This is a genomic window from Pseudomonas sp. PME37.24/025 (assembly GCF_055556615.1).
Genome location: NZ_JBVHNK010000003.1, coordinates 513,257 through 570,927 on the forward strand (window position 1 = coordinate 513,257; position 57,671 = coordinate 570,927).

General features: G+C 58.6%; 43 protein-coding genes and 1 pseudogene (2 of these 44 running past the window's edge). 25 read left to right on the forward strand and 19 right to left on the reverse strand.

Annotation, left to right across the window (positions count from 1 at the left end):
• From grxD to ACZ3HH_RS08365, 3 genes are all read right to left on the reverse strand, one after another.
• Positions 1–12: the 5' end (the start) of a Grx4 family monothiol glutaredoxin gene (grxD, locus tag ACZ3HH_RS08355; RefSeq protein WP_046047090.1), read on the reverse strand. The gene continues 330 nt to the left of window position 1, outside the view; the window shows 12 of its 342 coding nt (coding positions 1–12); its start codon is at positions 10–12; the stop codon falls past the left edge of the window.
• Positions 13–109: 97 nt separating this feature from the next.
• Entirely contained in the window at positions 110–2,218 is a 2,109-nt protein-coding gene (locus ACZ3HH_RS08360) for a molybdopterin oxidoreductase family protein (protein WP_465803940.1), read from the reverse strand.
• A gap of 134 nt (positions 2,219–2,352) precedes the next feature.
• Positions 2,353–2,643 carry a hypothetical protein gene (locus ACZ3HH_RS08365; protein WP_052966158.1) on the reverse strand — a complete coding sequence of 97 codons (291 nt, stop codon included), beginning with the start codon at positions 2,641–2,643 and terminating at the stop codon, positions 2,353–2,355.
• A 406-nt stretch (positions 2,644–3,049) separates the two neighbouring features.
• On the opposite strand from ACZ3HH_RS08365, the gene argF reads away from it, so the two are divergent.
• A complete protein-coding gene (argF, locus tag ACZ3HH_RS08370) occupies positions 3,050–3,970 on the forward strand; it encodes an ornithine carbamoyltransferase (protein ID WP_258622800.1) in 921 nt (306 codons plus the stop codon).
• Positions 3,967–5,076 (forward strand): ABC transporter ATP-binding protein, encoded by a 1,110-nt coding sequence (locus tag ACZ3HH_RS08375; protein ID WP_465803941.1) that lies wholly within the window; start codon positions 3,967–3,969, stop codon positions 5,074–5,076. Before argF ends, ACZ3HH_RS08375 begins: the two co-directional genes overlap by 4 nt.
• Before the next feature lie 137 nt (positions 5,077–5,213).
• On the opposite strand, the gene ACZ3HH_RS08380 is transcribed toward ACZ3HH_RS08375, so the two are convergent.
• Both ACZ3HH_RS08380 and ybaK read right to left on the reverse strand, forming a co-directional pair.
• Positions 5,214–5,996 (reverse strand): PhzF family phenazine biosynthesis protein, encoded by a 783-nt coding sequence (locus ACZ3HH_RS08380; protein WP_465803942.1) that lies wholly within the window; start codon positions 5,994–5,996, stop codon positions 5,214–5,216.
• Positions 5,997–6,111: 115 nt separating this feature from the next.
• Entirely contained in the window at positions 6,112–6,582 is a 471-nt protein-coding gene (ybaK, locus tag ACZ3HH_RS08385; protein WP_465803944.1) for a Cys-tRNA(Pro) deacylase, read from the reverse strand.
• A 370-nt stretch (positions 6,583–6,952) separates the two neighbouring features.
• Between ybaK and ACZ3HH_RS08390 the strand changes: the two genes are divergently transcribed.
• The 11 genes from ACZ3HH_RS08390 (at position 6,953) to ACZ3HH_RS08440 (ending at position 19,768) form a co-directional block, all read left to right on the forward strand.
• Positions 6,953–7,804: an MIP/aquaporin family protein gene (locus tag ACZ3HH_RS08390; RefSeq protein ID WP_123358047.1), complete on the forward strand. Its 852-nt coding sequence runs from the start codon at positions 6,953–6,955 to the stop codon at positions 7,802–7,804.
• A gap of 76 nt (positions 7,805–7,880) precedes the next feature.
• Positions 7,881–9,386 carry a glycerol kinase GlpK gene (glpK, locus tag ACZ3HH_RS08395; protein ID WP_465803946.1) on the forward strand — a complete coding sequence of 502 codons (1,506 nt, stop codon included), beginning with the start codon at positions 7,881–7,883 and terminating at the stop codon, positions 9,384–9,386.
• Between the two features lie 239 nt (positions 9,387–9,625).
• Complete coding sequence (locus ACZ3HH_RS08400) at positions 9,626–10,381, forward strand: DeoR/GlpR family transcriptional regulator (protein ID WP_007898523.1); 756 nt, start codon at positions 9,626–9,628, stop codon at positions 10,379–10,381.
• Between the two features lie 329 nt (positions 10,382–10,710).
• The gene (glpD, locus tag ACZ3HH_RS08405; RefSeq protein ID WP_465803948.1) at positions 10,711–12,249 is read left to right on the forward strand and encodes a glycerol-3-phosphate dehydrogenase; all 1,539 of its coding nucleotides are present in this window, start codon (positions 10,711–10,713) and stop codon (positions 12,247–12,249) included.
• Positions 12,250–12,701: 452 nt separating this feature from the next.
• Complete coding sequence (locus tag ACZ3HH_RS08410) at positions 12,702–13,616, forward strand: glutamate/aspartate ABC transporter substrate-binding protein (RefSeq protein ID WP_465803949.1); 915 nt, start codon at positions 12,702–12,704, stop codon at positions 13,614–13,616.
• Positions 13,617–13,810: 194 nt separating this feature from the next.
• The gene (locus ACZ3HH_RS08415; RefSeq protein WP_007898526.1) at positions 13,811–14,557 is read left to right on the forward strand and encodes an amino acid ABC transporter permease; all 747 of its coding nucleotides are present in this window, start codon (positions 13,811–13,813) and stop codon (positions 14,555–14,557) included.
• On the forward strand, positions 14,557–15,228 hold the full coding sequence (locus tag ACZ3HH_RS08420) for an amino acid ABC transporter permease (protein ID WP_465804049.1): 672 nt from the start codon (positions 14,557–14,559) through the stop codon (positions 15,226–15,228). The genes ACZ3HH_RS08415 and ACZ3HH_RS08420 overlap by 1 nt, the downstream gene beginning before the upstream one ends.
• The gene (locus ACZ3HH_RS08425; protein WP_095051338.1) at positions 15,225–15,959 is read left to right on the forward strand and encodes an amino acid ABC transporter ATP-binding protein; all 735 of its coding nucleotides are present in this window, start codon (positions 15,225–15,227) and stop codon (positions 15,957–15,959) included. The genes ACZ3HH_RS08420 and ACZ3HH_RS08425 overlap by 4 nt, the downstream gene beginning before the upstream one ends.
• Positions 15,960–16,203: 244 nt before the next feature.
• Positions 16,204–18,105 carry a two-component sensor histidine kinase AauS gene (gene aauS / locus ACZ3HH_RS08430; RefSeq protein WP_465803951.1) on the forward strand — a complete coding sequence of 634 codons (1,902 nt, stop codon included), beginning with the start codon at positions 16,204–16,206 and terminating at the stop codon, positions 18,103–18,105.
• Entirely contained in the window at positions 18,102–19,430 is a 1,329-nt protein-coding gene (aauR, locus tag ACZ3HH_RS08435; RefSeq protein WP_465803952.1) for a two-component response regulator AauR, read from the forward strand. The genes aauS and aauR overlap by 4 nt, the downstream gene beginning before the upstream one ends.
• 8 nt (positions 19,431–19,438) lie before the next feature.
• Entirely contained in the window at positions 19,439–19,768 is a 330-nt protein-coding gene (locus ACZ3HH_RS08440) for a GlpM family protein (RefSeq protein WP_176466865.1), read from the forward strand.
• Positions 19,769–19,956: 188 nt separating this feature from the next.
• Here the strand turns inward: ACZ3HH_RS08440 and ACZ3HH_RS08445 are convergent, their stop codons facing one another.
• Positions 19,957–20,622 carry a DsbA family oxidoreductase gene (locus ACZ3HH_RS08445; RefSeq protein WP_465803954.1) on the reverse strand — a complete coding sequence of 222 codons (666 nt, stop codon included), beginning with the start codon at positions 20,620–20,622 and terminating at the stop codon, positions 19,957–19,959.
• A 557-nt stretch (positions 20,623–21,179) separates the two neighbouring features.
• On the opposite strand from ACZ3HH_RS08445, the gene ACZ3HH_RS08450 reads away from it, so the two are divergent.
• Positions 21,180–21,542 (forward strand): DUF6124 family protein, encoded by a 363-nt coding sequence (locus ACZ3HH_RS08450; protein ID WP_465804050.1) that lies wholly within the window; start codon positions 21,180–21,182, stop codon positions 21,540–21,542.
• 193 nt (positions 21,543–21,735) lie between these two features.
• Here ACZ3HH_RS08450 and ACZ3HH_RS08455 read toward each other — a convergent pair whose 3' ends face one another.
• Together ACZ3HH_RS08455 and metE are read right to left on the reverse strand one after the other, a co-directional pair.
• Entirely contained in the window at positions 21,736–22,770 is a 1,035-nt protein-coding gene (locus ACZ3HH_RS08455) for an alpha/beta fold hydrolase (protein WP_465803956.1), read from the reverse strand.
• Positions 22,771–23,012: 242 nt separating this feature from the next.
• Positions 23,013–25,325 (reverse strand): 5-methyltetrahydropteroyltriglutamate--homocysteine S-methyltransferase, encoded by a 2,313-nt coding sequence (gene metE, locus ACZ3HH_RS08460; protein ID WP_465803957.1) that lies wholly within the window; start codon positions 25,323–25,325, stop codon positions 23,013–23,015.
• A gap of 108 nt (positions 25,326–25,433) precedes the next feature.
• On the opposite strand from metE, the gene metR reads away from it, so the two are divergent.
• The gene (gene metR / locus ACZ3HH_RS08465; protein ID WP_007898547.1) at positions 25,434–26,351 is read left to right on the forward strand and encodes a transcriptional regulator MetR; all 918 of its coding nucleotides are present in this window, start codon (positions 25,434–25,436) and stop codon (positions 26,349–26,351) included.
• Positions 26,352–26,692: 341 nt separating this feature from the next.
• Here metR and ACZ3HH_RS08470 read toward each other — a convergent pair whose 3' ends face one another.
• The 4 genes from ACZ3HH_RS08470 to nosR form a co-directional block, all read right to left on the reverse strand.
• A complete protein-coding gene (locus ACZ3HH_RS08470) occupies positions 26,693–27,208 on the reverse strand; it encodes a GNAT family N-acetyltransferase (protein WP_465803958.1) in 516 nt (171 codons plus the stop codon).
• A gap of 2 nt (positions 27,209–27,210) precedes the next feature.
• Positions 27,211–27,849, reverse strand: coding sequence for a LysE family translocator (locus ACZ3HH_RS08475; protein ID WP_030129596.1), 639 nt, complete (start codon positions 27,847–27,849; stop codon positions 27,211–27,213).
• A gap of 23 nt (positions 27,850–27,872) precedes the next feature.
• Positions 27,873–28,307, reverse strand: coding sequence for an NUDIX hydrolase (locus tag ACZ3HH_RS08480; RefSeq protein WP_030129595.1), 435 nt, complete (start codon positions 28,305–28,307; stop codon positions 27,873–27,875).
• A 246-nt stretch (positions 28,308–28,553) separates the two neighbouring features.
• The gene (gene nosR, locus ACZ3HH_RS08485) at positions 28,554–29,912 is read right to left on the reverse strand and encodes a response regulator c-di-GMP phosphodiesterase, NosR family (RefSeq protein WP_465803960.1); all 1,359 of its coding nucleotides are present in this window, start codon (positions 29,910–29,912) and stop codon (positions 28,554–28,556) included.
• A 259-nt stretch (positions 29,913–30,171) separates the two neighbouring features.
• Here nosR and ACZ3HH_RS08490 point away from each other — a divergent pair, with 259 nt between their 5' ends.
• The 6 genes from ACZ3HH_RS08490 to ACZ3HH_RS08515 all read left to right on the forward strand — a co-directional run bounded on the left by ACZ3HH_RS08490 (position 30,172) and on the right by ACZ3HH_RS08515 (position 38,982).
• A complete protein-coding gene (locus ACZ3HH_RS08490) occupies positions 30,172–32,478 on the forward strand; it encodes an EAL domain-containing protein (protein ID WP_465803962.1) in 2,307 nt (768 codons plus the stop codon).
• Positions 32,475–34,349 carry a putative bifunctional diguanylate cyclase/phosphodiesterase gene (locus ACZ3HH_RS08495; protein WP_465803964.1) on the forward strand — a complete coding sequence of 625 codons (1,875 nt, stop codon included), beginning with the start codon at positions 32,475–32,477 and terminating at the stop codon, positions 34,347–34,349. The genes ACZ3HH_RS08490 and ACZ3HH_RS08495 overlap by 4 nt, the downstream gene beginning before the upstream one ends.
• A 45-nt stretch (positions 34,350–34,394) precedes the next feature.
• On the forward strand, positions 34,395–35,354 hold the full coding sequence (locus tag ACZ3HH_RS08500; protein WP_465803965.1) for a cytochrome-c peroxidase: 960 nt from the start codon (positions 34,395–34,397) through the stop codon (positions 35,352–35,354).
• Positions 35,351–37,162: a DAHL domain-containing protein gene (locus ACZ3HH_RS08505; RefSeq protein WP_465803967.1), complete on the forward strand. Its 1,812-nt coding sequence runs from the start codon at positions 35,351–35,353 to the stop codon at positions 37,160–37,162. The genes ACZ3HH_RS08500 and ACZ3HH_RS08505 overlap by 4 nt, the downstream gene beginning before the upstream one ends.
• The gene (locus tag ACZ3HH_RS08510; RefSeq protein ID WP_465803969.1) at positions 37,159–38,565 is read left to right on the forward strand and encodes an ATP-binding protein; all 1,407 of its coding nucleotides are present in this window, start codon (positions 37,159–37,161) and stop codon (positions 38,563–38,565) included. Before ACZ3HH_RS08505 ends, ACZ3HH_RS08510 begins: the two co-directional genes overlap by 4 nt.
• Before the next feature lie 132 nt (positions 38,566–38,697).
• Positions 38,698–38,982, forward strand: a complete 285-nt coding sequence (locus ACZ3HH_RS08515) for a putative quinol monooxygenase (RefSeq protein WP_030129588.1) — start codon at positions 38,698–38,700, stop codon at positions 38,980–38,982.
• On the opposite strand, the gene ACZ3HH_RS08520 is transcribed toward ACZ3HH_RS08515, so the two are convergent.
• From ACZ3HH_RS08520 to ACZ3HH_RS08530, 3 genes are read right to left on the reverse strand one after another with little or no spacing between them, the layout of a single operon-like run.
• Positions 38,930–40,501 (reverse strand): glycosyltransferase family 39 protein, encoded by a 1,572-nt coding sequence (locus ACZ3HH_RS08520; protein ID WP_465804052.1) that lies wholly within the window; start codon positions 40,499–40,501, stop codon positions 38,930–38,932. The genes ACZ3HH_RS08515 and ACZ3HH_RS08520 overlap by 53 nt on opposite strands.
• A 47-nt stretch (positions 40,502–40,548) precedes the next feature.
• Complete coding sequence (locus ACZ3HH_RS08525; protein WP_465803972.1) at positions 40,549–42,057, reverse strand: glucosyltransferase domain-containing protein; 1,509 nt, start codon at positions 42,055–42,057, stop codon at positions 40,549–40,551.
• A 1-nt stretch (position 42,058) separates the two neighbouring features.
• On the reverse strand, positions 42,059–43,000 hold the full coding sequence (locus ACZ3HH_RS08530) for a glycosyltransferase family 2 protein (protein WP_465803974.1): 942 nt from the start codon (positions 42,998–43,000) through the stop codon (positions 42,059–42,061).
• Positions 43,001–43,207: 207 nt separating this feature from the next.
• Here ACZ3HH_RS08530 and ACZ3HH_RS08535 point away from each other — a divergent pair, with 207 nt between their 5' ends.
• The gene (locus tag ACZ3HH_RS08535; protein ID WP_465803976.1) at positions 43,208–44,332 is read left to right on the forward strand and encodes an OpgC family protein; all 1,125 of its coding nucleotides are present in this window, start codon (positions 43,208–43,210) and stop codon (positions 44,330–44,332) included.
• A 166-nt stretch (positions 44,333–44,498) separates the two neighbouring features.
• Here ACZ3HH_RS08535 and ACZ3HH_RS08540 read toward each other — a convergent pair whose 3' ends face one another.
• Positions 44,499–45,920, reverse strand: a complete 1,422-nt coding sequence (locus tag ACZ3HH_RS08540; protein WP_465803978.1) for an amino acid permease — start codon at positions 45,918–45,920, stop codon at positions 44,499–44,501.
• A 616-nt stretch (positions 45,921–46,536) separates the two neighbouring features.
• Here ACZ3HH_RS08540 and ACZ3HH_RS08545 point away from each other — a divergent pair.
• The 3 genes and pseudogenes from ACZ3HH_RS08545 to ACZ3HH_RS08555 all read left to right on the forward strand — a co-directional run bounded on the left by ACZ3HH_RS08545 (position 46,537) and on the right by ACZ3HH_RS08555 (position 55,495).
• Positions 46,537–46,994 (forward strand): annotated as a pseudogene (locus tag ACZ3HH_RS08545) (REP-associated tyrosine transposase).
• Positions 46,995–47,290: 296 nt separating this feature from the next.
• Positions 47,291–50,401 carry a transglycosylase domain-containing protein gene (locus ACZ3HH_RS08550; RefSeq protein WP_465803980.1) on the forward strand — a complete coding sequence of 1,037 codons (3,111 nt, stop codon included), beginning with the start codon at positions 47,291–47,293 and terminating at the stop codon, positions 50,399–50,401.
• A 165-nt stretch (positions 50,402–50,566) separates the two neighbouring features.
• Complete coding sequence (locus ACZ3HH_RS08555) at positions 50,567–55,495, forward strand: NEL-type E3 ubiquitin ligase domain-containing protein (RefSeq protein WP_465803982.1); 4,929 nt, start codon at positions 50,567–50,569, stop codon at positions 55,493–55,495.
• 72 nt (positions 55,496–55,567) lie between these two features.
• Here the strand turns inward: ACZ3HH_RS08555 and ACZ3HH_RS08560 are convergent, their stop codons facing one another.
• The 3 genes in view from ACZ3HH_RS08560 to ACZ3HH_RS08570 are tightly spaced (at most 35 nt apart) and all read right to left on the reverse strand, a layout consistent with a single transcriptional unit that may run on beyond the window.
• Complete coding sequence (locus ACZ3HH_RS08560; RefSeq protein WP_465803983.1) at positions 55,568–56,791, reverse strand: hypothetical protein; 1,224 nt, start codon at positions 56,789–56,791, stop codon at positions 55,568–55,570.
• A gap of 35 nt (positions 56,792–56,826) precedes the next feature.
• The gene (locus ACZ3HH_RS08565; protein ID WP_465803984.1) at positions 56,827–57,318 is read right to left on the reverse strand and encodes a CS1 type fimbrial major subunit; all 492 of its coding nucleotides are present in this window, start codon (positions 57,316–57,318) and stop codon (positions 56,827–56,829) included.
• A gap of 33 nt (positions 57,319–57,351) precedes the next feature.
• Positions 57,352–57,671, reverse strand: the 3' portion of a protein-coding gene (locus tag ACZ3HH_RS08570; protein ID WP_465803986.1) for a molecular chaperone. 424 nt of this gene lie beyond the right edge of the window; 320 of the gene's 744 nt are visible here — the last part of the coding sequence; the start codon falls outside the window, past its right edge; the stop codon is at positions 57,352–57,354.

Sequence of the window (57,671 nt, forward strand, 5' to 3'; positions counted from 1 at the left end):
GATGATATCCATGGAGCACCTCGGCTGAACTTTCCGACTCAGTGGTCGGCACGGTGGCGCATTGTAACGGAAACCCGAGCGCCATGCTCGGCCTCCCCGACAGTCATGTTCACGCCGCCGCCACGGTCACCGGCACGCCATTCAACGCCGCATTGCCCGACAACTCATCGAGCTGACATTCGTCAGTCAGGTCATTGGCGCTGGAGCCGGGTTGACCGCTGGCAATCGTCATCTGCACACCCGGTCGCGCATGACCCCAACCGTGAGGAAGGCTGACCACACCTTTCATCATATCCAGGCTGGCGATCACTTCAACCTCGATCACGCCGACCCGCGAACTGACGCGCACCCGCTGCCCATCGCTGAGCCCCCGACTGGCCAAATCGTCCGGGTGCATCAACAGTTGATGGCGCGGCTTACCCTTCACCAGACGGTGATAGTTGTGCATCCATGAGTTGTTGCTGCGCACATGACGGCGGCCGATCATCAGCAACTCATCGGCGGCCGGTGCTTGTAGCGCCGCGAAGCGCGCCAGGTCGGCGAGGATCTCGACAGGCGCTGCCTGGACTCGCTGATTGGCCGTTTTCAGGCGTGGTGCCAGATTGGGCTTGAGCGCGCCGAGATCGATACCGTGAGGATGATCGAACAAGGTCGCCAGCGACAACTTGTGTTCCGAAGCGTCACCATACAGGCCCATCCGCAGCCCTCGGTCGATCATCTGCGCCGGTGCGATAGTCGGTTTCAGCTCCTTGCCGGTCTGGGTCGCAAAGGCTTTGGCCAGCCCCACGAAGATTTCCCAGTCATGCCGCGCGCCTTCAGGCTTGGCGAGGATCGCCCGGTTGAAGCGGGTGACGTTGCGCACCGCGAACATGTTGAACGTGGTGTCGTAATGATCGTTTTCCAGCGCCGAAGTCGACGGCAGGATCAGGTCGGCGTAACGCGTGGTTTCATTGATGTACAGGTCGACGCTGACCATGAACTCCAATCCATCCAGTGCCTGCTCCAGTTGTCGGCCATTGGGCGTGGACAGCACCGGATTACCCGCCACGGTGATCAGCGCGCGGACCTGCCCTTCCCCTTCGGTGAGCATCTCTTCGGCCAGCGCCGATACCGGCAGTTCTCCAGCGTATTCCGGACGCCCGGACACCCGGCTCTGCCACCGGTTGAAATGCCCGCCCGAGGTCGATGCCACCAGATCCACCGCAGGCTCGGTGCACAACGCACCGCCCACCCGGTCGAGGTTACCGGTTACCAGATTGATCAATTGCACCAGCCAATGGCACAGGGTGCCGAAAGCCTGGGTCGAAACACCCATGCGGCCGTAGCAGACCGCTGTCGGCGCTGCCGCGAAGTCCCGTGCCAGTTGACGGATCTGCTCGGCAGGCACTGCGCACAGCGGGCTCATGGTCTCGGCGGTGAAACCGGCGATCGCCTCACGCACTTCATCCAGGCCGTCGACCGGCAAATGACTGTCGCGGGTCAAGCCTTCGGTGAACAAGGTATTGAGCAGCCCGAACAACAGCGCCGCATCGCCACCGGGGCGCACGAACAGATGCTGATCGGCAATCGCCGCCGTTTCGCTGCGACGCGGATCGACCACCACCACTTTGCCGCCCCGGGCCTGAATCGCCTTGAGGCGCTTCTCTACATCCGGCACGGTCATGATGCTGCCGTTGGAGGCCAGCGGATTGCCGCCCAGGATCAGCATGAAATCGGTGTGATCGATGTCCGGGATCGGCAACAGCAAGCCGTGGCCGTACATCAAGTGACTGGTCAGGTGATGGGGCAACTGATCGACCGACGTCGCGGAAAACCGATTGCGGGTTTTCAGCAGGCCGAGGAAGTAATTGCTATGGGTCATCAACCCGTAGTTGTGCACGCTGGGGTTGCCCTGATAGACCGCCACCGCGTTCTGCCCGTGACGTTCCTGAATCGCCGCCAGGCGTTCGGCCACAAGACTGAAGGCATCTTCCCACTCGATAGGCTGCCATTCGCTGCCTACTCGCAGCATCGGCTGACGCAGGCGATCCGGATCGTTCTGGATGTCTTGCAGGGCAACCGCTTTGGGACAGATATGCCCGCGGCTGAAGGTGTCTTGGGGGTCACCTTTGATCGAGGTGATCTGTACGCCGCTGCCTTCGACCTCGGTGGTCTCGATGGTCAGGCCGCAGATGGCTTCACACAGGTGGCACGCACGGTGATGGAGAGTCTTGGTCATGGCCAGTCTCTGTTTTGTTCTGGGCGGGCAATATCGGCCGCGGGAACAAAACTATGGCGCGCGACTCGCCCCTTTGCCAGCGACGTTCGTCTTGTGAATCGGCGACCATCAGGCCAGCCAATGGCAGCAAGGGATCAGTTCGATGGCAGACTCGGCGGCGCCTGTAACTGGATCTCCTCGATGGTTTCGATCTGCTCGTGGGCAACATGCACGCCGGTGAGTTCGCCGATCAGTCGCCAATGCTCATCGAGCCCGGCGCTGATGGTGGCCATGCGGTCGATCATGCGCCGGCCGGCCACCTTCGTGACTTCGTCTTCACTACGCATCAATTCGAAAGACATCGAGGTCATGGAAGCAGTGAGGTGGGTCAGGGAGCGTGCCGTAAGGCCGAGTAGCTCCATCAACAGCTGTTCTTTCGATTCCATTCCAAAGGCTTCCTGCGTCGCTCGTGCTCTAGTTATAACCCAGCACTTTGCTTTAGCAAATGTTTCGGACAACACACATTGCCCGCCAAAGGCTCGAATGACAGGTCAAAAACCGACCGCCAGCGTGTCGCCCGCGCCCTGTTTGATTGCCAAGCCCGGCGAACGCGGTGTACAAATGGTTAGCTGCTGTCAGGAAACAGGCTTCAAAAGCGCTACTGCGGTCTCCCCGTAGCCCCTCTGAAATCCCCTAAACACCGTAGCCTATTGGCGTAACGCGACATTTAATGTCAATATCGCGCCCACCCCTATTTCGTCGCCCCGTGCGGCTTACGCCGCAGGTCTCGCCCGTTTTTCAGTTAAACAAGGCTTTGAGTATCTGCGGTCTGTTGCAAAAAGGTAGTCAATGATGAGCGCAAGGCACTTTCTCTCCCTGATGGATTGCACGCCCGAAGAGCTGGTCAGCGTGATCCGTCGAGGCGTTGAGCTCAAGGACCTGCGTAACCGCGGCGTACTGTTCGAGCCTTTGAAGAACCGCGTCCTGGGGATGATCTTCGAGAAATCCTCGACCCGCACCCGTATCTCGTTTGAAGCCGGCATGATCCAGCTCGGTGGCCAGGCGATCTTCCTGTCGCCACGCGATACCCAATTGGGTCGCGGCGAGCCGATCGGCGACGGCGCCATCGTCATGTCGAGCATGCTCGATGCAGTGATGATCCGTACCTTTGCCCACAGCACCCTGACCGAATTCGCCGCCAACTCCCGCGTGCCCGTAATCAACGGCCTGTCCGATGACCTGCACCCGTGCCAGTTGCTGGCCGACATGCAAACCTTCCTCGAACACCGGGGTTCGATTCAAGGCAAGACCGTGGCCTGGATCGGCGATGGCAACAACATGTGCAATAGCTATATAGAAGCGGCGATCCAGTTCGACTTCCAGTTGCGCATAGCCTGCCCGGAAGGTTACGAGCCCAACCCTGAGTTCGTGGCTAAAGCCGGCGATCGGGTGACCATCGTCCGCGATCCGCAGGAAGCCGTGCGCGGCGCGCACCTGGTGAGCACCGACGTCTGGACCTCCATGGGCCAGGAAGAGGAAACCGCCAAGCGCCTGAAGTTGTTCGCACCGTTCCAGGTCAACCGTGCCCTGCTCGATCTGGCCGCGCCGGACGTGCTGTTCATGCATTGCCTGCCGGCCCACCGTGGCGAGGAAATCAGCCTCGACCTGCTCGACGACTCGCGTTCGGTGGCCTGGGATCAAGCCGAAAACCGTCTTCACGCACAAAAGGCCTTGCTCGAATTCCTCGTCCCGCCTTCGTACCACCACGCATGAGCCAGCCATTACTGCTGAATCTGCGCAACCTGGCCTGCGGTTACCAAAACCAGCGGGTTGTGCAGAACCTCAACCTGCATTTGAATGCCGGCGATATCGGTTGCCTGCTGGGGTCTTCGGGCTGCGGCAAAACCACTACCCTGCGGGCGATTGCCGGTTTCGAACCGGTGCACGAAGGTGAAATCCAGTTGGCGGGCGAGACCATCTCCAGCGCCGGTTTCACCCTCGCCCCGGAGAAGCGCCGGATTGGCATGGTGTTCCAGGATTACGCACTGTTTCCGCATTTGAGCGTGGCCGAGAACATCGCTTTCGGGATCCGCAAGCACCCGCAAAAGGATCGCATCACCGAAGAGCTGCTCGAACTGGTCAACCTGAAAAACCTCGGCAAGCGCTTCCCTCATGAGTTGTCCGGTGGCCAGCAGCAACGTGTCGCACTCGCCCGCGCCCTGGCGCCGGAACCGCAGTTGCTGTTGCTCGACGAACCGTTCTCCAACCTCGACGGCGAATTGCGACGCAAGCTCAGCCATGAAGTACGCGCCATTCTCAAGGCTCGCGGCACCAGTGCAATCCTGGTGACCCACGATCAGGAAGAAGCCTTCGCGGTCAGCGATCACGTGGGCGTTTTCAAGGAAGGTCGCCTGGAGCAGTGGGACACGCCCTACAACCTCTATCACGAACCCCTGACGCCATTCGTGGCCAGTTTCATTGGCCAGGGTTACTTCATTCGCGGTCAGTTGAGCAGCCCGGAGTCGGTGCAGACCGAGCTGGGTGAGTTGCGCGGCAATCGTGCCTATACCTGGCCAATCGGTTGTGCCGTGGACGTGTTGCTGCGTCCGGACGATATCGTCTATGCGCCGGACAGCCCACTGAGGGCACAGATTATCGGCAAGAGCTTCCAGGGTGCATCAACCTTGTATCGCTTGCAGTTGCCTACGGGCGCGCAGCTGGAGTCGATTTTCCCGAGTCATGCCGATCATCTGGTCGGTGCTGAAGTAGGCATTCGGGTAGCGGCTGAACACCTGGTGCTGTTCCAGGCGTCCGGCAGCACGGCGGCGCAGATTCCGGTGATCGAATCCGGTGTCCGGCGGTACAGCACCGCTAGCTGAACAACGCGAACAACGCGAACAATGTGGGAGCGGCGGTGCGGCGATCCGACTTGCTCGCGAAAGCGGTATAACAGTCAACAATGATGTTGAATGTTTGGCCCCTTCGCGAGCAAGCCCACTCCCACATTGGACTTTGGTTAACCCAACATCAGTGTTCCGCTTGCGACCAGCGTTGCATTCCCGCCAATACTCACCCGATCCCCTTCCAGCAGGCAAAACAACTCCCCGCCCCGCGCCGAACACTGATAAGCCGTCAGACTCGACTTGCTCAAGCGTTGCGACCAATACGGAATCAGGCTGCAATGGGTCGACCCGGTCACCGGGTCTTCGTTGATGCCGATTGCCGGCGCAAAGTAGCGCGACACAAAATCATGCTTGTTGCCCTGGGCCGTCACAATGGCACCCGGCCACGGTAGTTTTGCCAGCGCAACCATGTCCGGCTGACAATCGAGCACCGCTTGCTCGGACTCCAGCACCACGAACAACTCTTTCGAACCCAACACGTCGACTGTTTTCACACCCAAGGCGCGCTCGACATCCAGGGTCACGCCCACTTCTGTCGGCACGACGGCCGGGAAATCCAGCCACAAGCGCTTGCCCTCACGGCTGACACTCAGCGGGCCAGACTTGCAGATGAAGTCCAGCCGTTCGACCGGTTCCTTATAGATTTCAAACAGAACATAGGCGCTGGCCAGGGTCGCATGGCCGCATAGCGGGACTTCGGTGGTCGGGGTAAACCAGCGGATGTGCCAGACGGCCCCCTCACGAACCAGAAATGCGGTTTCGGCGAGGTTGTGTTCGGCAGCGATTTTTTGCATCAACTCATCGTCGAGCCAGGAATCGAGCCGGTACACCATCGCCGGGTTGCCACTGAACGGCCGATCACTGAACGCGTCGACCTGATGAAACTCTAGCTGCATGCCACTTCTCCCTTTTTAGGTCGACGAGCATGCAGCCACGAAGAGCCCTCCACCAGTGACAGAACCAATCAATTTCCACCATACAGGGCCGGGCTGAACGCCCGAGACCCTCTGCTCAGGCGCGACCGATATCGGCGAACTTCGCCTGGGTGTGTTCGGCCAACACAGCGGACGCCAGTTCAACTTCCAGGCCGCGTCGTCCGGCGCTGACGAAGATGCTGGAAAAAGGCTGAGCTGAACTGTCAATAAAGGTACGCAGGCGCTTCTTCTGCCCGAGCGGGCTGATGCCGCCTAACAGATACCCCGTCGAACGCTGTGCAGCCGCGGGATCGGCCATTTCGACTTTTTTCACACCTGCAGCCTGCGCCAGCGCCTTCAAGTCCAGACTTCCGACGACCGGCACCACCGCCACCAACAATTCCCCCTTTTCGCTGGCCGCCAGCAATGTCTTGAACACCTGAGCCGGATCCAACCCCAGTTTCTCCGCGGCCTCCAGACCATAGGACGCTGCCTTCGGATCATGTTCGTAACTGTGCACGCGATGTTCGGCACGAACTTTTTTCAACAAATCCAATGCGGGGGTCATGACAGCTCCAAGCTTGGCGGCAGAAGAAAAATACTGCGCAGGATTCTAGGTCATTGATCGATAAAAGGCTCTATTACAACGCCATTTCAATAGCTTGGCCGGACTTCAGCACCGTTCGTCCACGGTCGTCCTGCCTGATGAACGATGCGGTCATTCACGTGACTAATAGTTTAAATGTGATCGACAGTTCACTTTCGACCTTTGACAGCAGCGTTTCTTGTCTATATTTTTTCGAATCTGAATACTGTACGAATGTCTCACCGCAGCACCCAGCAGTAAGCCGAGCACAGGATGGGGATCCTGCCTTGGTGAAAATCGCGCTTTGACCTTGATGAAAAAGCGCCAGACAACAACAAAAACGAGGTTTTTAATGACAACTGCTTTACAACAACCGTCGCTCTCGAGCCAATGCATGGCCGAGTTTCTGGGTACTGCGCTGCTAATCTTTTTCGGTACCGGCTGCGTTGCCGCGCTCAAGGTGGCGGGTGCCAGCTTCGGGCTGTGGGAAATCAGCATCATCTGGGGGGTTGGCGTCAGCATGGCGATCTATCTCACCGCCGGCGTTTCCGGCGCGCACCTCAATCCTGCCGTGAGTATCGCGCTGAGCATTTTCGCTGACTTTGAAAAGCGCAAACTGCCGTTCTATATCCTCTCCCAGGTGGCCGGCGCCTTCTGCGGGGCCTTGTTGGTTTACACGCTCTACAGCAACCTTTTCTTCGATTTCGAACAAACTCACCAAATGGTTCGTGGCACCCAGGCCAGCCTTGAATTGGCTTCGGTGTTCTCCACTTTCCCGAACCCTGCCCTGACCACAGCCCAGGCCTTTTTGGTTGAAGTGATCATCACCGCCATCCTGATGGGCGTGATCATGTCGCTGACCGACGACAACAATGGCCTGCCCAAAGGGCCACTGGCACCGCTGCTGATCGGCCTGCTGATTGCAGTGATCGGTAGCTCGATGGGCCCGTTGACCGGTTTCGCGATGAACCCGGCCCGCGACTTCGGTCCTAAACTAATGACTTTCTTCGCGGGCTGGGGTGAAATTTCCTTCACTGGCGGACGCGATATCCCGTACTTCCTGATCCCGATTTTTGCACCGATTGTCGGTGCCTGCCTCGGTGCTGCAGCTTATCGCGGGCTGATTGCCCGTCATCTGCCCAGCGCCATACCTGCTACAAAGGATGCAGCACCGGCCATTGACGGCAAACCAAGAACGTCTTGAAACCGTTGGCGCGTGATCCTGCCCATGTGGTCCCGCGCCTGACCTCACTTCCTAATTTTCGTCCAAGGCAATCGACATGACCGATATACAGAATAAGAACTACATCATTGCCCTCGATCAGGGTACGACCAGCTCCCGCGCGATCATTTTCGACCGTGACGCAAACGTGGTCTGCACCGCCCAGCGCGAATTCGCGCAGCATTACCCGCAAGCCGGCTGGGTCGAACATGACCCGATGGAAATCTTCGCCACCCAAAGCGCCGTGATGGTCGAGGCCCTGGCTCAAGCCGGCCTGCATCACGACCAGGTCGCGGCCATCGGCATCACCAACCAGCGCGAAACCACCGTGGTCTGGGACAAGACCACCGGCCGCCCGATCTACAACGCGATCGTCTGGCAGTGCCGCCGCAGCACCGAAATCTGCCAGCAGCTCAAGCGCGATGGCCACGAGCAATACATCAGCGACACCACTGGCCTGGTCACCGACCCGTACTTCTCCGGCACCAAACTCAAGTGGATCCTCGACAACGTCGAAGGCAGCCGTGAGCGTGCGCGCAAGGGTGAACTGCTGTTCGGCACCATCGATAGCTGGCTGATCTGGAAATTTACCGGCGGCAAAGTGCACGTCACCGACTACACCAACGCCTCGCGCACCATGCTCTTCAACATCCACACGCGGGAGTGGGACGCGAAGATGCTGGAAGTCCTCGACATCCCGCGCGAGATGCTGCCGGAAGTTAAGTCCTCATCCGAAATCTACGGCCACACCAAAAGTGGCATCGCCATTGGCGGTATTGCCGGCGACCAGCAGGCGGCCCTCTTCGGCCAGATGTGCGTCGAGCCAGGCCAGGCGAAAAACACCTACGGCACCGGTTGCTTCCTGCTGATGAACACCGGCGACAAAGCCGTGAAATCCAAACACGGCATGCTCACCACCATCGCTTGTGGCCCGCGCGGCGAAGTGGCCTACGCCCTGGAAGGCGCGGTGTTCAACGGTGGCTCCACCGTGCAGTGGCTGCGTGATGAGTTGAAAATCATCAACGACGCCCACGACACCGAATACTTCGCCAACAAGGTCAAGGACAGCAACGGCGTGTACCTGGTGCCGGCCTTCACCGGCCTGGGCGCTCCGTACTGGGACCCGTATGCCCGTGGCGCGCTGTTCGGTCTGACTCGCGGCGTACGCGTGGATCACATCATTCGTGCCGCGCTGGAGTCGATTGCCTACCAGACCCGCGACGTCCTGGACGCCATGCAGCAGGACTCCGGCGAACGCCTCAAGTCCCTGCGTGTGGACGGCGGCGCAGTTGCGAACAACTTCCTGATGCAATTCCAGGCCGACATCCTCGGCACTCAGGTCGAGCGTCCGCAAATGCGCGAAACCACAGCACTGGGCGCGGCTTACCTGGCGGGTTTGGCGTGCGGCTTCTGGGGCAGCCTGGACGAGCTACGCGGCAAGGCGGTGATCGAGCGCGAGTTCCAACCGACGCTGGACGAAACCGCGAAGGAAAAACTCTACGCCGGCTGGAAAAAAGCCGTCAGCCGCACTCGCGATTGGGAACCGCACGAGGGTGCTGAATAAGCCAAGGACCGGACCCAAACAGGGTTCGTCCAAACATCGTGAAAACGTAGCGAGCGAAGGAAAGACAAGGCAAAAACAGGCGAGGATGCGGAGTTTACGAGTTTGTAAATGAGCAGTCCGAGCCTGTTTTCAACGCAGTATTTTCGAGCGCAGTAGTTTTCACGTTGTTTGGAAACTGGTAGGGAGCGGATTCCTGCGTCATCATGGGCGAATTTTGCACGGCAGCCAAAGGAAGCCCCATGAATCTGCCTCCCCGTCAGCAGCAAATCCTCGAACTGGTCCGCGAACGCGGCTATGTCAGCATCGAGGAAATGGCCCAGCTGTTCGTCGTTACACCGCAAACCATCCGCCGCGATATCAATCAACTGGCGGAAGTGAATCTGTTGCGTCGCTACCACGGCGGCGCAGCCTACGACTCCAGCGTCGAAAACACCGCCTACGCCATGCGCGCCGATCAGATGCGCGATGAAAAGCAGCGCATCGGCGAAGCCATTGCCGCTCAGATTCCCGATCACGCCTCGCTGTTTATCAATATCGGTACCACTACCGAATCCATCGCTCGGGCGCTGCTCAACCACAACCACCTGAAGATCATCACCAACAACCTGCATGTGGCCTCGATGCTCAGCGCCAAGGACGATTTCGACGTACTGCTGACCGGTGGCAACGTGCGGCGGGACGGTGGTGTGGTCGGTCAGGCGAGTGTCGACTTCATTAACCAGTTCAAGGTCGACTTCGCCCTGGTCGGCATCAGCGGCATCGATGAAGACGGCAGTTTGCTGGACTTCGATTATCAGGAAGTGCGGGTGTCTCAGGCGATCATCGCCAACGCCCGACAGGTGATTCTGGCGGCTGACTCCAGCAAATTCGGGCGCAATGCCATGATTCGTCTGGGACCGATCAGCCTGATCGATTGCCTGGTTACTGATCAGCAACCCTCGCCAGCCTTGGCGCAGTTGTTGAGCCAGCACAAGATTCGGCTCGAAGTGGTTTAACCCCCCTCGAAAACAGCGCACTCCCTTGTGGCGAGGGAGCTTGCTCCCGCTCGGCTGCGCAGCAGACGCAAATCAGACAATTTGTTCTTCCTGAAAAACCGCGTTCGCCGGTTTTAGGGCTGCTTCGCAGCCCAGCGGGAGCAAGCTCCCTCGCCACAAAAGCACTCCCACGCTCATTCAATGTTCGTAAATTTTCCTTTAACCGCCCTTCGATCAGTATTTTCAATCGAAGTTGACTGGCTGTGGGCGTCTTTATGGGCTAGTATTTTCGCAAATGAACATTAATGTTCGAATTCCAATATAGAAAATCAAAAGCCCGAGGCCAGCCGATGCCCACTTCTACCTTGCCTACGCCTCCTCTCGCCGAGGTCTACGATATCGCCGTCATCGGTGGTGGGATCAATGGCGTGGGGATCGCAGCGGATGCCGCCGGTCGCGGTCTTTCGGTATTCCTTTGCGAAAAGGATGACTTGGCTAGCCACACCTCGTCTGCCAGCAGCAAGCTGATCCACGGCGGCCTGCGCTACCTCGAACATTACGAATTCCGCCTGGTGCGCGAAGCCCTCGCCGAGCGCGAAGTGCTGCTGGCCAAGGCGCCGCACATCGTTAAACAGATGCGTTTCGTGCTGCCGCACCGCCCGCACCTGCGTCCAGCCTGGATGATCCGCGCTGGCCTGTTCCTTTATGATCACCTCGGCAAACGGGAAAAGCTCGAAGGCTCGAAAAGCCTGAAGTTCGGCCCGGACAGCGCACTGAAAAGCGAAATCACCAAAGGCTTCGAATATTCCGATTGCTGGGTCGATGACGCACGTCTGGTTGTGCTCAACGCCATGGCCGCCCGCGAGAAAGGCGCTCACGTCCATACCCAAACCCGTTGCGTCAGTGCCCGTCGTACCAAGGGCCTGTGGAACCTGAATCTGGAGCGCGCCGATGGCAGCCTGTTTTCGATCCGCGCCAAGGCGCTGGTGAACGCAGCCGGCCCATGGGTCGCCAAGTTCATCCGTGACGACCTGAAGATGGAATCGCCGTACGGCATCCGTTTGATCCAGGGCAGCCACCTGATCGTGCCGAAGCTGTATGAAGGCGAACACGCGCACATTCTGCAGAACGAAGATCAGCGCATCGTGTTCACCATTCCGTACCTGAACCACTTCACCCTGATCGGCACCACCGACCGCGAGTACACCGGCGACCCGGCTAAAGTGGCGATCACCGAAGGCGAAACCGATTATCTGCTCAAAGTGGTCAACGCCCACTTCAAGAAGCAAATCAGCCGCGACAACATCCTGCACAGCTATTCCGGCGTTCGTCCGCTGTGCAACGATGAGTCCGACAACCCGTCAGCCGTCACCCGCGACTACACCCTGGCATTGTCGGGCAGTGGCGAAGAGGCACCGTTGTTGTCAGTGTTCGGCGGCAAACTGACGACTTACCGCAAACTCGCCGAGTCGGCGCTGGCGCAACTGGCCCCGTACTTCACGCACATCAAGCCAAGCTGGACCGCCAGCGCCACCCTCCCCGGCGGTGAAGACATGACCACTCCGCAGGCCTTGAGCTCGCGGATCCGCGACAAATTCGACTGGGTGCCCACCGAGATCGCTCGACGTTGGGCCACCACTTACGGCAGCCGCACCTGGCGCATGCTCGAAGGTGTGGAAAGCCTCAGTGATCTGGGCGAACACATCGGCGGCGGCCTCTACACCCGCGAAGTCGATTACCTGTGCAGCGAAGAATGGGCGACCACCGCCCACGACATTCTGTGGCGTCGCAGCAAGCTTGGGCTGTTCACCACACCGGACGAGCAGCAGAAGCTCAAGGATTACCTGAACAAGGTCGAACAGAACCGCAGCAAGATCGAAGCGGCCTGACCGGCAATCCGGTTGAACGAAAGCCCCTGAATCTCACGATTCAGGGGCTTTTTTGTATTCCGAACACATCTCGATCCCCTGTGGGAGCCGGGCTTGCCCGCGATGACGCCAGCACAGTCAATAATAATGTCGACTGATACACCGCTATCGCGGGCAAGCCCGCTCCCACAGGGTTTGAGTAAAACCCAAGATTGTATTCGGTTTTCCGAACGCGACCTGTCGGTCGATTCGGATAACCGGATTACTGATCGTGAAAAAATCACGCCATAAATATTTAATAGCCTTATAAATCAACAACTTGATCTATATCGCCTGGCCTGGCACGAGTCATGCTCTACACTCTTGGACGAATGTCCGCTGCGCCAACCCTTCAGGAGCCGGCAAGCATTCGAAGCACAAAAAAGGGCCGATGAACTGGCTCCATATATAAAAACAATGTCGAGGAAAATTTGATGCGCATCGTTCCCCATATCCTGGGCGCAGCCATTGCTGCCGCTCTGATTAGCACTCCAGTTTTCGCTGCCGAACTCACCGGCACACTGAAGAAGATCAAAGAGTCTGGCACCATCACCCTCGGGCATCGTGACGCCTCCATTCCGTTTTCCTACATCGCAGACGCTTCCGGCAAACCGGTTGGCTACTCCCACGATATCCAGCTGAAAATCGTTGAAGCCATCAAGAAAGACCTGGACATGCCCAACCTCCAGGTCAAATACAACCTGGTGACCTCGCAAACCCGTATCCCGCTGGTGCAGAACGGCACCGTGGACGTCGAGTGCGGCTCCACCACCAACAACGTCGAACGTCAGCAGCAAGTTGACTTCTCCGTCGGCATCTTCGAAATCGGCACCAAGCTGCTGGCCAAGAAAGATTCCCCATACAAAGACTTCGCCGACCTGAAAGGCAAGAACGTCGTGACCACCGCGGGCACCACGTCCGAGCGCATCCTCAAGTCGATGAACGCCGACAAGCAGATGGGCATGAACGTGATCTCCGCCAAAGACCATGGCGAATCCTTCCAGATGCTGGAAACCGGCCGTGCCGTGGCTTTCATGATGGACGACGCCTTGCTGGCCGGTGAAATGGCCAAGGCCAAGAAGCCGACCGACTGGGCCGTGACCGGGACTGCACAGTCCAACGAAATTTACGGCTGCATGGTTCGCAAAGGCGACGCGCCGTTCAAGAAAGCTGTAGACGACGCCATCATCGCGACCTACAAATCCGGCGAGATCAACAAGATCTACGAAAAATGGTTCATGCAGCCAATTCCGCCAAAAGGCCTGAACCTGATGTTCCCGATGAGCGAAGAGCTCAAGGCCCTGATCGCCAATCCGACCGACAAAGCGGCTGACGAAAAGAAATCCTGATTTCTGACTAACCTTATTCCCTGAGAGGGCCTGCGCCCTTTCAGGGATTTGTCACTCCCTGCTGGCATTTCTGGAAACACTCGAACCGGTGGCTGTCGAGCCGCTCGTGTGTGCCTGAACTTCAAGGTTCGGGCGGGAACGGAGCTTCCCCAGGCGGGCATTTGCACATCGAACGAATCCGAGGGGAGACCCTAATGAATTACAACTGGGACTGGGGCGTGTTCTTCAAGTCCACCGGCGTGGGCAGCGAGATTTATTTCGACTGGTACCTCTCCGGTTTGGGCTGGACCATCGCCATTGCCGTTGCAGCCTGGATCATCGCGCTGCTGCTGGGCTCGATTCTGGGCGTCATGCGCACGGTACCGAATCGCATCGTATCGGGCATTGCGACCTGCTACGTCGAACTCTTCCGTAACGTGCCGCTGCTGGTTCAGCTGTTCATCTGGTACTTCCTGGTGCCCGACCTGCTGCCTGCGGACATCCAGGAGTGGTACAAGCAGGATCTCAACCCGACCACTTCGGCCTTCCTCAGCGTCGTCGTGTGCCTGGGTCTGTTCACTACTGCCCGGGTTTGCGAACAAGTACGTACCGGTATCCAGGCGTTGCCTCGCGGCCAGGAATCTGCTGCCCGTGCCATGGGTTTCAAGCTGCCGCAGATCTACTGGAACGTGCTGCTGCCCCAGGCTTATCGCATCATCATTCCGCCGCTTACCTCGGAATTTTTGAACGTGTTCAAGAACTCGTCCGTGGCCTCGCTGATCGGCCTGATGGAGCTGCTTGCGCAGACCAAACAGACTGCCGAGTTCTCCGCCAACCTGTTCGAAGCCTTCACCTTGGCCACGCTGATCTACTTCACGCTGAACATGGGCCTGATGCTGCTGATGCGCGCGGTCGAGAAGAAAGTCGCCGTACCGGGCCTGATTTCCGTAGGAGGTAAATGATGGAATTCGACTTCACGGGCATCATTCCGTCCCTGCCGGGTTTGTGGAACGGCATGGTCATGACCCTCAAACTGATGGCTCTGGGCGTGAGCGGCGGGATCATCCTCGGCACGATCCTGGCACTGATGCGCCTGTCCCACAACAAACTGCTGTCGAACCTTGCCGGCGCCTACGTTAACTACTTCCGCTCGATCCCGCTGCTGCTGGTCATCACCTGGTTCTACCTGGCGGTGCCGTTCGTGCTGCGCTGGATCACTGGCGAGGACACTCCGATCGGCGCGTTCGCCTCGTGCATCGTGGCGTTCATGATGTTCGAAGCGGCGTACTTCTGCGAAATCGTCCGGGCCGGCGTGCAGTCGATTCCCAAGGGCCAGATGGCGGCTGCCCAGGCCATGGGCATGACTTACAGCCAGATGATGCGGTTGATCATCCTGCCGCAAGCGTTCCGCAAGATGACCCCGCTGCTGCTGCAACAGAGCATCATCCTGTTTCAGGACACCTCGCTGGTTTACGCGGTGGGTCTGGTGGATTTCCTCAATGCCTCGCGCGCCAGTGGCGACATCATCGGTCGCTCCAATGAGTTCCTGATCTTCGCAGGTCTCACGTACTTCACAATCAGCTTTGCCGCCTCGCTGCTGGTCAAGCGTCTGCAAAAAAGGTTTGCCGTATGATCTCTATCAAGAATGTCAACAAGTGGTATGGCGACTTCCAGGTACTGACTGACTGCAGCACCGAAGTCAAAAAAGGCGAAGTGATCGTGGTGTGCGGGCCATCCGGCTCCGGCAAATCCACCCTGATCAAATGCGTCAACGCGCTGGAACCGTTCCAGAAAGGCGACGTGATTGTCGATGGCACGTCCATCGCCGACCCGAAAACCAACCTGCCAAAACTGCGTTCGCGCGTCGGCATGGTGTTCCAGCATTTCGAACTGTTCCCGCACCTGAGCATCATCGATAACCTGACCATCGCGCAAATCAAGGTGCTGGGCCGCAGCAAGGAAGAAGCCAGCAAAAAAGCCCTGCAACTGCTTGAACGCGTCGGCCTCTCTGCCCACGCCAAAAAGCACCCGGGCCAGCTTTCTGGTGGTCAGCAACAGCGTGTGGCGATTGCCCGTGCGCTGGCGATGGATCCGATTGTCATGCTGTTCGACGAACCGACCTCGGCGCTGGACCCGGAAATGGTCAACGAAGTACTCGACGTGATGGTGCAACTGGCCCATGAAGGCATGACCATGATGTGCGTGACCCACGAAATGGGCTTCGCCCGTAAAGTGGCGGACCGGGTGATCTTCATGGACCAGGGCAAGATCATCGAAGACTGCAAGAAAGAGGAGTTCTTCGGCGACATCAATGCCCGTGCCGAGCGTACGCAGCATTTCCTCGCCAAGATTCTGCAGCACTAAGAAAGCACCACACCACTCCCAATGTGGGAGCGGACTTATGTGGCGAGGGGGCTTGTCGGAACGCCGCATCGCCCCGTTGGGTCGCGAAGCGGCCCCGGCATTTAGAAGTCAAACCGCATGCAACGGGTTTACGACTGCTTCGCAGCCGAACGGGGGCAAGCCCCCTCGCCACACAAGCTCGCTCCCACAGGGGGCCTGTTGGGTATATGGATATTTGTGTTGTGGTTGACCCAAGGCATCTGTGATGAAATGCGACTCCATCCTCTATCGCGCCGCGCCGCCATCACTCGCCGTGAAACCCCGTTTGATTCGCCATCTGTTCCTGCCGCCGCTGATCATCGCCTTGATGATCGGATTGGGTTATATCGGCTTCTGGGTCAGTGAACACTACGGCATTCGGGGCCTCAGCGAGAACGGCCAGCGCCAGCTGGAACTGCACGCCCGCGCCGTCGAGAGCGAGATCAGCAAGTACACCTACCTGCCCAGCCTGCTGGAACTCGAATCCAGTGTTTCCAGACTGCTGGCCGACCCGTCTCCGGAACTGCGGCAGACGGTCAACGAATACCTTGAAGGCCTGAACCGGCGTAGCCGCAGTCGGGCCATTTATGTGATGGACACCACCGGTCGCGTACTGGCCACCAGCAACTGGCGCGATGTCGACAGTTATCTGGGTGAAGACCTGTCCTTCCGTGCCTATTTCAAGAATGCCGTGCGCGGTCAGCCGGGGCGTTTCTACGGCATCGGCAGCACCAGCGGCGAACCTGGCTATTACCTGGCGCACGGCCTGGAAGAGCATGGCAAGATTACCGGCGTCGCGGTGGTCAAGGTTCGCCTCGAAGCCATGGAAGAACGCTGGCAGCGTGCGCGCCTGGAAGCCTTCGTCAGCGACGAGAACGGCATCATCATTCTCTCCAGCGATCCAGCGCGGCGGCTCAAATCAGTGGTGCCGTTGAGCGATGAAACGAAGGAACGCCTGGCCCGCAGCCTCCAGTATTACTGGTATCCGCTGAACGAACTGCAACCGCTGGCGCGCGAGCCTTTGGCTGAAGGTGAGGAGAAACTGACCTTCCCCGCCAACAGCGAACTGGTGTCCGATGAAGAGAACATCAGCTACCTCTCGCAAACCCGTCCTTTAAGCGATACACCCTGGAATTTCACCCTGCTCACGCCCCTGCAAGACCTGCGGCGTGAAGCGATCAATCAGGGGATTCTGGTGGCGGTGGCGTTTGCCCTGGTGGCCTTTCTGCTGATCGCCTGGAATGAGCGGCGCAAGGTCATCGCCACCCGCCTCGCGGCGCGGGAGGCCTTGCAGGAAGCCAACAATCAACTGGAGCGTCGGATTACCGAACGCACCACCGACCTGCGCGCCAGCAACGAACGGCTCAAGGGCCAGATCCGTGAACGCCGGCAGGCCGAAGAGACCTTGCGCCGGGCCCAGGATGAACTGGTCCAGGCCGGCAAACTGGCCGCTATCGGCCAGATGTCCACCAGCATCGCCCACGAATTGAACCAGCCGCTGGCAGCCTTGCGGACCTTGTCCGGCAATACCGTGCGCTTTCTGGAACGCGGTCAGCTTGATGTGGCCAGCACCAATCTCAAGACGATTAACGAACTGATCGACCGCATGGGCCGGATCACCGCCAGCCTGCGTTCCTTCGCCCGGCGCGGCGATGACAAGGGCCAGGCCAGCCTCGGCAAAGCCGTGGACGCCGCCCTGCAATTGCTGGGCAGTCGCGTGGAAAATGCGCATCTGCAACTGCACCGTGACTTCGCCGATGTGCAGGTGCAGATCGACCAGACGCGCCTGGAGCAGATCCTGGTCAACCTGATCGGCAACGCCCTCGACGCCATGCAGGCACAGCCGCTGCCAGAGCTTTGGCTGGAAGGCGAACAGTTTGATGGCAAATATCGTCTGCGAGTACGCGACAATGGCCACGGCATCGATGCCGAAGCGCGCAAGCATCTGTTCGAACCGTTCTTCACCACCAAACCCGGCGAACAAGGCCTGGGCCTCGGCCTGACCCTGTCGGCAAGCCTGGCCGCTGCCACCGGCGGGCATCTGGGTGTCGAACACCCGGCCAGCGGTGGTACCACCTTCGTCCTCAGTTTACCGTTGGTAAGCCCCACTCCCGCCGAGCCAGTATGAACAACGACCTTAGTGTGCTGATCGTCGAAGACGACCCTCATGTCCTGCTCGGCTGCCAACAGGCGCTGACCCTGGAAGACATTCCCTGCGTGGGTGTCGGCAGCGCCGAAGAAGCGCTGGAGCGAGTCGGCGATAACTTCGCCGGCATCGTCATCAGCGACATCCGCCTGCCGGGTATCGATGGCCTGGAGCTGTTGACCCGGCTCAAGGCCCGCGATCGCAGCCTGCCGGTGGTGCTGATTACCGGCCACGGCGACATTTCCATGGCCGTCGGCGCGATGCAGAAAGGCGCCTACGACTTCATGGAGAAACCCTTCTCCCCCGAACGCCTGGTAGACGTCGCCCGCCGCGCACTGGAGCAACGCAGCCTGGCGCGGGAAGTGTCGTCGTTACGTCGACAACTGTTCGAGCGCGATTCCCTCGAAGGCCGGATCATCGGACGCTCGCCCGCCATGCAAAACCTGCGGGAACTGATCGCCAACGTCGCCGACACCTCGGCCAACGTGCTGATCGAAGGCGAGACCGGTACCGGTAAAGAGTTGGTTGCACGCTGCCTGCACGACTTCAGCCGTCGGCACACCAAACAGTTCGTCGCGCTGAACTGCGGTGGCCTGCCGGAGAACCTGTTCGAAAGCGAAATTTTCGGCCACGAGGCCAACGCCTTCACCGGTGCGGGCAAGCGGCGGATCGGCAAAATCGAACACGCCGACGGCGGCACGCTGTTCCTCGACGAAGTGGAAAGCATGCCGCTGCCGCTGCAGATCAAACTGCTGCGGGTGTTGCAGGAACGCACCCTCGAACGCCTCGGCTCGAACCAGAGCGTGGCGGTGGATTGTCGAGTGATCGCCGCGACCAAGTCCGATCTGGATCAATCGAGCAAGGCCGGCGAGTTTCGCAGCGACCTGTATTACCGCCTGAACGTGGTGACTCTGGAACTGCCGCCGCTGCGCGAACGCCGTGAAGACATCCTGCAACTGTTCGAACACTTCCTGCAGCAGTCATCCCTGCGCTTCGACCGCGCTGTGCCGGAGCTGGACAATCAGACTGTGTCGACCCTGATGAGCCACGACTGGCCGGGCAACGTGCGCGAATTGCGCAACGTCGCCGAACGCTTTGCCCTCGGCCTGCCGGCCTTCAAAAAAACCGGTGCCAGCGGCAGTAATCAGGGCCTGGCCTTCGCCGAAGCGGTGGAGGCCTTCGAACGCAACCTGCTCAGCGACGCGTTGCAGCGCAGCGGCGGCAACCTGACCCAGGCCAGTCTGGAACTGGGGATGGCCAAGACCACGCTGTTCGACAAAGTGAAGAAATACGGGCTGAGCCACTGATGGACCTGATTTTCAAAGCCACCCTGGGCGCGGCGGTGGTGGTGATTCTCGCCATGCTGGCCAAGACCAAAAACTATTACATCGCCGGCCTGGTGCCGCTGTTTCCGACTTTTGCGCTGATCGCTCATTACATCGTCGGCAAGGGGCGTTCGCTGGATGATCTGAAAACCACCATCGTGTTTGGCATGTGGTCGATCATTCCGTACTTCGTCTACCTGGCGACGTTGTATGTGATGGTCGACCGGATGCGGCTGGAGGCTTCGCTGGCGGTGGCCGCGGTGGCGTGGTTGATGGCGGCGACGGTGTTGGTCAGCGTGTGGGTGCGCCTGCACGGCTGACCATCCACCCTTGTATTCTGTGACTTGTGACTTGTGACTTGTGAACTGTGAACTGTGGCGAGGGAGCTTGCTCCCGCTCGGCTGCGCAGCAGCCGCAAAACCGGTGTGCTCGGTGTGCCTGACGGAAGCAGTTCGTTGTTATTGGGGCTGCTGCGCAGCCCAGCGGGAGCAAGCTCCCTCGCCACAAATCAGCTCACCGTCCCGCCCTTGGCTTCACTCATGATCTGGCGAATCGCGCCAACAAACGTCTCCACCGGCTGCCCGCCACTGACGGCGTACTGCCCGTTGAACACCACCGTCGGCACCGAACTCACCCCGCGCGACAACCACAACTGTTCTTCTTCGCGAACCTCTTTGGCGAATTCATCGGACGCCAGAATCGCCTCGGCCCGCTGCCGGTCCAGCCCCACGCTTTCAGCGATCTGCGCCAATTGCCCGTGATCGGAGGGATTGCCTCCCTCGGTGAAATACGCCTTGAACAGTGCGTCTTTCAGGTTGAACTGCAACCCTTGCAACCCCGCCCAATGCAGCAAGCGGTGAGCATCGAAAGTGTTGTAGATACGGCTGTTGCCGTCCGTGCGAAAGGCAAAACCCACCTCGGCGCCACGCGCGCGGATCATTTCGCGATTCTTTTGCGATTGCTCAGGCGTCGAGCCGTACTTTTCGCTGATGTGCTCGGTGATGTTCTGGCCTTCGGGGCTCATCTTCGGGTTCAGTTCGAACGGCTGGAAACGGATCTCGGCCAGGACTTCGTCGCCGAGCAAATCCAGGGCACGGGTCAGGCTATACAGACCGACGGCGCACCAGGGGCAGGACACGTCGCTGACGAAATCGATTTTCAGGGGGGGACTCATCACACACCTCGCAGGCTTGGGTAGCGCCGGAAAGTTTGAACGATACACCCGAAGGCTGAGCCCGTGTGGCAGCCGTTCCACTATCCCTGTGGGAGCCGGGCTTGCCCGTGATGACGGTGCTCAAGACGACATCTGCGGTGACTGACACGCCGCCATCGCGGGCAAGTCGAATCGTCGCACCGCCGCTCCCACAGGTTTTGGGGTGTTTGGGAGAGCGTGTTTAGTTCTGTTTAGCGTTACTTCCTGAAAGCTACAGCGCCTTGCGTCATCGCCTACAACCACGTCAGAATCCGCCGGCTTGTGCGCCTGGAGGCCTGTCGGTAACTTGGTTCGTATCACTGATTCCCAGTGATCGGGTTTAGTAGCCCGGCTAAGTTTATCCACGGTTGCACAAGTGTCATCCAGTCAGGTTTCGACCTGCGCTTGATGGTAGCTGTGCGCATGGCGCCCTCGGGCGCGCCGGGTTTTTGGGTGATCTTACCGGTCTACTAACTTGCGCACAGCTGCCACCCTTCCGTTTAGTAGCGAGACGGGTTGCAGCTCTACTATTAGGAAGAATACCCACGTTTAAGATTACGCCGAACCCACCGGAAACCGACGACGTTTCCCCCTACGAAACCCCAAACTCCAAAAAGCTCAACGAAGCCGCCGACCGCGCCCTCGATTACTACCTCAAACCGGTCATTCCCAAAGACACCCCACGCAAACCCAGCACCCTTTACTCCGTCGCCCCCGACGCCGATAACGAAACCCTGCTGGTCAACGCCTGCGAATCGCTGGCGGCGGCGAGCGTGATGTTGAGTGATTTCGCGGGGATGCTGAACGGCCCGCAGCGCAACACCGTGCTCGGCATCCAGAACTCCGTCATGTTGGGTGAACTGGCGGTGAACCGGATGCTTGATAACTTCGTTCCAACGTAAACCAGCCACCACTGTAATTGAGGCGCTTTTGTGGCGAGGGGGCTTGCCCCCGTTCGGCTGCGCAGCAGTCGTAAACAGGTCAATGCGGATTACCTGAGACTCAGCAGCCTGTGCAGGATTGGGGCTGCTTCGCAGCCCAGCGGGAGCAAGCTCCCTCGCCACAAGAGCCCGCTCACACAATTGGATTGGGGTGTTACAGAAGATTGTGTTCGGCCACTGGATCGATTTGTGCCCAGTGTGAGGTGTCTTCGCGGTGGGCCTGCAAATACGGCAACACCGCCGCCAACAACGGCGCCTTGAACGCCTCTTGAAAACGATGAGCCAACCCCGGAATCAGCTTCAATTGGCTGCCACGAATGTGCGCCGCCAAATGCACACCATGCATTACCGGCAGCAACGGATCGGCAGTGCCGTGCACCACCAGCGTCGGCACCCGCAATTGATTGAGCAGCGCCACCCGGCTCCGCTCGGCGAGGATCGCCATGATCTGACGCTTCACGCCCTCCGGGTTGAATGCCCGGTCATAGGATTGCGCCGCCTGTAGTAACAACGCCTGCCGGTCATCACTCACCGCCGGGCTACCCAGCGCCGCCAGCAAATCGGCCTGTTGCTCCAGCGCCATCTCGCGATTCGGCGCGCCACGTCGCGCGAGTAACTGCACCAGCGCCGCACTCGGCGCCGGCAAACCTTCGGCACCCGAGCTGGTCATCAGCAACGTCAGGCTCTCGACCCGTTGCGGAGCCATGGCCGCCATATGCTGGGCGATCATCCCGCCCATGCTCGCGCCCAGTACGTGGAATTGCTCGACGTGCAAGGCATCCATCAGTCCAAAAGCATCGTCCGCCATGTCGGTCAGCGTATAAGGCGCGGACACTGGCAAACCGAGCTTGTAACGCAGCACTTCGAAGGTCAGGTTGGCGTCGACAGGTGTCTGCCGCCAAGTCGAGAGACCCACATCGCGATTGTCATAGCGAATCACCCGAAAACCCTGCTGACACAACGCGACCACCACCTCGTCCGGCCAGTGAATCAACTGCCCGCCCAGGCCCATCACCAACAACAACGCCGGGTCCGAGGCACGGCCAATGCTCTGGTACGCCAGGCTCACCTGCTCCAGATCGACCCGTTCGGTCGGAACATTGACATCACACCGAGATGCCGCGAGAGACGGAAAATTGAACAACACAGCGGCCAGAAAGACCGCTGTGGATAAAAATCGTGCACGCATGAAAAACACCGAAACGCAGAACTCCAGTAGAGCGCGAGTCTGATGAAGTTTGTTCAAGCGCGCTGCCACAGTTACGTGACAGTTTGATGAAGAGTGCTGAACGGTAATGTCCGAGACCGAGTCGCCTGCATCGCGAGCAAGCTCGCTCCCACAGGATTGATGCCGTACACAAAATCTGTGTTAGGCCCCTACCCTGTGGGAGCGGGCTTGCCCGCGAAGGCGCCAGATCAGGCGCCGCAGAATTAAGCCAACTGACTGCGCAACTGCCGCGCCGCAGCAACCATGTTCACCAGCGCCGCCTCAGTCTCCGGCCATGCGCGAGTCTTCAACCCACAATCGGGATTGACCCACAAGCGCTCGGCCGGAATCCGCTTCACCGCTTTACTCATCAACTTCACCATCTCGGCCGTGTCCGGCACCCGTGGCGAGTGGATGTCGTAGACGCCCGGGCCAATATCATTCGGGTAGTCGAACGCTTCGAAGGCCTCCAGCAATTCCATGTCCGAACGTGAGGTTTCGATGGTGATCACGTCGGCGTCCATGGCGGCGATGGACTGGATCACGTCATTGAATTCGCTGTAGCACATGTGGGTGTGAATCTGGGTTTCGTCGCGCACGCCCGATGCACTCAGGCGGAAGGCTTCCACCGCCCAATCGAGGTATTCCTGCCATTGCGCCCGGCGTAGCGGCAGCCCTTCGCGGAAGGCGGCTTCGTCGATCTGGACGATTTTGATGCCGGCGTTTTCCAGGTCCACCACTTCATCGCGCAAGGCCAGGGCCAGTTGCTGCGCCTGAATTTTGCGCGAGACGTCTTCGCGCGGGAACGACCACATCAGCATGGTCACGGGACCGGTGAGCATGCCCTTCATAACCTTGTCGGTCAGGCTCTGGGCATAGGTGATCCAGTCGACCGTCATCGGCTTCGGACGGCTCAGGTCGCCATAAATGATCGCCGGTTTGACGCAGCGCGAACCGTAGCTCTGGACCCAGCCAAACCGGGTGAACAGGTAACCGTCCAGTTGCTCGGCGAAGTACTCGACCATGTCGTTGCGCTCGGCTTCACCGTGCACCAGTACGTCCAACCCCAGGCGTTCCTGGATTTGCACGGCGTGGCGGATTTCACTGTGCATGGCATCGGTGTAGTCGTTGGCCGACAGTTTGCCTTGCTTGAAGGCCTGCCGCGCCAGACGGATTGCTCCGGTCTGCGGGAACGAGCCGATGGTGGTGGTGGGGAACGCCGGCAGTTTCAGCCGTGCCTGTTGTTGTTCGATACGTTTGGCAAAGGGTGAATGACGTTGGCTGTCCGCCGCGCCGATGGCGTTGATTCGGGCTTGAACGTCCGCTTTGTGAATACGCGGCGACTGGGCGCGACTGGCCGCAATGGCGCGGCTTTCAGCCAGGGCGGCTTGCACTTTTGGCGCTTGCGGGTCGTTGAGGGCATCACGCAGCACGGCGATTTCACCACACTTCTGCACGGCAAACGCCAGCCAGCTTTTCAGTTCCGGGTCGAGTTTGTCTTCACGGTCCAGGTCCACCGGGCTGTGCAGCAGCGAGCAGGAACTGCTGACCCACAAGTTATCGCCAAAACGCTCCTGGGCCGGCTGCAGTTGCGCGAGAACTTGCTCCAGCTCGCAGCGCCAGACGTTGCGGCCGTTAACCAGGCCCACCGAAAGAATCTTGTAGGTCGGCAGACGATCCAAAATCTGGCCAAGCTGATCCGGTGCGCGCACCGCGTCGATGTGCAAGCCTTGCACCGGCAGGCCGACCGCCAGGCCGAGGTTGTCTTCCAGGCCACTGAAGTAAGTCGCCACGAGTTTTTTCAGCGGCGAATATTGGAGGATGTGATAAGCGCGCTCGAAGGCATTTTTCCAGGCTTGTGGCAGGTCGAGGGTGAGGATCGGTTCATCGATCTGCACCCACTCCACGCCTTGGGCAGCGAGGCGACCGAGGATTTCGCCGTAGATCGGCAGCAGGCGCTCCAGCAGATCCAGCCTGTCGAAATCGTTGCCTTTGGTCTTGCCCAGCCACAGATAAGTCAACGGGCCGATGATCACTGGTTTGACGTTATGGCCCAGGGCTTTGGCTTCATCGACTTCATCGAACAGCTGTTCCCAGCTCAATTTGAACTGTTGATCAGCGCTGAATTCCGGGACCAGGTAGTGGTAGTTGGTGTCGAACCACTTGGTCAGTTCCTGAGCGTATTGCGCTTTGGTGTGTTCACCGCCGCAGCAAGCCGCGGTAGCACCACGGGCCATGGCGAACAGGGTGTCGAGTGTCGGCAGGCCACGGGAATCCTTGGCACTGTCGAAACGCTCGGGGATGACACCGAAGGTCAGAGAATGAGTCAGTACCTGGTCGTACCAGGCGAAGTCGCCCACCGGCAGCAGGTCGATGCCGGCGTCTTTCTGCAATTGCCAGTGAGTGGCGCGCAATTGGCGGCCGACGCTTTTCAATGCGTCCTGGTCAAGATCGCCCTTCCAGTAGGATTCGAGGGCTTTTTTCAGTTCGCGGTCGGCGCCGATGCGCGGAAAACCAAGCGTGTGGGCCAAGGCCATGGTGAGATTCCTCCCTGTATAAGATGCTGCTATTGTCGACAGCCCACCCAACATGAGACAAACTCAACCTTTTCGTGTTGATCACAAGTTTTCCTCATGGAGCCCCCGGTGCTTGAAATCCGTCACCTGAAAACCCTGCACGCCTTGCGCGAAGCCGACAGCCTGGTGGATGCGGCCGACCGCCTGCACCTGACCCAGTCGGCGCTGTCCCACCAGTTCAAGGAACTGGAAGAACGCATGGGCATGCCACTGTTCGTGCGCAAGACCAAACCGGTGCGCTTCACCAGTGCCGGCTTGCGCCTGCTGCAACTGGCCGACGCCACCCTGCCGCTACTGCGCGGCGCCGAGCGTGACATTGCGCGGCTGGCCGGCGGTACTGCGGGGCGTTTGCACATGGCGATCGAGTGCCACAGTTGCTTTCAGTGGCTGATGCCAACCATCGACCAATTCCGCGATGCCTGGCCGGAAGTCGAGCTGGACCTGGCCTCGGGTTTCTCCTTCGCCCCGCTGCCCGCGCTGGCCCGAGGCGACCTGGACCTGGTGGTGACCTCCGACCCACTGGAACTGGTCGGGATCACTTACGTGCCGTTGTTCACCTATGAGGCCATGCTCGCAGTGGCTAATCAGCACCGCTTGGCGAGCAAGCCATACATCGTGCCCGAAGATCTGCTCACGGAAACCTTGATCACCTACCCGGTGGAGCGTGATCGGCTGGACATTTTCACGCGTTTCCTCGAGCCGGCAGACATCGAACCGGCGCAGGTGCGCACGTCGGAACTGACGGTGATGATGATGCAACTGGTGGCCAGCGGTCGCGGCGTCTGTGGCATGCCCCACTGGGCGCTGCATGAGTACAGCTCACGGGGTTACGTGAAGGCCAAGCGGCTTGGCGAGAAAGGTTTATTTGCGACGCTATATGCCGGGATTCGCGCCGATATGCTCGATGCGCCGTACATGCGCGATTTTTTGCTGACGGCCAAGGACACGTCGTTTTCGACGCTGGATGGGGTTAGTGCAGTTCGCTGAAAACCTGTCGACTCTGATCAAAGTTGAAGGGTGATTGTTCAGGCCTCATCGCGGGCAAACCTGCTCCCACAAATATCTACTTTGACCAGAAAACTTGTGAACGACATCGATTACTGTGGGGTTCACAAAAAATGGGATCACTGCAGATCCCCTGTGTAGGAGCGAGCAGCGACAGGTCTTGGTATTCAGTAGTACTCGAAATTGTGGCGAGGGAGCTTGCTCCCGTTCGGCTGCGAAGCAGTCGTAAAACCGGTGTATGCAGAGTGTCTGAAACATGCGATTGCAGGTTTTGGGGCCGCTTCGCAGCCCAGCGGGAGCAAGCTCCCTCGCCACAACAGCCCTTATGCCAAAGATTCAGCGGTGAGCTCGCGCCACATATGGATCTTGTCGAAGTAGTCTTCGCCGACCCGCACCGCCAATGGTTCCAGGCCGAACTGCACGAAGCCGCAACGCTGATACAGCTTGAAGGCAGCTTCATTGCCGGCGGTGACAGTCAACTGGATCAGCCGCAGCCCCTGATGGGTCTGCGCTTCAGCCAACGCGGCCTGAACCAGTTGATAACCGAGCCCGCGCTGCCGAACCGCCCCTGAAACGTACATGCCAAACAACGTCGCCTTGTGTCGAGCCTTTTCCCGAGGTTCGAACGCCAGGCCGACGATGCCTGCCAGTTCACCCTTCTCGAATGCCCCGAACACTACGTCCAGCTTGCTGGTCAGGCGCGACTCCCACCAATTCAGCGGCATCACGGCGCGCTCGCGCACGCTGGAAGTGAATGCCTGGGGATGCAAGTCATAGGCCTCAAGCATCAACGCCCGGTAATCCAGGGCATGGCTGGCATCAAGCCGTTGAATCCACATCTTCAGGCCGCTCGCCGCTGCTCAAGCATCAAGCGCACCGCCAGCCCGGATAGCACGAAGCCCATGAAGTAACGCTGCATCGCCAGCCAGTTCGGATTGTTGACGAACCAGGACGCGATGCCCGCGGCGAACAGCGCGATCAGCAAGTTGACGCTGAAGCTCACGCTGATCTGGGTCAGGCCAAGGATGATGCTCTGGGTGAACACCGAACCGTGCTCAGGGGTAATGAACTGTGGAAACACCGACAGATAAAACACCGCAATTTTCGGGTTCAGGGCGCTGGTGAGAAAGCCCATGGTGATCAACTTGCGCGACGAATCCGCCGGCAACTGCTGCGCCTCGAACGGCGAACGCGCACCGGGCTTGACTGCCTGCCAGGCCAGCCATAACAGGTACAGCGCACCGGCCCACTTCAATACTTCATAGGCCACCGGCACGGCCAGGAATACCGCGGTCAAACCCGCGGCGGCCGCGAACAGGTGCACTAAAAACCCCGCGACCACGCCGAGCAACGAAGTCACTCCGGCCTTGCGCCCCTGGCAGATAGAACGAGAGATCAGGTAGATCATGTTCGGCCCGGGCGTGAGCACCATCAGCAACGCCGCGGCGGCAAAAATCAGCAAATCTTGAAGTGGGATCATGGGCATCCTCCGTCCTTGGACGATCAGGCAGTTTCAATCAGTGAGGCTCGATAAAACGGCAAGATCAGGTCCCGTGTCAATGGCGCCAGCGTGATTTCGCCGTCAGTGGCCGGATCGATCCAGCGCACCTCTTCAATCTCCGCCGCCGGGCAAACGTGTGAATCGATGGTCAGCTGAAAGAGTTCGGCCTGTACGACATAACCCGGCTCATTGGCGGCCGGTGCCGAGAATTGCCCCAGGTAGGCGGCATGCGCCGGATCGATGACCAGCCCCAGTTCCTCTTCCAGCTCACGGGCGAGGGCATGGACCGGTTGCTCATGGGCCTCGATCTTGCCCCCCGGCTGCATGAACGCCTGGGTCCCGCGCTTGCGCACCAGCAGGGTTCGGCCGTCGGGGCCGATCAGCAGGGCAGCGGCAATGCGGATGAGGCGGGGCGAAGCGGCGGATGAAAGCGTCATGGATCGTGATAGGCCTTGGGTAAAAGCCGCAAGGATCACATGAGCGCCGGTTCTTCGTCACGCCGAAAAAAGCATTCACCGAGAACCCTGTGGGAGCGGGCTTGCCCGCGAAGAATGCGCCGCAGTTTTTCAGGTATTACGCGTCATCGTTCTTCGCGGGGAAGCCACGCTCCCACAGGTTATGCGTCTTGACTTACCGGGCATCACACAGCCTCCAGCCGTTGATCAGTGCAAAGTCTGGAAAACTCAACTCGTCTCGAGAAGCGCGCCCTCCACTTCCTCTGGCACTTTCACAAAAATGCTGTACTTGGCACTTTCCATCGCCTCGAAAGCGATCAACTTCTCCACCAGTGGCCCATTCAACACCTTGCCGGCATTGAGCAACAACATGCCGTTGTCGGCATTGAGATTGCGCGCCAGGATCATGCCCGCCACCAAATCCCGGGTGGCCAGCACCTTGACCGTCGGATCGGCCAGCGTCACGTCACTCAGATAAGTGGCGCAGACCTGAATGAAATCCTCCACCAATTCCGGGTCGTAGAGGCGACCGGCGTATTGGCGGATATAGACAAGGGCTTCGTCACTGTTCATCTGCCGTTCGAGGATCAGCCCGCGCTGCAACTCAATGAAATCCACCGCCAGTTTCAGCAACCGTGAACCGAACGGAATCGTTTCGCCCTTGAGCCGATCTGGAAAACCGCTGCCGTCCCAACGTTCCTGGTGATGCAGGATCAGCCGAGCGGCATCCTTCATTGGGTCGAGCGTCATCAGCAGCGACTCACTCTGCTTCGGATAACCCCGATAGCGCTCGCGGTCATTGTGATGCAGCAGGTCCGAGGGCGTGCCCATCATGCTGTCGGTCCAGCTCAACTTGCCGATGTTGTAGAGCGCCGCTGCCATGGTCAGGTCACGACTGGTGCCTTCGTCCAGGCCATGGAGTTTGCAGTACACCCGCACCAGTTCAATGATCTGCCGGTTGGTCTGTTTGGTGGGCGGCAGGCGCAGGTTGGCCAGCAACGAAAACACTTCGGTGCCGGTGACATAGCTGCGTTTGAGCTCTTCGTAGGCCAGGTCCAGCATGTCGGCGGTCTGTTGCAGCTCGCTGGTGCGGGCCGCGACGTGCTTTTCCAGGGTGGCGTTGAGCTGCTTCAGTTTCTCGTTCTGATCCCACGTCTCTTGCACCAGACGCAAGCGCTCACGCTCGGAATGCTGATAGGCAAGTGATTGTCGCAGCATCAGCAGCATTTCCTCATCGTGCCAGGGTTTGCTGATGTAACGATGAATCTGCCCTTCATTGATGGCTTTGATAATGGCCGACGGATCGGCATAACCGGTCAGCATGATCCGGGTGGTGTCGGGATAGCGCTGGTGGACGTGAGCCAGCAGCGTGGCGCCGTCCATATTAGGCATGCGCGCATCAGTCATCACCAGATCGATCGGCTGCTGGGCCATGATCTCCAAGGCCTGGGCACCGCTGGTGGCCAGCAGTACCTCGTAAGGCTGACCGCGCAGCAGGCGGCGCAGACTGTTGAGAATCGACTCCTCATCGTCGACCAGCAATAACTTGGGTTTATCGGTCACAGTCGTGGGGAGTTGCTCTTCCATGGCATTACCTCAAGTCAAACGGGTGTCTTTGCCGCGCGTGTGGGGGCCAACATCCTGACGTTCCCCTCGCCTGACCTACAGGCTAGATGATTTTCAGCCCGACCCAGGAAATGATTCGTTTCAGTCAACCGGGCGAAGTGCCGGCCGGGCGACTATGCTCAGGTCACTCGGATCCAGAACGATACTCGCGCCATCCAGCGATCAGGGAAGGGATACCCTCTATGAGCTCATTGCACCAACCTGCTGTCGGTACAGGCGCATGTCAGTGAATACGCTGCTTGCGCGCATTAATCGTCGGATTCTCATCGTCGATGACACGGCGTCGATCCATGAGGATTTCGCCAAGATTCTCAGCCCGCCATCGATCGAAGACGACAGCCTGATCAGCGCCGAAAACGCCCTGTTCGGTACCCCTGCGTCGGTATCGTTGCAAAGTTTCGTCATTGATTCCGCATTTCAGGGCCGCGAAGCGCTGGACAAGGTCGAGACCGCGCTGGCGAATGACTCGCCCTACGCGATGGCCTTCATCGATATGCGCATGCCACCGGGCTGGGACGGTCTGGAAACCATCGAACGCTTGTGGCAAGTCGATCCCAAGCTGCAGGTGGCGCTCTGCACCGCGTATTCCGACTATTCCTGGGAAGACATCGCCGAGCGTCTGGAGCTGGGCGATCGCCTGCTTATCCTGAAAAAGCCTTTCGATGCCATCGAAATTCGCCAGATGGCCAGCGCATTGACCGCCAAGTGGCAAATGACCGAAGACGCGGCGCTGAAAATGTCCTTGCTGGAGCTCGCGGTCGAAGAGCGCACCCGGGAGCTGTCCGACGCTAACATCATCGTGCAGAACAGCCCGACCATTCTGTATCGGCTGCGAGGCGAACCGTCGTTTCCGTTGATGTACATCTCCCACAACATCACCAAATACGGCCACGTTGCGGCGGCCCTGGTAGCGTCCTCCAACTGGGCGCAGGAGCTGATCCATCCCGACGATCAATCAAAAGTCGATACGGCCATGGCCCGGGTGCTGGACCGCCATGCGGCAGGTGCTTCCATCGAATTCCGGATGCGCACCGGCGACGGCGACTGGCGCTGGGTCGAAAACCGCTATATCCCGGTGCGTGACGATGAAGGCCGCTTGCTGGAAGTCGAAGGCATCATCATCGATGTCACCGAACGCAAACTGGCCGAGGAAAAAATCGCCCTGTTGGCCCGCACCGACGGGCTGACCGGGCTGGCCAACCGCGCGACGCTGATCGAACGGCTGCACCAGGCATTCGCCGCCGCCCGGCGCGGGGCCACACCCTTCGCCATGTTTTACCTGGACCTGGATCACTTCAAACGCATCAACGACACCCTGGGCCACCCGGTGGGCGACCTGTTGTTGCAGGAGGTCGCCAGGCGCATCAAAAACTGCGTGCGCGAAAACGATGTGGTTGCCCGCCTGGGTGGCGACGAGTTCGCGATACTGCAACTGGATGTCGGCGATCCGACCCAATCAGCGGCCCTGGCCGCCAAGGTCCGCGATGCACTGGTGCTGCCCTACTCCCTGGCCGGCAATGATGTCCGGGTCTCGGTCAGCATCGGCATCAGCAGCTACGCGCCGGTCAGCTTCAGCGCCGACAGCCTGTTGACCCAAGCCGACATGGCGCTGTATCGCTCCAAGGAAAAGGGCCGCAACCAGTACCACTTCCACTCCGATGAGATCAATCAGGAAGTGGTTGAGCGCATGACCATCGCCAACGACTTGAAAACCGCCATCGAACACGACGAACTCGAACTGCGTTATTGGCCGGAAGTAGACCTGAGCACTGGCAAGATCCTCGGCATGGAAGCGCAGGTCAGCTGGAACCACCCTCAGCGCGGGTTGCTGGAAGCCCAGGCGTTTCTGCCCGCGGCGGAAAAGACCGGCACCATCATCGCCCTCGGTCACTGGGTGCTGGAGCGTGCCTGTCGGCAAATGCGCCAGTGGCGTGACGAAGGCATGGCGCCCCCGGTGGTGGCGATAAAACTATCCCTGGCTCAGCTCAAGAGCGGTCCCGAGCTGATCTATGACGTGTTGCGCACCACCGCGCGCTGGGAATTGTGCCCGTGGGACCTGCGCTTCGATGTCACCGAAGCGACCCTGGCCCAGACCAAGTGGACGCACAACGACGTACTGCCGCGCCTGCGTGAGCTGGGGGTAAAAATCGCCATCGACGACTTCGGCACCGAATACTCCTCGTTCGATTACCTCAAGACTTATCAGGTCAATCACCTGAAACTCGCCCAGACCTTCATCGACATGGCCGCACGCGACCCGGCCAGTGCAACCACCTTGCGCGCCATCATCAACTTCGCCCGGGAAGTAGGGATCGGCATTATCGCCGAGGGCGTCGAAACCCAGGAGCAACGCACTTCGCTGATGGCCACCGGCTCACCGATGAACGCCCAGGGTCACTACTTCAGCCAAGCGGTCAGCAGCCAACAGGCCGCCGAGTTGCTGAAGGCCGGGAGCATCGTGCATGCCAGCCACGGAACCGGAGCGACGCCCGACGACCCGCGGCGAGCCATGGAGGACAAGGAATGAAAACTCCGTTCGCCCAGGCTAACCGGCGCATTCTGATCATCGACGACACGCCTTCGATCCATCAGGACTTTCGCAAGATTCTCGGACCGGATACCAACGACGAACAAACCCTCGCCGGCACAGAAGCAGCGCTGTTCGGCAGCCAGCAATCTACTCGGCTGATATTCCAGCTCGACTCGGCCTATCAGGGCCAGGAAGCGCTCGAACTGGTCAAGCATGCCCAGGCTCAAGGTCGCCCTTACGCCATGGCGTTCACCGACATGCGCATGCCCCCCGGCTGGGACGGTCTGGAAACCATCGAACAGCTCTGGAAGGCTGATCCTCACCTGCAAATCGCGCTGTGCACGGCCTTCTCCGATTACACCTGGGAAGCCATGGCCGAACGACTGGAATTCGGCGATCAGTTGCTGGTGCTGAAAAAACCTTTCGACAGCCTGGAAATCCGCCAGATGGCCAGCGCCCTGACCTGGAAGTGGCAGATGGCGCAGGACGCGGCCATGAAAGTGCTGACCCTGGAGCAAACCATCGAGGCCCGGGTCCACGAGCTGCTCAAGGTATCGCACTTGTTGCAGTACGACGTATTGACCGAGTTGCCCAACAGCACCTTGCTGGGCGACCGGCTGAACCAGTCACTGGCCCTGTCACGACGCCATGACAAACAACTGGCCGTGATGTTTCTGGGGCTCGATCGTTTCAAACGTATCAACAATGCCTTGGGTCACCCGACCGGTGACGAGATGCTCAAACGTGTCGGGCACAACCTGGTGGCCTGCGTGCGCGCGTCCGACTCGGTGTTTCGTTATGGCTCCGATGAGTTTGTGGTGATCCTGGCTGACATCCACCACCCCCAACAGACCAAGGGCATCGCCGAAAAGCTCCTGAACGCCATACGCACACCTCAACACATCGGCGGCCATGACCTGAGCGTGACGGCCAGCCTGGGCATCAGCATCTACCCTGAGGACGGTTTCGATGCCATCGCACTGATCAAAAAAGCCGAGACCGCCATGCGCAACGTCAAGGACAGCGGCCCGAACGATTTCAGCTTTTTCATCGATGAGATGAACCAGCGCGCCCGGGAACAGCAGAGTATCGAGTCGGGTATTCGCCTGGCGCTGGAACGCAATGAATTTGTCCTGCACTACCAGCCCAAACTTGACCTGGGCAGCGGCAAGGTGGTCGGCGCCGAGGCATTGATCCGCTGGCAAAAGCCGGGACAAGGCTGGGTTTACCCGACTGATTTCATCGGTGTGGCCGAGGACAGCGGCTTGATCGTACCGTTGAGCAAATGGGTGCTGGCCCAGGCCTGTCAACAAGCCCGCGCCTGGCAGGCGAAAGGCCTGCCGAAACTCTGCATGTCGGTGAACGTGTCGGCCATCGATTTCCGCCAGCGGGACTTTGTCGAAGGTGTAGAGCAGATACTCAAGCAAACCGGTATGGACCCCACCTTGCTGGAGCTGGAAATTACCGAAGGCGTATTGATGCAGAATATCGATGCCACGATGGTCGCGCTGAATCGACTCAAGGCATTGGGCGTACGGCTGGCCATCGATGACTTTGGCACCGGTTATTCCAGCCTGAGTTACCTGCAACGGTTTCCCATCGATGTGTTGAAAATCGACCAGTCATTCATTCGTGGCCTGAGCCGTGACAGCAATGACGCAGCCCTGGTCAGCGCCATCATCAGCCTGGGCAAGAGCCTCAAACTGACCGTCATTGCCGAAGGGGTGGAAACCCTTGAGCAACTGAATTTTCTCAAGGCCCTCCAGTGCGAGGAAGGCCAGGGTTATTACTTCAGCAAAGCTGTGGAACCGGATGCCTTCGTGCAATACCTGACGTCTGTGCAGTCCGCTCCATCCGCTGCGCCATGAACAATGTGCAACGACACCCAGGGCCCTGCGCCAAGGAGTAATAAGATGTCGCGCTCCTTCTACTACCTGCTTCTTGCGCCTCTACTCGGATGTTGCCTGATAGCCAACGGCGCACCTCTGGACGAGCCACTCAAACCCTTGCCCGCAGTGCCCCAACAGAATCCCTTGCAAGTTGAACTCGGTCGCCGGTTGTTCAACGAGCCACGCCTGTCGGTCAACAACAGCCTGTCCTGCGCCAGTTGCCATCGCCTGGAAATCGGAGGCGCCGACGACAAAGCATTGTCTATCGGCTTCAAAGGCGATCCTCTGACGATCAACACTCCCAGCGTCTTCAACTCAAGTCTGAATTTCCGGCAATTCTGGAACGGCCGCGCCGATACCCTGGAAACGCAAGCCCACGAAGTGGTGCAGAGCCCCAGCGAAATGGGCAGTCATTGGGAGCATGTCGTTCAGACACTGACCGCCGACCCGGCTTACAAAAGCGCTTTCGCCAAGGCCTACCCGGACGGCGTGACGATGAGCAATGTGCAAAATGCCCTGGCCACCTATGAGCGCACGCTGATCAGCGCCAACTCGCGTTTCGACCAATACCTGCTGGGCAATACCGAGATTCTGACGATCGACGAGAAGTACGGTTACCAACGCTTCAAGGACTACGGCTGCATCGCTTGCCATCAAGGGGTAAACATCGGCGGCAACATGTTCCAGAAGTTCGGGGTCATGGGCGATTACTTCCAGGTGCGGGGCAACCCCACCGAAGCCGATCTGGGCCGCTATCTGGTCACCAAGGCTGAAGAGGACCGCAACGTGTTCAAGGTTCCGAGCCTGCGCAATGTCGCCGTGACCGCGCCGTACTTTCACGACGGCTCGGCCAAGACGCTCGAAGAAGCGGTAGACGTGATGTTCAAGTTCCAGCTGGGGCGCGTGCCTTCCGACCAGGACAAGACCTTGATCATCAAATTCCTCAAGACCCTGACCGGTGAGTGGGGAGGCAAATCCTTATGAAAACGTACCACCGTCGCAACCTGATGTTGCTCAGTGGCGTGGCCTTGTTGTTGGCCTCGACACTGCTGTTTCTGTACCTCAAGTCAAGCTCCGACCAGACCTCGACTTACGCCGAGTCCCGGGATCTGATCGGCCGGATCAAACAGTTCAACGCACAGTGGGAAACCGAGATTCTCAAGTCCCGAATCGCCATCAGCCACAATTACGATCCGCTGGTGGCACCGCTGACCGAGATAACACACCTGTGGGAGCGGTTCGAGACCATGGAGTCCAATCATGGCCGCAATGACTCGCCGACCTGGCGTGCCAGCCATGATGCTTACCACGCCGCCATCCAGGAAAAAACCCGGCTGGTGGAGCAGTTCAAATCCCACAATGCGGTGCTGCGCAACTCACTGGCGTTTTTGCCCACCGCCGAAGACGACATCCAGGAACCGCTTACCCGGCTGCTCGACGAAGACAAACTGCAACTACAGAACATTGCCACCGACACCTACGACTTGCTGCTCAGCAGTCTGGAGTTCGCCCAGGTCACCTCCGACGACAGAGCGGCCGACATCCTGGTCGGGCTGAACAAACTGGGGGTGAACAAGGAGCGATTACCGGAGCAGTTTCATAGCCCGATCGATGTTCTGAGCAATCACATCGCGCTGATCCTGCGCGAACAACCCGTGGTCAACCGGCTGCTGGAAAACATCGAAGCCGTTCCTGTGGCCGAACGGCTGGACGACATCACCAGTCTGCTGAACCAGGATCAACAGCAAACCGATGAAGCCAACCGGCGCTACCACTTCTACATGCTGGTGTTTTCGACGCTGCTGGTATTGGTGCTGGTGTACCTGGCAATCCGCTTGATGCGCAGCTTCGGGGAGACCAACCGGGTCAACAAGGAACTGCAAACCGCCAACGACGTCCTCGAACAACGCGTCGAAGAGCGCACCCGCGAACTCAAGGATACCCAGAGCGAACTGCTCGACACCGCGCGTCAGGCCGGCATGGCTGAAATCGCCACTAACGTACTGCACAACGTTGGCAACGTGCTCAACAGCGTGAACATCTCGGCCGACCTGGTCACCCGCAAGCTGCGTGGCAGCAAGGCCCAGGGATTGGGCAAGGCGATGCAACTGATCAACGCGCATCAAGACGACCTGGGTGCCTTCCTGACCCAGGATGAGAAGGGAAAACTGCTGCCCGGTTACCTGAACCAACTGGTGGATGCCATTGCCCTTGAACAACAAGGCATGACGGACGAACTCGCGCAACTGAGCAAAAGCGTCGACCACATCAAAGACATCGTTGCCACTCAGCAGTCCTACGCAGGCGCCAACAGCCTGATGGAACCGCTGCACATCAGCGAATTGCTGGAAGACGCCTTGCGGATGAACGCCGGCGCCCTGACCCGCCATCACGTCACGGTGGTCAAGGAGTATGGCGATGTACCGCAAATCATGGGCGACAAACACCGGTTGTTGCTGATCCTGATCAACCTGATCAGCAACGCCAAGTACGCCATGACCGACCTCAGCAATCGCCCGCGGCAAATGATCCTCGGGGTAAAAGTCGTCGAGGACACGATCCTGCAAATCAGCGTCAAGGATGACGGCGAAGGCATCGAGCCAGAGAACATGACGCGGATCTTTGCCCACGGTTTTACCACCCGCAAGGAAGGCCACGGCTTCGGCCTGCACAGCTGTGCCCTGGCCGCCATCGAGATGAACGGCCATCTCACCGCCCACAGCGATGGACCGGGCAAAGGTGCACTGTTCACGTTGCAGATCCCGTTGAAACCGGTCATGGAGGAAGCATGAGCGAACTTTCGAACCGACGCATTCTGCTGATCGACGACACGCCGTCCATCCATGAAGACTTTCGCAAAATCCTCACCCCGACATCGGCGCAGCATGTAGAGCTGGACGAAATGGAGGCCGCGCTGTTCGGCAGCGAAGTGAAGTCCGCCAGCGCCTTGTTCGAACTGGACTCTGCCTATGGTGGTCAGGAGGGTCTGGGCAAACTCATCCAGGCATTACAGGAAAACCGCCCCTACGCGCTGGCCTTCGTCGACATGCGCATGCCCGAGGGCTGGGACGGTGCGCAAACTATCGAACACCTGTGGCAGCAAGACCCGCAGCTGCAAGTTGTAGTGTGTACCGCCTATTCCGACTATTCCTGGGATGAACTGCTGGAACGCTTGCACGCCCACGACCGCCTGCTGATTCTGAAAAAGCCGTTCGACAACATTGAAGTCCAGCAGATGGCCAATACCCTGCTCACCAAATGGGAAATGACCGAGCGGGCGTCTATTCAGATGAGCCATCTGGAGCATCTGGTGGATCAGCGCACGGACCAGTTCAAGCAGGCCAGCGAGGCGTTGCAGCGGGAAATCGACGAGCGCAAACAACTGGAAAGCCAACTGGTGCAGTCGGAAAAACTCGCCTCGCTGGGGCAACTGGCGGCGGGCGTCGCCCATGAAATCAATAATCCCATCGGCTTCATTTCCTCCAACCTCGGCGCCCTCGATGGCTACTTCAAGCAACTGCAGGAAATGCTTGATGCCTATCGGGAGGCGGAAAAAGCCATTGGCTCAAGCGAAGTCATTGACCGTCTCGGTCAATTACGTGAACGGGTGGAGCTGGACTTTCTGCGCGAAGATATTCCGCTGCTGATCAAGGAGTCCAAGGAGGGCATCGGCCGCGTCGGGCAGATCGTCAAAGACCTGAAGGACTTCTCCCGCGTGGACTCCAATCAGGAATGGCAGTGGACTAATCTGCAACAAGGCATCGAGTCGACCCTGAACATCGTCGCCAATGAACTCAAGTACAAGGCTGATGTGGTGAAGGAGTTTCAACAGCTGCCCGACATTGAATGCCTGCCGTCGCAAATCAATCAGGTGATCATGAACCTGATCGTCAACGCATCTCAGGCGATGGGGCCGGAACGGGGCACCATCACGCTACGCACCGGGCTTGAAGGTGAAACGGTATCGATCGAGGTCGCGGACACGGGAATCGGCATCGAACCGGACAACCTGCAGAAAATATTCGACCCGTTCTACACCACCAAACCGGTGGGCCAGGGGACGGGGCTCGGGTTGTCCCTGTCCTATGGCATCGTGAAAAAACACCAGGGCGATATTTCGGTGCGTAGCGAAGTCGGGGTGGGCAGCACCTTTCGGGTTGAGTTGCCGGTACGGCAATCGAAAATGGCTGTCTGAGCAGACGAGCAAGGGATTAATCTCAATCCGGGTTGTTTTCGATTTTTCTCCAGGCGCAGAATGCCTGCCGCGTAACCATTGTTTGAACGTCAACCTCATCGGGAGGTGGGTTTAACACCAAGGAAGGACACCTTGCTTAAAGTAATCGCTCAAGATTTCATCAAACCCGAATACATTGAAACCGTTCGCCCGTGGTACGCCGAACTGGTCGAGAAGACTCGACTGGAACCTGATTGCATTGCTTACGACCTGTTCATCGATCAAAAAGACCCCGGGCACTTTATCTTCGTTGAACAATGGCCGAATAAGGCGGCGCTGGATGCTCATTGCCAGTCTGAGCATTTTCGGCGTCTGGTGCCGCAGATCAACGGTTACCAGGCGAGGGATTGTATTGTTGTGCTGATGGATGCGTTCTGACGTCAACCTCAAGGGGGGTTGGTGCTGCGTCGAGAATGAATAGACGAGCTTCGCTGTCCCCTTCCTTTAGCGTCAGCACTTGTCTCCACTGCTTGGGAAATAATGCGTCATGTTCAGGACGCGCGTAGCCCGTTACCCACCAGATCCTCCTGGCATTCAGTTTCAAGGTTGAAAAATCGTCGAAGAGAATCGAACGCAAATGACGGGGAATGAGTGCCCAACCACCGTATTCGGCGGTTCCCCAAAGGGTGCCTGTCGGTGGTTTGAACACATATAACCTCGGCTGAATACCGGTCGAGTTGTAGTACATGAACGGCAAGTACCAATACAGGTTATCCACGATGATTTCGTCACCCGGACGGGCTTCGCGACCAAGACCTTCGACCACGGCGTCCAGCCTTGCGTCTTTGCGAATGCTTGTCCCGTTCATCTCATCCGTTTGTGCATAGACCGCTGAAAGCCCGTGTACTTCTGCCAATAAAACCAACGCCATGGCGACAGCGGCAAGAACGACGTGGCGTTGGCTCCATGTGTCCAGTGCGAGCGCAACGATAAGGGGTAACGCGGCGGCAGCAAACACCAGGTATCTGGCGTTGAATACCGGAACGATCAGCGACACCAGAAAAACGATGAGCACCGGCACAAAAAAATAGCTCACCAGCAAGACGCTGAAAGGTCGCTCATGGCGTGCCTTGAGCAGCACCGCAGCGGCGCAAACGACGATAAACACCGAGGGCAACACACGCCATAAAGATGAATAACTGGTCGAATCCCCCATCATCACCAGCTGCCAAACGAAGGTCAGCACGGCTCCCCAGGTGAGCGGCGGTATCCACTCGAGCCCGTCCATTCGCAGCAATTGATCGATGAAAAAAGGCATCCACGGCAGGTACAACACAACGATTGCGCTGTTGGCCACCACCCAGGCACGAATCGGTATTGCCGTGGACCGACCGCCATCTCGCACTTGCCACCAACAAAGCCAATGCACCAAAACGCACAGCGCGGCGAAGTAATGCGTGTAGAAAGCAGCCGTCATCAACAGCACGTAAAAAACAGGATAACGCTTTTGATCCGGTGCCTTGATCCAGCACACCAGCGCCACGGTCGCGCCCATCAGCCAGAAGCCGAGCAAGGTGTACATTCGCACTTCCTGGCTGTAACGCACCGATATCGGTAGCAATGCCAACAACACTGCCGCTATCCAGGTCGCCTTTCGCGCTGTCATCAGACTCATCAATTTAATGCACAGCAACAGCGTGCCGACATCGGCCAGTGCGCTCAGCGACCGTGCAGCCAAAGCACCATTACCGAACAGCAACATCCAGAAATGCAGCAAGACATAGTAAAGCGGCGGATGAACATCCCGCGCCGTTGTAGCCCAGATATACGCAGGCGCGCCCTCGGCCAGCAGCAGGCTGTAGGCCTCGTCGTACCAGATGACCGGCACGGTGATGGAGTGAATCCTTGCGAACAACGCGAGGACGATCACCGCCACCAGACCTGCCCTGTCGGCCATCCGGGATGGAAAACTTTCGGGAGGGATCGAAGAGGTAATCACCAGGCTCACCACTGCAGCGTGGTGACCGGGGTCGGCTCTTTCATGACGATAAAACCGTAATCGCCCAGCAGATAGATGCGATAGAACTTGCTCTCCACCAACGGCGGATAACCCTGGTAACCCATCAGGGTCGCGTTACGCCGTTCCCTCTCCACCTCCACGTTGGTGATGCCCGCCTTCGGCAGGTTTTCAGCCAGCATGAAGAAGTTGATGTTCAGCAGATAATGCAAGACCGGCATCTGCTTGAACGAGCCCGCGGCCGCCACCAGCCAGTGATCGGAATAATTCACCGACAGGTAAATGCGCTTGGCCTCGTGGAGTTGCCGATGGGCCGCAATGTCATGCCCCAGGGAAAACAACGCGCTGGATGCAAAGGTGTTCTGCACCGTCAGCACGCGGCCATAGGCGTAAGACAACGAAAGCATGGCCAGCAGAGGCACCGCCAACAGCAGCGTCAGCCGCTCATGAATCGACGCCAGTGTCAGATGGCTCAAATAGAACAACAGCACCAACAAGACCGCAAAACCCATCAAGGTTCTGGCGCCTTCATTGAAGTCGCGGAAAAACAGCGCAGCACCCGACACCAATAAAGTCACGACCGGCACTGTCAGCACACACACCAGGCCCATCACGATTTTTCTCAGCCCGGTGTCATGGCGTTCCATCACGCTACGGGCTAACTGTGCGCCACCCACAAGGGCACACAACAGCAGCACGGCGAACACCCAAGTGAATCCACCGTGAAACAGCAGCGCGACTTTTTCCAGCACGCGGCCGATGTTGATTTCAACTTGCAACAAAGGCTCCGCTGCCCAGTTCAGCAACAAGGCGCGATCGTGATGCATGTACGGATAAGCCGTGACGCTGTAGATCAACCCGCCGAGCCCTGCCTGCGCGATTTTCCAGCCGATCAATTCGTACCACTGCGGCCAGGTCCACTTGTCATTCGCGCCCCTGAGCAATTCCAGGCAACACAGGCCCAGAAACACATTCAGGCTCACCTGATAGAGCCCCAGCGCCAGCGCAATCAAAAAGGCCGGCACCAGCCATTGCAGAATGCGCGAGGGATGACGAAAAGTGATCGCGTAGATCACTGCCACCAGACTCAAGGCATTGGCCGGCCCGTCGTATTGATAAGACAAATTCTGCAAAAAAAACGGGTTGTACCAGAGCGGCAACAGCACCAGGCAGCAGGATATCGTCGGCTGCGGGTAGTAATGGAATGTCAGGCTGGTCAACGCCGAGGCCATGGCCAGCGTGGCAATCAACAGCGGCAACGGAAAGATGTTCGGCGCGGCATCGCTGAACGTCAGCAGGTTGTAGAACAGCTCGGTGAACAACCGCCCCTGCCCCGCCCAGGCGGTACCCGCCGACAGCGAGCGCCAGTTGTCATCGATGTAGGGATAGTCCGCGAGGATCAGCGGAATGACATAAATCAGGGTCGCGATCAGGAAAAACCGCCAGACCCTACGACGCCCGAGTTCTTTGCCGAAAAAGTCGTCCAGTCTGCCCATGCTAAAGCCCGAGCCGGTCTGTGCCGCCGATGACGTCCTTAACCACATAACGGGGCCGGTGCTTGGCCTCGATGTAGATGCGGCCGACGTACTCACCGAGGATGCCGATGCCAATCAATTGGACGCCGCCGAGAAACAGAATGGCCGTCATCAGCGAGGGGTAACCGGGGACGTTGTTGCCGAAGAAAATCTTGTCCAGCACCATGTACACCGCGTACAGCACCGCGAAGATCGAAATGCCGCCACCGATGTAAGTCCACAACCGCAACGGTACGGTGCTGAACGAGGTAATGCCTTCCAGCGCCAGGTTCCACAGCTTCCAGCCATTGAACTTGCTGCGTCCTGCCACTCGCCGGGCCCGTTCGTATTCCACCACCGCCGTGGTGAACCCGGCCCAGGACAGAACGCCCTTCATGAACAACTGATGCTCGGGAAGCGCGCGAATCACATTGACCACCTTGCGGTCCATGAGCCGGAAATCCCCGACGTTTTCTTCGATCCGGGTGTAGGAAATTCTGTTCAACAAATGATAGAAGAGCGATGCGCTGTGACGTTTCAAATAACTGTCACTGTCACGATTCCGGCGTTTGGCGAGCACCACATCGGCGCCCTTTTGCCACTCGGTAATCAACCGCGGGATGACGCTGATCGGATCCTGAAGGTCCACGTCCATGGGAATCACCGCATCGCCGGTGGCGTATTCCAGCCCGGCAAACAGCGCCGGCTCCTTGCCGAAGTTGCGCGAGAAGTTGATCAGCAATACCTGTTCATCGACCTGCGCCAGCGCCTTGGCTTGCTCAGCCGTCCGATCGGTACTGCCATCGTTGATGAACACGATCTCGACCTCACACGGGTCAAGTTTCAATTCGCGACGCACTGCCTGATGGAACAGACTGATCGCCTGCTCTTCATTGAATACCGGGACAATCAGCGAAACTTTCACGTTTCACACTCCTGAGAAATGAAGTGTAGATGTTCGACGGACGCTCATCGGGGGTCGTTCTGGTGCGCGAACTGCCCGGCAGACCGACGGACATGGCTTGAATTCGTTCGCTATAGGCAGCTGAGACATTCGGTAATATCCAGCCTTTTGCAATTACCCGCGAATCACGCCACCCTGCGCGCCGCCCCCGCTCACGAGCCCGCTGTCATGACGTTTGAACGCGATCACCGAATCGACTTTTTTCGCGGCCTGGCGCTGATCTTCATCTTCTGGGATCACGTGCCGCAAAACCCGCTCGCGCAGTTCACGGTGCGCAATTTCGGTTTCAGCGATGCAGCGGAGATTTTCGTGTTCCTGGCCGGGTACGCAGCCGTGCTGGCCTACGGCAAAATCGCCCGGCGCGACGGTTTCATGGTCGCCACGGTGAAAATCCTGCGACGCGCCTGGGTGCTTTATGTGGTGCATATCTTTTTGCTGGCGCTGCTGATGGGCATCGTATTTTTCGCCAACAGCCACGTGGAAACCCGTGATCTGGTGCAGGAAATGGGCTTGCAGTATTTCCTCAGCAATCCGCAGCAGGCGTTGATGGATGAGTTGTTGCTGCGCTTCAAGCCGAACCTGATGGACCCGTTGCCGCTGTATATTTTTTTGCTGCTCGGCCTGCCGCTGCTGCTACCGATGCTGCTGCGCAAGGCTGAATACGTGGTGGGGTTGTCGGTGGTTTTGTACCTGCTGGCGCCATGGCTCCAGTGGAACCTGGCGGGCACCGACGGTGGCGTGTGGTTTTTCAATCCGATGGCCTGGCAGCTGCTGTTTATTCTCGGTGGCGCAGTGGCGATTCACGGGCAAAGGCCTCGGGTGCCGCAACCTCGACCGCTGATTCGGCAGCCGGTTTTTATCGTCGCGTTGACCTATCTGATGGTGACCGGGCTGATCGCAGTGTCGTGGAAGTGGCCGAGCGTGCATGACGCCTTCATGCCCCAACGGCTCGGCGAATGGCTCTATCCGATCAGCAAGACCAACCTCTCGCCGGCGCGCCTGCTGCACTTCCTCGCCCTCGCCTACGTCACCGCCAGGTTGTTGCCGGGCACGGGCTGGACGCAACACTGGCTGGCGCAACAAAGCTGTCGCATGGGCCGTTATTCGTTGGAAGTGTTCTGTTTTGGCGTGTTGCTGGCGCCGTTGGCAGACATGCTCAATGCCTTGGGCGGGAACACACTGGCAATGCAGATTTTCAGTGCGCTGCTGGGAGTCGGGTTGATGGCGTTGTTGGGAGCCTGGCTGGATTTCAACAAGCGGTTGAATCGGCCGGCCCAAATCGCCGTTGTCTGATATTGAGACAAGCAAACCTTTGTGCTGGGGAGCTTTTGTGGTGATGGGCTTTTGTGGCGAGGGGGCTTGCCCCCTCGCCACAAAAGCCCATCACCACAGGAGATCGCAACCAATAAAAAAGCCCCGATCATCTCGACCGGGGCTTTTGTATTTCCGACGTTGCGACTTACGAAGCCGAACGCACCGCACCTTGCGACACATTGGTCGGTTGCAGCTTGAACACATAGAACAACACCGTCAGCAGCACCAGGAAAGCCGGGCCTACATACAGTGCCACGCGAGTGTCCGGGAAGTACGCCATCAGGCCGACCACCAGCACCAAAAATACCAGTGCCAGGTAAGAACTGACCGGGTACAGCCACATGCGGTATTTCAGGCCGGCACGTTCGCTGGCGCTCAGGCCTTTGCGGAACTTGAGCTGGGCCAGCAGGATCATCACCCAGGTCCAGATCGCGCCGAAGGTGGCAATCGCGGTGACCCAGACGAAGACTTTCTCAGGCACCAGATAGTTGAGCAGCACGCCCAGCAGCAAGGCAGCGATCGACAGCAGCAGCGCACGACGCGGCACGCCGTTGTTCGAGGTCTTGGCGAAACCGGCCGGGGCCTGGCCGTTCTGCGCCAGGCTGTAAAGCATGCGCCCGGTGCTGAAGATGCCGCCGTTGCAGGACGACAGCGCAGCGGTGATCACCACGAAGTTGATGATGCCGGCGGCGGTCTTGATGCCCAGACGCTCGAAGGTCATCACAAACGGGCTGCCCTGAGTGCCGATTTCGTTCCACGGGTAGATCGACAGGATCACGAACAAGGCACCGACGTAGAACAGCAGAATCCGCCAGAACACCGAGCCGATCGCATTGGGAATGGTCTTCTGCGGGTTCTTCGCTTCACCGGCAGTCAGGCCGATCATCTCGACGCCGAGGTAGGCGAACATCACCATTTGCAGGGACATCAACACGCCTTGCACGCCGTTGGGCATGAAGCCGCCATGGGCCCAGAGATTGGAAATCCCCAAGGCGACGCCGTCGTTACCGAAGCCAAAAGCGATCACGCCAATGCCGCCGACCACCATCGCAATGATGGTGACGATCTTGATCAGGGCGAACCAGAACTCGAACTCACCGAAGGCTTTCACTGCGATCAAGTTGATCGAGCCCATGCTGATCAACGCCGCCAATGCCCAGATCCAGCGCGGCACGTCGGGGAACCAGACGCCCATGTACACCGCCACCGCGGTGATTTCCGCGACGCAGGTCACCAGCCACAGGAACCAGTAGTTCCAGCCGGTCAGAAAGCCTGCCAGCGGGCCGAGGTAGTCTTGTGCATAACGGCTGAACGAACCGGCGACCGGGTTGTGCACGGCCATCTCGCCGAGGGCGCGCATGATCACCAGGATCGCCAGACCGCCAATGATGTAGGAGAGCATGATGGCCGGGCCGGCCATTTCGATGGCCTTGGCCGAACCCAGGAACAGGCCGACGCCGATACAGGCACCGAGCGCCATCAAGCGAATATGCCGTTCGCCGAGTTCGCGTTTAAGCGGGCCGCCCTGAGCGGTCTCGCCGTGAGGCAGGTGATTGCCGACTGGCATAGGTACAACCTCGTCTTGTTATTGGATGTGACCACCGAGTGTCGAAGCACCGACCGATAAGCCAGCGCTCCTGCGAAACCGGGCCTGCTTCATGGGCAGACACGTCTTGCAGGACCAAAACCTGCAAGATCAGCGGGCATGCAGTATAAAAAGCTTCCAGCAGGGGTTTTCACTCTATAAACCACAACATTCAGCCATAACTCTCGGCAAAAGCGGGGTTTTCGGAGGGGCATTACCTGACTTATGTAGGATTATTCGCCACTGAAACGGTGCCGAGTATTGCACAGCAATGGTGCATCGTCATGCCCCTACCTAGGCAGCATTTACCTCTTTGATGCGTCTAGCTCGGCCATTTCAGACAACACAACACCTGTGGCGAGGGAGCTTGCTCCCGCTCGGCTGCGAAGCAGTCGCAGAACCGGCGGATGGTATTTATCAGACAAACCGCAATGGTAAGGATTGGGGCCGCTTCGCAGCCCAGCGGGAGCAAGCTCCCTCGCCACAAAAGCGCCTGGATCCTTCATGGATCTAGGAAATTTCAGTCAGAAGTTGCAGCTTCAGCTATGTAAAGAGGGAGCTAAGGTCAAATGAGGATCACTACAAAAGGACGCAAGGAATGCATCCACATCCCAATTCCCATTTGCTACGCCATGGACGCTGTTCAGAACAGGGTCGGGCTATCTCATCACTGCGGTTGTGCATCAACGCCGTCGAATATTCACTGATTGGCGGTTGGGGCGCCTGTTAGTCGCCGAGTTCAAGCGAGCCCACGACCAAAAGTGGGTCAACTCAATAGCTTGGGTCGTCATGCCAGATCACTTCCATTGGTTGGTACAACTCGAACAACACTCCTTGGCGCAACTCATGCAAGCCATCAAATCCCGCAGCACCCTCACCATCAACCGAGCGTCGAACAATGAAGGGGCTTTCTGGCAGACCGGCTACCACGACAGAGCAATCCGCGATGGCGAAGAGCTTCTGCCTTTTGCTCGTTACATTGTTGCCAATCCATTACGGGCAGGATTGGTGGAAAAAATTGGTGATTACCCGCTGTGGGATGCTTGCTGGCTTTGAACTGCGACACAACCTTTGTGGCGAGGGAGCTTGCTCCCGTTCGACTGCGAAGCAGTCGCAGAACCGGCGAATGGTATTTATCAGACAAACCTCGATGGTAAGGATTGGGGCCGCTTCGCAGCCCAGCGGGAGCAAGCTCCCTCGCCACAGGTCACAGGTCACAGGTCACAGGTCACACAGGCCACAAGGAATAGTGCGTACCCGATATTTGGTTATTCACAATTTTTTCACCAACGCCAACCACCGTCTAAGCTTCAAACAAGTCCGATCAATCTGCGTGAATGGATCAGTCGACTATGGGCGCTTTGTGGCAAACCGATTCGAGTAAAACTGTGGTTCCGACTGAACGTGTGGATGAAGCGCCTTTACCTGAGAAACCCCGTCGTTCCCGACACGGCTGGGGGGCGTTCTGGTTGTTGCTGCTGATTATCCTGATTGTCCTGGGCCTCGCCGCGGCCAAGGAAATGCGCACCTCCAAGTTTCAGGCCCGGGAAATCAGCAAATATGCCGGCTCGCTGAAATACGAGCTGCAACCCGGCCCCAGCGATGCGATTCGCTATCCTGGCGCAGGCCCGTTCGATCAGCGTTTGGGTTACAGCGCCCTGGATGAATTTCTGCCACGCCTGCTCAAGCGCAACTACGTGGTGTCGGCACAAACCCGCTTTTCCCCGGCGCTGATGAAGTACAGCGACAAGGGCTTTTTCGTGCCCTATGCAGAGAAAATCCAGGCCGGGCTGTCGATCACCGATTGCCGCGCGGCACCGCTGTACCAGTACAAATATCCCCAACAACTCTATTCAAGCTTTGCGGCGATCCCTGCGGTAGTGGTCAGCAGCTTGCTGTTCATCGAAAACCGCTTTTTGCTCGATCCCCGTCAACCTTTGGCCAACCCTGCCGTGGACTGGCCACGGTTCGGCATGGCGGCGTGGTCCCAGGTGGCCAAGTTGTTGCGTCTGCCCGGTCAGTCGGCGGGCGGCAGTACGCTGGCAACGCAGTTGGAGAAATATCGACACTCGCCTGATGGCTTGACGATGTCGGGCGCGGAAAAGATCCGGCAAATGATTTCCGCCAGCGTGCGGGCCTACCAGGCGGGGCCGGAGACCCTCCAGGCCCGGCAAAATGTAGTTCGTGATTACCTCAATAGTGTTCCGCTGTCGGCGGTGCCGGGCCACGGTGAAGTGCATGGCATGGCCGAAGGTTTGCGGGTCTGGTATGGCGCCGATTTCAACAAGGCCAATGAACGTCTGGCCAACACCCACACCGATCCGAAGACTCTGTCGGAAAAAGGCCTGGCCTTGCGTGAGATGCTGTCACTGATGATTGCTCAGCGTCGCCCTTCCCATTACTTGACCAAGGGCCGTGATGAATTGGCCAGTCTCACCGACAGCCATATTCGCCTGCTGGCTCAGAATAGCGTGATCGATGCACCACTCGCGGCGGCGGCATTGGCCAGTAAAGTGACTTACCGCGACTGGGCCACCCAGCCCACCATTCAGCCAATCGAAACCAACAAGGGCATCAGCGTGGCGCGCAGCCGTCTGGCCGGTTTGCTCAACCGTCCGCTGTATGACCTCGACCGCCTCGACCTGTCCGCCACCAGCACGCTGCAAGGCGAGCTGCAAACCCAGGCCACCGCGTACCTCAAACATCTGGCCGACCCAACCTATGCAGCGGAAATCGGCCTGATTGGCGAACGTCTGCTCACCCCCACCAGCACCACACAGGTGCGCTACAGCTTCACTCTGTTTGAACTGACCCCGGACGGCTCGCGAGTACGGGTGCAGACCGACAGCACTGACCAGCCGTTCGACATCAATGAAGGCAGTAAGCTCGAACTGGGCTCCACCGCAAAAATGCGCGTGCTCACCACTTACCTGCAGATCATCGCCGAGCTGCACGATAAATACGCGACGATGACCATCCCTGAACTGAAAAAAGTCGACATCCCGGACCAGGACCGTCTGAGCCGTTGGGCCGTCGATTACCTGATTCAGAACACCGACCACAACCTGCCGACAATGCTCGGCGCCGCGCTGGATCGCAAATACTCCGCCAGCCCCGGCGAGGCCTTTTTCACCGGCGGCGGGCTGCACACGTTCGTTAACTTCCGCAAGGAAGACAACGGCCGCCTGCCGACCCTGCGCGATGCCATTCGTGAGTCGATCAACCTGCCGTTCATTCGGCTGATGCGTGACCTGGTGCGCTACACCACCTATTCCGGCCCAAACAGCAGCGCCGAATTGCTCAAGGACGATCGCGACCCTCGGCGCCAGGAATACCTGGCCTCATTCGCCGACAAAGAAGGCACCTCGTTTCTGCTGAAGTTCTGGAAGAAATACCGCAACAAAGACACCCAGGCGCGGCTCGAAACCTTTCTCGACGGCATGCGTCCGACCCCGATTCGCATGGCTGCCGTGCATCGTTATCTATTCCCCCAGGCCGACCAGGCAAGCTTCAACACCTTCGTACGCTCGCACCTCAAAGGCGCCAAGCTCAATGAAAAACTGACCGACGAACGCCTCGAACGCCTCTACCTGAGCTACGGCCCCGGCAGCTACGATCTGCCGGACCAAGGCTTCATCGCCAAGGTCCACCCGCTGGATCTGTGGTTGATCGGCTACCTGCTGAATAACCCCGACGCCAAGTTCAGCCAGATCGTCAAAGCCAGCCAGTACGAGCGTCAGGAAGTTTATAGCTGGCTGTTCAAGAGCCGCCACAAGGGCGCCCGCGACAGCCGCATCCGCACCATGCTCGAGATCGAGGCGTTCCTCGACATTCACCAGCGCTGGCAGAAAGTCGGCTATCCGTTCGATCACCTGGTGCCCTCACTGGCCACCGCCATCGGCAGTTCCGGCGACCGTCCGGCGGCATTGGCGGAACTGATCGGCACCATCCTCAACGACGGTGTGCGCATGCCGACGCTGCGTATCGACAGCTTGCACTTCGCGGCCAACACACCGTATGAAACCAAATTGATCAACGACCCGGACGTCGGCAAACGGGTCATGCCATCCGAAGTCGCCACGGCCATGCGCGAAGCCTTGTCGCAAGTGGTGGATGCCGGTACGGCGAAACGGGTGTCCGGCAGTTTTGTAACCCCGGATGGCAAACCGTTGGCCATGGGCGGCAAAACGGGGACTGGGGACAACCGCATTGAAGCCATCGGTTCAGGCGGGCGGATTCTGAGCTCCAAATCCATTAACCGGACGGCGACGTTTGTCTTCTACATCGGCGATTCACACTTCGGCACCTTGACCGCATTCGTGCCCGGGCGCACGGCCGAAGCCTTCAAGTTCACTTCGGCGTTGCCGGTGCAGGTGCTCAAAGGCATGGCACCGATTCTCATGCCGTACCTGCAACCCGGCAGCAAAACAGGTTGCTTGCCGACTGAAGTCGCGCGGCGCTAATAGAACTATTACGTTGCACAGGTAGTAATTAATTATTTTCGGCATGGATAATTCCAATGCATTAGCGGTGCAGGCGCTGATCAAGCAACAGAAATTGCGGCTTTTACTTTGGGCCTTGGGCGTTAGGCTGATGACTCCCATTAGTGCTCAAGGTTTAATCAAAACATGCCTGACTTACATGGACGTATGTCTGAACGAGCGGCCACCGACAATAAAGGTCGCCACTACGAATTGATCAAAAGCCGGGTCCACCCGGTTTTCCAAAACGCTTCATTGCGAAATATCCGGGAACTGGGCCGCGCCGAAAAAGCGCCCGCGCCCTGGATCAAGACAGCCTCCGCACTCGATCAATCCCGATTACAAAACGCCAGCCTCGAACTCTGGTCTTCCCGCAACAAGGTGGATCGGTTTCTCGACGAGTTGCAAAACGTTTATGAATTTGCCGAGCCCCTACTCACCGATGCGCTGAAGAAACTGGATATTGATGTCGACGTTAAAAAAACGTATTTGCATCTTTATCTACCCAAAGAACTTCCCTGGTATGTCATCGATACGTCCGGGGGTGTCGTCACCCGCACTGTTTCGCTGATCGACGCCGCACTGCACAACTTCGCGCTGGGCGAAACCTGCGGACCGGACTCGGATTACATCAGTCAACCCGATTACCGTGGTCAGTTCGTTGTCTTGCCTATCAAACACAAGCTCTCCATCGCAAGGTTTCAGGCGTTGTGCCGCGAGTTGGACATCGGCGCCCGCTACACCCGATACCTGGAAGAACAGTTACTGCCCCGTGATGGCGTCGCAAAGTATTGGCTCCAAAGCCGTATCGTTGAAAGCGAGAAAGCCGCTTTCAGAGCTGCCGTGGAACAGGCGACGATGGCCGGCGATATCAACGCCGATGCCCGCGACAGGGTCATTGAAATGCTGGAGGGCCAGCGCAACACCACCTGGAAAGGCAGGCCTGTGCAATTCGCCGACCTGTCCATTCTCGACATCCCCTTGACTGGCATCGTGCTGATCACTGCGGACCTGGAGCAATCACACGAGGTGATGCCAGTGATCGTTTATGTGCCGCAGGATCCACAACACCCACTCAAGCAATACCCCTCGACCGTCGCGTTCATGAACGAATTGACGCGCCAGCTGCGCGATGACGCGCTTATCGCTTCCACCGGGATGACGTACCGCCAGTTCTTCAGCCGGTTCATCGACCATTCGCAGCGCGGGCATTTCTTCGGCGGGCTGCAACAACGTCTGTTCGAGGTCAAATGGCATCGAAAGGAAACGTTCGATCCGGGCCCAAGCTGGCGGGATGTGCCGATCGATAACCCGCGATTGAGTTTCGACATCAAGCCGATCACGGGCGAACTCTGGGTACATCTTTATCAAAACAAACTGAACAAGATTCTCAATGACGCTCGGGACATCGCCGTGTCGACCGCCGATACCGATCGCAAGGCCCGGTGGGCCTGGTGGGACAACTTCAAAAAAATAGTCTCCGACATTTTCAATGTGGCTCTGTTGATTGCCACGCCGTTCGTTCCGGGGCTGGGCGAACTCATGCTGGCCTATACCGCGTATCAACTGACCAGTGATGTCATTGAAGGCGCTGTGGACTTGGCCGAGGGACTATGGGCAGAAGCAGCGGATCACATTGCGGGGGTCGTGACGGACGTGGTTCAACTGGCCGCGTTTGCCGCCGGGGCGAGCATCGCCGACGCGTTCCGGCTCAAGGTTTCTACATGGGTCGAGGGCCTGCAACCGGTGAGCTTGCCCACCGGTGAAACCCGCTTGTGGCACCCGGATATCGAGCCCTACGCCCATCCAGATCTGTCGCTGCCAACAGATTCCAGGCCCGACCGGCTGGGCCTGCATCGCCATCAAGGCCGGGACATTCTTCCTTTGGAGGGTCGCCACTACGTGACCCGCAAAGATCCGCAAACCGCACAGTATCGGCTTGAACACCCTACCCGCCCCGAAGCCTATGCACCGAAACTGACCCATAACGGTCGCGGCGCCTGGCGTCATGAAGGAGAAAACCCGTTGACCTGGGACGGCCCGAAGCTGATGCAACGGCTGGGGCACATGACCGATGGCTTGAGCTCACGACAACTGGAAAACATCCGCTTGATCAGCGGCACTGAAGAAGACGCACTGCGGCGCATGCACGTCGAAAACGCCGAGCCGCCGCTATTGCTGGAAGACACGGTAAACCGCTTCAAGGCGATGGAAGATGTCGCCGCCACGACCACGCAGATTCGTTCGGGAAGCCCGATAGACCCGTCATCGCACTGGTTCGAGCAACTGATCACCGAACTGCCGGGCTGGCCGTCCGACCATGCCGTGAGGGTGTATGAACGGTCCGACCTGCTCGGCGCCTCCCGCCTGTACGGCAACGCCAATGCCCGGCCGGAACGGACGTTGAACATCGGGCTGGCGGACGTGATGGCCGGCAGGTTGCCGGAGCGGGTTGTCAGGTTTCTCGATGAGCAACAGCTGGAAGCGCTGGTCGGACCGGGATTGTCCAGGCCGGCAAAAGTTCAGAGCCTGCGTGATCGCCTGGCCGAGCAGGTCGAAGGGCGCAAGACCGACATCGCGGATTACGTTTATCGCTTTCGCGAACGCAGTACCGATCGACGCATTCAAGTCTTGCAGCGGCAATACCCTGAACTGCCGACAATCATCACCGAACGCCTGGTGGCCCATGCCAGGCAAGATGACCTGCGCATCGTTGTCGCGCAGCAGCGCCTGCCGCTGGACCTCAAGAGCCGCGCCCGTGAATGTGCCTTTGAAACCCGTTCGACACGCGCCACTGAAGGCTTCTATCAGAACGACCGATTGACCGCCGACACCGAGCGCCTGGCGCTCAACGCGCTGCGGCTCAATAGCGATGCCTTGCACGATCTGCGCATGGAAATACGTGACGGCACCGCCGATGGTCCGTTGCGTTGCAGCGTCGGTCCCGATGATGCCACTCAAGTACGCCTGCTGTTACGGGTGGGAGACGGTCGTTATGAAGTTGTCGACGGTCAACATCGCCCGCTTTCCGACGCTGTCGATTTTTATGAAGCACTCCTTCGCGCCATGCCCGAGCAGGCTCGCCGGTCCTTGGGCTATGGACTCGGCCAGGGGCAAGCGTTCAAGCAATGGATAATGGTCAAGTCCCGGTCCCCGGCCGAACGCCGCACGCTTTTGCTGGAACCCTCCATTCGTCCGGTGGCGGAGCTGGAAACGGGCCTGCTGTTGCGCGGCCCTACTTTCTCCAGACAGCCAGTCACCCTTGAGCAACAGGTGCAAAATCTGCATCCGCACCTGCGTGAACATGAAATCGACAACTTCATTCGTTCCATGCCTCCCGGCGCCGATCCTGTTCAGTTGCTGAACAACCTGAAGCAAGAACTCAGAGAACTGGAAAACATCCTTGACGCGTGGAAGACAAAGAACACGCCTTTCGAGCCCGACAATACGCTCCCTGCTCCCAGGGAAATCACGTTCATCGCTGATCGCCTGATGGAATGCTTCCAGCGAAAACCTTTGGTATTTGGTGAGCGCAGCACGCACTTCGACAAGGGTTATGCACTGGACTTATCCACTGAACTCCTGAGTTTCAACCTGGAGCCCTGGTGGAAAAAGCTGCCGGACATCCGACCGTATCTTGAGCAGATCAGCACTTTGAGTCTGGATGGGGCGGAGTTCTCGCCGGACGCCACGGGGCTTTTGAAAGACTTTGCCCGACTACGCCACCTCAGCGCACGTCGCTGTCACCTGACCCGTTTGCCGGAAAACGTGGCCAGCATGCACCTGCTCGAAACCTTGCGTCTGAGCGACAACCAGATTGTGCTGGATAACGTGGCGGTTGAGCGATTGAAGCATCTGACACGCCTGCAAACCCTGCGGCTCGATAACAACCCGCTGCGCCGGCCGCCCAATGTCGAACGCATGCCTCGCCTGAAAGTGCTCAACCTTTCAAACACCGGGATCGATGCCTGGCCAGGCGGGTTGCTGAGCAAACAGCGTCCAAAGGGGTTTTTTCTTGACCTGCGGGAAAATCCGATCAAGACCGTACCCAATGTCGTCAATGGGTCAAGGCAAGCATTAGTAGTGGCGCGCGCACGGCTGGACATCGAATCCCTGGACGATATTCAACGCCAGATCCTGTTCCAATACCGCGATTCAGTGGGTTTGCCGCGCCAGAACACCTACGCCCCCATGGCCAAAAATGCGCGCGACGAATGGCCGGTCGATGATGACTCCTCGCTTTGGGGTGCGAACTCGCCTGGCCTGGGGACTTACAGAGCGGAGGCCTGGGACAATCTCATGAACGAACCAAACAGCGAAGGCTTCTTCACAATCATCGACAGCCTGACCCGTTCGGCCGATTTCAGAGCCGGTGGCGCTACCCGCGAAGCCTTGTCCCGTCGCGTCTGGGGACTGATCGACGCGGTAGATCTGGATACGCCACTGCGCGAAAAACTGTTTCAGACCGCCGAGCAACCCACCACCTGTGCCGATGCCGGCTCCGAAGTTTTCAACATCATGGGCGTGCAGGCGCTTGCGTCCCAGGCGTATGCCTATTCGACCAATGCCGCCGAACTGGAAACCCGGCTGGTGAGCCTGAGCAAGGGCGCCGCGCGCTTGCAACGAGTCAATGACATTGCCCGGGCCGACGCACTATCACGCCCGAGCAGGGCCGAAGAAGTGGAAATTTACCTGGCGTATCAGACCCGTCTGGCATCGCGCCTTGGCTTGCCCTGGCAATCGGAGGACATGCTTTACCAGAACATCGCCGCCGTGAGCGACAAGGCCATCGATCAGGCGTACACCACCGTGCTGTCGCTGGAGGAAGGGGACGGCTTGCTTGACGCCATGCTCGAACAGCCGTTCTGGGACCGCTACCTGCGCGAGACCTATGATCAGAATTTCCAGTCGAATGATCGGGCGCTCGATGAGAAGTTGCGACTTCTCGAGCAGCGCAGGGAGGCCGGCGAAATCAATGAACAGGCCTACTCGGACAGCCTCAACACGCTGGCCGATGAAAAACTGCAACTGGGACGACGGTTGACCCGGATGCTATTGGATAAACACGGGCTTTAAACGAGCAAACGGCTCCTGAAATCCAGACGTTCGTCCGGCCTTCAGGAGCCTTGTTGCAAGGGTACCGGCGCTTCACGCATCCGAGTCCCAAATGACGGTGATATCACCACTCAACGTCTCGTTCATCCCGGGCTGCAGCAATTGTTCGATGTATTCGCGAGTAATCCAGAAACGCAGCCTGCCCTCTTTGTTATCCACGTAATGCCCAGGCTCAAACGGGCCTAACCAGTAATTGTTAAAGAGCTCTTGATTGCTAACAGGATGGCCGTTACGGGTGATCCCTGCGGGAAACGTGATCATGGGTTGTATCTGTGTAACGTATCCACTCTTACTGCGCAGATAGCATCGCCGCGGACCCGGCGAATCGCACAGCATCATGACTTTGAAACGCGAAGATGCGGAGATATAAAACTTCTGATCACGGACAATGCTGCCTGGTATTTGTCCGCTCTCGATCCAGCGACTCCAGCCGTCCCTTGGTTCCAGCACCACCCTGTTTCCGCCGGCTGGCAAACGGACCTTGAGCGTGTGCTGAACATCCAGCACGAAATCGAGACTCAGCAAACTGTCGTCCGGCGCCATCATCGGCCCCATATCGAAATCTGCGCCTGGCCCGACGGAATACACCATCGATCCGGTGTAAAGCCCGGATGACATACCCAAGGGATTGGGCGTACGCAGCTCGTAGGCAAAATCCATATTCTCGAACGACATGCTCGGGATGGTGTAGGCGGGCAACTTGGTACAGGCCGCTTGCACTGGCGTCTTCCAGAAAAAACGATAAGTCGCAGGGGTGTAGCTTCCTACACCGCTATACAGACAAGGCGGGGCTGCGTAAACCCAACCGCCGTCGTTCCAGAGCTTTTGGTGGCCTTCGAGGATGTCGGTCACCCCCACCAGATTGGCGGCTGTGTCGCTCAATAAATATCTTGAACCCATACCCGTGATGCGTATTTCGACGGTTTCCGTTTCCTGGGTATCGCGATTAGTGACGGTCAGCTGCCGCCAGTTGGCGGGCGCTTTCACCCCCACGCCGCCGCTGCCTGGCCCAAGAGGGCGAGTGGAATTGAAGCGAATCGGAACCTGGATGCTGAACATCCTGGTGGCGGCGCATTCGCCAGGATAGATCGCGCAATAACCGCTGTTGGGCGTCTTGTTGATGAACACGTTATTGTTCGGTTGCGCGGGATCCGGCGTAAACAACGCGCGGATCTCCTGATTCGCCGCCTCCGCCGCAGGCACGCACAGCGTCATCAGCAACGCCAGTTTGCCGGTCAATTTTTTCAAATAGCCCATTCGTGTCATTCCCGATAGATTCGATGCTGGATACTTCATTCTCCCGGCGCCCTGGCATTGAACAGCAACAGAACATTGCCGGCGTAATCACCCGCGCGATATCCACCGACCGGTTTTATGGGGTCGATTTCCAGCGCCACCCGCTTGCCCGCTGCGGCTTCTTGCCGAGACACGACCTGGCGCATGACAGAACTCAGTTCAACGCCGTTGAATCTGACCCGTAGCGCAATGTCGTCGGCCGGCCGGCCGTTCGACAGGTAGGGAGCGCTTTCCAGGCGCGCTTCGATAGCGCTGGTGTCATGGCGCACATCGAAATTCTTGCGCAGGCCGCTCAGGTTCGATGTGGGGTCCCAGACGAGCCGTTGCGGTTTGTGAATCCAGTCAGGCTCCGAAGGCATGATGTAAAACGCCCGGCTCGGGACGGTGAGTGACACCTCGAACGTGTGCTCTTCGCGTGCCGCCCAGCTCATGGCACTCATCAGCCCGGTGGTTGCCATCAGTACGACGACGGCGCATTGCTTGCTCATATTCATTACCTACCCCGCCAATGGAAGCAGCCGTTAGCGGCTTACTACTTTCAGGTCCTGTTTACGTTCGCCTTCGAGCAACTTGAAACGGTATTCACGGCCCTTTTCCTTGTCGAAGCCGAATGATTTGCCCGCCAGAACATGGTGTTTGGTGGTGGCTCCACAATCGCTCTCCTTGCTCAATGAACAGTTTTTGAATTCATCGATGACGAGCACCGAGTTGCCGTTGTTGCGCAGTTCGTAACGGCTGTCGGTTTCAGTGATGGCTGTCTCGAAACGGGTGTCTTTGGGCCGCACGAAGAAGATCGTGCCGAACCCGGTCATGACGTTGACGCCGGCGCTCAGGGTCTTTT

Excerpts from the sequence above, each read along its gene's own strand:
- ACZ3HH_RS08415 (WP_007898526.1), top strand. The coding sequence starts at position 13,811 with ATGAATTACAACTGGGACTGGGGCGTGTTCTTCAAGTCCACCGGCGTG.
- ACZ3HH_RS08410 (WP_465803949.1), top strand. The coding sequence starts at position 12,702 with ATGCGCATCGTTCCCCATATCCTGGGCGCAGCCATTGCTGCCGCTCTG.
- aauR (WP_465803952.1), top strand. The coding sequence starts at position 18,102 with ATGAACAACGACCTTAGTGTGCTGATCGTCGAAGACGACCCTCATGTC.
- ACZ3HH_RS08555 (WP_465803982.1), top strand. The coding sequence starts at position 50,567 with ATGCCTGACTTACATGGACGTATGTCTGAACGAGCGGCCACCGACAAT.
- ACZ3HH_RS08540 (WP_465803978.1), bottom strand. The coding sequence starts at position 45,920 with ATGCCAGTCGGCAATCACCTGCCTCACGGCGAGACCGCTCAGGGCGGC.
- ACZ3HH_RS08520 (WP_465804052.1), bottom strand. The coding sequence starts at position 40,501 with ATGGCCGACAGGGCAGGTCTGGTGGCGGTGATCGTCCTCGCGTTGTTC.
- ACZ3HH_RS08565 (WP_465803984.1), bottom strand. The coding sequence starts at position 57,318 with ATGAGCAAGCAATGCGCCGTCGTCGTACTGATGGCAACCACCGGGCTG.
- ACZ3HH_RS08475 (WP_030129596.1), bottom strand. The coding sequence starts at position 27,849 with ATGATCCCACTTCAAGATTTGCTGATTTTTGCCGCCGCGGCGTTGCTG.
- ybaK (WP_465803944.1), bottom strand. The coding sequence starts at position 6,582 with ATGACCCCCGCATTGGATTTGTTGAAAAAAGTTCGTGCCGAACATCGC.
- ACZ3HH_RS08495 (WP_465803964.1), top strand. The coding sequence starts at position 32,475 with ATGAAAACTCCGTTCGCCCAGGCTAACCGGCGCATTCTGATCATCGAC.
- ACZ3HH_RS08375 (WP_465803941.1), top strand. The coding sequence starts at position 3,967 with ATGAGCCAGCCATTACTGCTGAATCTGCGCAACCTGGCCTGCGGTTAC.
- ACZ3HH_RS08380 (WP_465803942.1), bottom strand. The coding sequence starts at position 5,996 with ATGCAGCTAGAGTTTCATCAGGTCGACGCGTTCAGTGATCGGCCGTTC.
- ACZ3HH_RS08400 (WP_007898523.1), top strand. The coding sequence starts at position 9,626 with ATGAATCTGCCTCCCCGTCAGCAGCAAATCCTCGAACTGGTCCGCGAA.
- ACZ3HH_RS08365 (WP_052966158.1), bottom strand. The coding sequence starts at position 2,643 with ATGGAATCGAAAGAACAGCTGTTGATGGAGCTACTCGGCCTTACGGCA.
- ACZ3HH_RS08420 (WP_465804049.1), top strand. The coding sequence starts at position 14,557 with ATGGAATTCGACTTCACGGGCATCATTCCGTCCCTGCCGGGTTTGTGG.
- ACZ3HH_RS08505 (WP_465803967.1), top strand. The coding sequence starts at position 35,351 with ATGAAAACGTACCACCGTCGCAACCTGATGTTGCTCAGTGGCGTGGCC.
- aauS (WP_465803951.1), top strand. The coding sequence starts at position 16,204 with ATGAAATGCGACTCCATCCTCTATCGCGCCGCGCCGCCATCACTCGCC.
- ACZ3HH_RS08535 (WP_465803976.1), top strand. The coding sequence starts at position 43,208 with ATGACGTTTGAACGCGATCACCGAATCGACTTTTTTCGCGGCCTGGCG.
- ACZ3HH_RS08500 (WP_465803965.1), top strand. The coding sequence starts at position 34,395 with ATGTCGCGCTCCTTCTACTACCTGCTTCTTGCGCCTCTACTCGGATGT.
- metE (WP_465803957.1), bottom strand. The coding sequence starts at position 25,325 with ATGGCCTTGGCCCACACGCTTGGTTTTCCGCGCATCGGCGCCGACCGC.
- ACZ3HH_RS08445 (WP_465803954.1), bottom strand. The coding sequence starts at position 20,622 with ATGAGTCCCCCCCTGAAAATCGATTTCGTCAGCGACGTGTCCTGCCCC.
- ACZ3HH_RS08560 (WP_465803983.1), bottom strand. The coding sequence starts at position 56,791 with ATGGGCTATTTGAAAAAATTGACCGGCAAACTGGCGTTGCTGATGACG.
- ACZ3HH_RS08490 (WP_465803962.1), top strand. The coding sequence starts at position 30,172 with ATGTCAGTGAATACGCTGCTTGCGCGCATTAATCGTCGGATTCTCATC.
- ACZ3HH_RS08480 (WP_030129595.1), bottom strand. The coding sequence starts at position 28,307 with ATGACGCTTTCATCCGCCGCTTCGCCCCGCCTCATCCGCATTGCCGCT.
- ACZ3HH_RS08390 (WP_123358047.1), top strand. The coding sequence starts at position 6,953 with ATGACAACTGCTTTACAACAACCGTCGCTCTCGAGCCAATGCATGGCC.
- argF (WP_258622800.1), top strand. The coding sequence starts at position 3,050 with ATGAGCGCAAGGCACTTTCTCTCCCTGATGGATTGCACGCCCGAAGAG.
- ACZ3HH_RS08455 (WP_465803956.1), bottom strand. The coding sequence starts at position 22,770 with ATGCGTGCACGATTTTTATCCACAGCGGTCTTTCTGGCCGCTGTGTTG.
- glpD (WP_465803948.1), top strand. The coding sequence starts at position 10,711 with ATGCCCACTTCTACCTTGCCTACGCCTCCTCTCGCCGAGGTCTACGAT.
- ACZ3HH_RS08425 (WP_095051338.1), top strand. The coding sequence starts at position 15,225 with ATGATCTCTATCAAGAATGTCAACAAGTGGTATGGCGACTTCCAGGTA.
- ACZ3HH_RS08470 (WP_465803958.1), bottom strand. The coding sequence starts at position 27,208 with ATGTGGATTCAACGGCTTGATGCCAGCCATGCCCTGGATTACCGGGCG.
- ACZ3HH_RS08360 (WP_465803940.1), bottom strand. The coding sequence starts at position 2,218 with ATGACCAAGACTCTCCATCACCGTGCGTGCCACCTGTGTGAAGCCATC.
- ACZ3HH_RS08525 (WP_465803972.1), bottom strand. The coding sequence starts at position 42,057 with ATGGGCAGACTGGACGACTTTTTCGGCAAAGAACTCGGGCGTCGTAGG.
- ACZ3HH_RS08510 (WP_465803969.1), top strand. The coding sequence starts at position 37,159 with ATGAGCGAACTTTCGAACCGACGCATTCTGCTGATCGACGACACGCCG.
- ACZ3HH_RS08550 (WP_465803980.1), top strand. The coding sequence starts at position 47,291 with ATGGGCGCTTTGTGGCAAACCGATTCGAGTAAAACTGTGGTTCCGACT.
- nosR (WP_465803960.1), bottom strand. The coding sequence starts at position 29,912 with ATGGAAGAGCAACTCCCCACGACTGTGACCGATAAACCCAAGTTATTG.
- glpK (WP_465803946.1), top strand. The coding sequence starts at position 7,881 with ATGACCGATATACAGAATAAGAACTACATCATTGCCCTCGATCAGGGT.